Raw genomic sequence first — 56,688 nt, 5'->3', positions numbered from 1 at the left:
GAGCGGCGAGTTCGACTCCATGCGCACCCTCGCCCCGCCGGTGGGGCGCGGCTGGGAGTACCTGACCGGGACCGGCTGGGACTGGGACGACGAGCTGGCGCGGATGCCCGGGCTGCTCGCCGAGAAGATGCGGGCGCCGAGCGTGGAACCGGGGCTGTACGACCTGGTGGTGGACCCCTCCAACCTGTGGCTGACCATCCACGAGTCCATCGGCCACGCCACCGAGCTGGACCGGGCCCTCGGCTACGAGGCCGCCTACGCCGGCACCTCCTTCGCCACCTTCGACCAGCTCGGCAAGCTGAGGTACGGCTCCGAGCTGATGAACGTCACCGGTGACCGCACCGCCGAGCACGGCCTGGCGACCATCGGCTACGACGACGAGGGCGTGGCGGCGCAGTCCTGGGACCTGGTCAAGGACGGCACGCTGGTCGGCTACCAGCTGGACCGGCGGATCGCGCGGCTGACCGGGTTCGAGCGGTCCAACGGGTGCGCGTACGCCGACTCCCCCGCCCATGTGCCGGTGCAGCGCATGGCCAACGTCTCGCTGCGGCCGGATCCCGGCGGCCTGTCCACGGAAGACCTGATCGGGGGCGTGGACCGGGGCATCTACGTCGTCGGCGACCGGTCCTGGTCGATCGACATGCAACGATACAATTTTCAATTTACCGGCCAGCGCTTTTTCAAGATCGAGAACGGGCGGATCACCGGACAGCTGAAGGACGTCGCCTACCAGGCCACGACCACCGACTTCTGGGGCTCCATGGCCGCCGTCGGCGGGCCTCAGACCTATGTCCTCGGCGGCGCCTTCAACTGCGGCAAGGCCCAGCCGGGCCAGGTCGCCGCCGTGTCCCACGGCTGCCCGTCGGCCCTCTTCAAGGGCGTCAACATTCTGAACACCACGCAGGAGGCCGGCCGATGAGCGCCCGTACCCACAAGCCGCACGAGGTCGTCGAGCAGGCGCTGGCGCTGTCCCGGGCGGACGGCTGTGTCGTCATCGCCGACGAGCACTCCACCGCCAATCTGCGCTGGGCGGGCAACGCGCTCACCACCAACGGGGTGACCCGCGGCCGTACGCTCACCGTGATCGCGACCGTGGACGGCGCCGAGGGCACCGCCTCCGGTGTGGTGTCCCGGTCGGCGGTCACCGCGGAGGAGCTGGAGCCGCTGGTGCGGGCCGCCGAGGCCGCCGCGCGCGGTGCCGGTCCCGCCGAGGACGCGCAGCCGCTGGTCGGCGGGGTGCCCGAGTCCCCCGACTTCACGGACGCGCCCGCCGAGACCTCCTCGGCGGTGTTCGCCGACTTCGCTCCGGCGCTCGGCGAGGCCTTCGCACGCGCGCGTGCGGGCGGCCGGGAACTGTACGGTTTCGCCAACCACGAGCTGGTGTCGACCTATGTGGGCACGTCCACCGGGCTGCGCCTCAGGCACGACCAGCCCACCGGCACGCTGGAGCTGAACGCCAAGTCCCCCGACCGCACCCGCTCGGCGTGGGCCGGCCGCTCCACCCGGGACTTCAAGGACGTCGACCCCGGCGCGCTCGACGCCGAGCTGGCCGTACGGCTCGGCTGGGCCGAGCGGCGCGTGGAGCTGCCCGCGGGCCGGTACGAGACGCTGCTGCCGCCGGCCGCGGTCGCGGACCTGCTGATCTACCAGCTGTGGTCCGCCTCCGGGCGGGACGCGGCCGAGGGGCGGACGGTGTTCTCCAAGCCGGGCGGCGGCACCCGGATCGGGGAGCGGCTCTCGGAGCTGCCGCTCACCCTGCGCAGCGACCCGAACGAGCCGGGGCTGGAGTGCCCGCCCTTCGTGATCGCCCACTCCTCCGGCGGCGACGAGTCCGTGTTCGACAACGGGCTGCCCACGCACGCCACGGAGTGGATCGGCGAGGGCGTGCTGAAGCATCTGACGACGACCCGGCACAGCGCGGGCCTGACCGGGCTCCCGGTCGCCCCCGTGCTCGGCAACCTGATCCTGGACGGCGGCGGCGACCGCTCGCTGGAGCAGATGGTCGCAGGCACCGAACGCGGGCTGCTGCTGACCTGCCTGTGGTACATCCGCGAGGTCGATCCGGCGACCCTGCTGCTCACGGGCCTGACCCGGGACGGCGTCTACCTGGTGGAGAACGGCGAGGTGACCGGGCAGGTGAACAACTTCCGGTTCAACGAGTCGCCGGTGGACCTGCTGGGCCGGGCCTCCGAGGCCGGGCGGACCGAGAAGACGCTGCCGCGCGAGTGGAGCGACTGGTTCACCCGGGCCGCGATGCCCGCGCTGCGGGTCCCGGATTTCAACATGAGCTCTGTCAGTCAGGGCGTATAACCTCGTAGGCGTTCGTGGTCGGGGTTCACCCGGCTGCCGGAAGATCATCAAGGAGACACGAGAACCGTGACGGACATCGTCGACGAGCTGAAGTGGCGCGGGCTGTTCGCCCTGTCCACCGACGAGGACGCATTGCGCAAGGCGCTCGCGGACGGTCCCGTCACGTTCTATTGCGGTTTCGACCCGACGGCGCCGTCCCTGCACGTGGGGCACCTGGTGCAGGTGCTCACCGTGCGCCGGCTCCAGCAGGCCGGGCACCGTCCGCTGGCGCTCGTCGGCGGTGCCACGGGCCTGATCGGCGACCCGCGCCCGACGGCCGAGCGCACGCTGAACGACCCGGAGACGGTGGCCGGCTGGGTGGACCGGCTGCGCGCCCAGATCGAACCGTTCCTGTCCTTCGAGGGCGAGAACGCGGCGATCATGGTCAACAACCTCGACTGGACCGCGGGCCTGTCCGCGATCGAGTTTCTGCGGGACATCGGCAAGCACTTCCGCGTCAACAAGATGCTGACGAAGGACTCCGTGGCCCGCCGCCTGGAGTCCGACCAGGGCATCAGCTACACCGAGTTCAGCTACCAGATCCTCCAGGGCATGGACTTCCTCCAGCTCTACCGGCGCTACGGCTGCACGCTCCAGCAGGGCGGCAGCGACCAGTGGGGCAACCTCACGGCCGGGCTGGACCTGATCCACCGGTTGGAGCCGGACGCCTCGGTGCACGCCCTGGCCACCCCGCTGATGACCAAGGCGGACGGCACCAAGTTCGGCAAGACCGAGGGCGGTGCCGTCTGGCTCGACCCGGAGCTGACGACGCCGTACGCGTTCTACCAGTTCTGGCTGAACGTGGACGACCGGGACATCTCCCGGTACATGCGCATCCTGTCCTTCAAGTCCCGCGAGGAGCTGGAGGAGCTGGAACGGCAGACCGCGGAGCGTCCGCAGGCCCGGGCGGCACAGCGGGCGCTCGCCGAGGAGCTGACCACGCTGGTGCACGGCGCCGACCAGACGGCCGCGGTGATCGCCGCGTCCGCGGCGCTGTTCGGCCAGGGCGAGCTGGCGGAGCTGGACGAGCGGACGCTGGCCGCGGCGCTGTCGGAGGTGCCGCACGCCCGGGTCTCCGAGCTGGCCCCGGTGGTCGACCTGCTCGCCGAGGCCGGCCTGGTGCCCAGCAAGTCCGCGGGCCGGCGGACGGTGAAGGAGGGCGGGGCCTACGTGAACAACGTCAAGGTCACCGCGGAGGACGCGGTGCCCGCCCGGGAGGACCTGATCCACGGGCGGTGGCTGGTGCTGCGGCGCGGGAAGAGGAACCTGGCCGCGGTGGAGGTCGTCTCCGCGTGACGCCGTGAACGGCGGGGGCGTGGGACATCCGCGACCGCGGGACACCCGCGGCGGGGGTACCCGCGCCCCTACACCCGGGCCCGCTGCTTCCTCTTGCCGAGCGTCGCCATGTAGAGGGCGTCGACGGCCGCGACGATGATGATCGCCGCCACCAGCTGGAAGATGTGCCGGCTCCAGTCGATGCCCTTCGTCTCCGACACGCCGACGGCGCGGGCGATCGCGTTGCCCACGATGGCGCCCAGGATGCCGCAGATGGTGGTCAGCCACAGCGGGCTGTGCTGCTTGCCCGGGATGACCGCCTTGGCGATGAGGCCCAGCACGAATCCCACGATGATCGCCCACAACCAGCCCATGGCTGCCTCCTCGTACGGCTCGACGTGAGCATTACGGCCAGTGTGGGGCGGTGCGCCGTACGGCGCATGTCGGCTTACGCCGTACGCGCCGGGGCCGGAAACGTCGTCGCAGGCAGAGGGCGACCCGGCCTCGAACGCGGCGTGGAGGCGGCGTAACGTGGGGGGTGGCCCGGCCGGGGTTCCCCGCCGGACAACGGACGTGGGTGCGGGCCGGAACGGGTCCGATGCGGGCGGATGGTGAATGGTGATGCGGAAACAGCACGGCGGTGGCGGCCAGGTGTTCCGGATCACCGGCGCGCGGACCGGACTCGCCGAGGATGTCCGGGGCCGGCAGCGTCGGTATGTGATCTCGATGTCGGTCCGCACCGTGTCGGTGATCCTCGCGGCCTCGCTGTGGAACGTCGAGCGGTACGTCGCGATCGTCGCGCTCGTGCTCGGCGCGGTGCTGCCCTATATCGCCGTGGTGGTCGCCAACGCGGGCCGCGAGCGGCCGCCGTCGCTTCCGTCGACGTTCGTCACCACGCCGATGCGCCCGATGATCGCGGCCACGCCGGCCGAGGACCAACGGGCGGACTCGGTACGGGATTCCGCGCCGCGGGATGTGCCGACGAACCAGGCCGCCGGAGCGGGCGGCGAGCGTCCCGACCCGGTCTGAGCACGGCGGTCGCGGGGGCCGCCGAGGCGGCCACCTGGGAGCTCAAGAAAACCTCAGATCAATCTAGCTGTTCCGGTCCCGGGCGACGGGGTACCCGTGACATACTGCGTAGGCGCTCCGCATCCCCCGTCGGAGCGACGGACCGACGCCGGGCAGCTCCCCCCGTGGCTGCCCGGCGTCGCCTTGTTTTCCGCCCTTTCGTTTTCCGCCCCTCGATGAGACGAACCGAGACGAAACCGTGAGTGACGAGACCCCGATCTGCTCGGCCAAGGGCTGCCGTACGGCCGCCGTTTGGGTGCTGGCGTGGAACAACCCCAAGGTGCACACGCCGGAGCGGCGCAAGACGTGGCTGGCCTGCGCGGAGCACCGCGAGCAGCTGTCGCAGTTCCTCGGAGTGCGGGGGTTCCTGAAGGACGTGGTGCGGTTCGAGGAGTGGCGGGCCGCCGAAGAGACCGGGGCGTAGCACCGGGACACGGCGCCCGGTTCAGCCGCCGATCGCCGACATGGGCCGGTCCGGCTGGACGAACGACGGGTCGTCCAGGCCCGCTCCGGCCTTCTTGCCCCACATCGCCAGCTTCCAGACGCGGGCGATCTCCTCGTCCGGGGCGCCCGAGCGCAGGGCCGCGCGGAGATCGGTCTCCTCGGTGGCGAACAGGCAGGTGCGTATCTGGCCGTCGGCGGTGAGGCGGGTGCGGTCGCAGGCCGCGCAGAACGGGCGGGTGACCGAGGCGATCACGCCGACCCGGTGCGGGCCGCCGTCCACCAGCCAGCGCTCCGCGGGGGCCGAGCCGCGCGCGTCGGCGCCCTCGGGGGCGAGGTCGAAGCGGGTGCGCAGGGAGGCGAGGATGTCCCCGGCGGTGACCATGCCCTCGCGCTTCCAGCCGTGCTGGGCGTCCAGCGGCATCTGCTCGATGAACCGCAGTTCGTAGTCGTGCTCGATCGCCCAGGCGAGCAGGTCCGGGGCCTCGTCGTCGTTCAGGCCCGGCATCAGGACCGAGTTGACCTTGACGGGGGTCAGTCCGGCCTCGCGGGCGGCGGCCAGGCCGTCCAGGACGTCCTGGTGGCGGTCGCGGCGGGTGAGGGTCTTGAAGACGTCCGGGCGGAGGGTGTCCAGGGAGACGTTGACCCGGTCCAGGCCCGCCGCCTTCAGGGCGGTCGCGGTGCGGACCAGGCCGATGCCGTTGGTGGTCAGGGACATCCGGGGGCGCGGGGCGAGGGCCGCGACGCGCTCGACGATGCCGACCAGGCCGGGGCGCAGCAGGGGCTCGCCGCCGGTGAAGCGGACCTCCTCGATGCCGAGGGTGCGGACCGCGATGTCGATGAGGCGCACGATCTCGTCGTCCGTGAGCAGGTCGGGCTTGGCCAGCCAGCTCAGGCCCTCCTCGGGCATGCAGTAGGTGCAGCGCAGATTGCACCGGTCGGTCAGTGAGACCCTCAGGTCGGTGGCCACCCGGCCGTAGGTGTCGATGAGCACGTGGGCCCCTCCCTCTCCCGGTCACCCATTCTCGGTCGCGGATGCCCCGTCCGTCACCTGCGAGCGTACGTGACCCCGCCGACATCGACAGCGGCCCGAACCCACCAGGAACGGCGCGACCGCGTCGTAGGACCGTACAGTCCCGGCCGACGCGGTCGTCCCGCGTGGCGCCTCAGTGGGCTCCGGTGCCGGTCAGGGACCGCACCTCCAGTTCCGCGTACTTCCCGGCGTCCGGGGTCTCCTTGGACAGCAGGGTGCCCACCACGCCGAGCAGGAAGCCGACGGGAATGGAGATGAGGCCGGGGTTCTCCAGCGGGAACCAGTGGAAGTCGACATCGGGGAACATCGAGGTCGGCTTGCCCGAGACGACCGGGGAGAACAGCACCAGGCCGACCGCGGTGACCAGGCCGCCGTAGATCGACCACAGGGCGCCCGCGGTGGTGAACCGCTTCCAGAACAGGCTGTAGAGGATGGTCGGCAGGTTGGCGGAGGCGGCGACCGCGAAGGCGAGGGCGACCAGGCCGGCCACGTTCAGATCGCGGGCCAGGGCGCCGAGGACGATGGAGACCGCGCCGATGCCGACGGTCGCCCAGCGGGCCGCGCGCACCTCCTGCTGCTCGGTGGCCTGGCCCTTCTTGATGACGTTGGCGTAGATGTCGTGCGCGAAGGAGGACGAGGAGGCCAGGGTCAGGCCGGCGACGACCGCGAGGATCGTGGCGAAGGCGACCGCGGAGATGGTGGCGAGCAGGATGGCGCCCCAGTTGGAGTCGACACCGCCCAGGTGCAGTGCCAGCAGGGGGGCCGCCGTGTTGCCCGCCTTGTTGGAGGCGATGATCTCGCCCGGTTTGATCAGCGCGGCGGCGCCGAAGCCGAGGGCGAGGGTCATCAGGTAGAAGGCGCCGATCAGGCCGATGGCCCACAGGACGGACTTGCGGGCGGCCTTGGCGGTGGGGACGGTGTAGAAGCGGATCAGGATGTGCGGCAGGCCGGCCGTGCCCAGGACCAGGGCGATGCCGAGGGAGAGGAAGTCGAGCTTGGTGGTGCCGGTGACGCCGTACTTCAGGCCGGGCTCCAGGAAGGCGCTGCCCTTGCCGCTGTTGTCGGCTGCCCTGCCGAGCAGTTCGGAGATGTTGAAGTCGAACTTCAGCAGGACGAGGAAGGTCAGCAGCACGGCGCCGGCGATGAGCAGCACCGCCTTGACCATCTGGACCCAGGTGGTGCCCTTCATCCCGCCGATGGTGACGTACACGATCATCAGCAGACCGACCAGGGCGACGATGGCGATCTTGCCGCCGTCGCTGGTGATGCCGAGGAGCAGGGAGACCAGTACGCCGGCGCCCGCCATCTGGGCCAGCAGGTAGAAGATCGACACGACGATGGTGGAGGTGCCGGCCGCGGTGCGCACGGGGCGCTGGCGCATGCGGTAGGCCAGCACGTCTCCCATCGTGTAGCGGCCCGAGTTGCGCAGTGGTTCGGCGACCAGCAGGAGGGCGACGAGCCAGGCGACGAGGAAGCCGATGGAGTACAGGAAGCCGTCGTAGCCGAAGAGGGCGATGGCGCCGGCGATGCCGAGGAAGGACGCGGCGGACATGTAGTCGCCGGAGACGGCGAGGCCGTTCTGGAAGCCGGTGAACTGCCGTCCGCCGGCGTAGAAGTCGGCGGCGTCCTTGGTCTGCCGGCCCGCCCAGACGGTGATGACGAGGGTCGCGGCGACGAACACCGCGAACAGGGTGATGATCAGCGTCCGGTGCTCGCTCGCCTCGCCGGCGGCCAACAGCGTGTGGGGTACGGCGTTCATGCTCCGCCCTCCATCCGGGACTTGATGGCCTCGGCCCGGGGGTCGAGCCTGGCGGCGGCGCGGCGGGCGTACCACCAGGCGATCAGGAACGTGGTGAGGAACTGGGCGAGGCCCAGGACGAGGGCGACGTTGACGTTGCCGGCCACCTTGGTGCCCATGAAGTCGCCCGCGTAGTTGGACAGCAGGACGTACAGCAGGTACCAGGCGGCGAAGGCGATCGTCAGGGGGAAGGCGAAGGAGCGGTGGGCGCGGCGCAGTTCACCGAACTCCGCGCTCTGCTGCACCTCGGTGAACTCCTCGGTGGAGGGAAGGCGGGTCGGGGTCTGCGCGGGTGGCGGTGTTTCGGTAGCCACGGAGTCTCCTCGCGTCACGGACGTGCGCTTGCTCATCTCACAGGGACGGGAACACATTACAGTGAGTCATCATGGGACTCCATCGGGTGATTCCCGTAGGGGGCCTGATCCTTTCGGGCCTCCCGTCCACGGTCACGGCGCCGCCCGGGGAGCGGTTCAACTCCGCCTGGGCCTTTCGGGGATCGGTGTCGGGGGATAGCTTCGGCCCAGCACCACTTCGTCATGTACCTGCCCGGACAGCCACCTGTGTTCCGGGCGGTTCCGTATCCGGATGATGTGGAGATCCCATGGCTGATCTGCGCTCCAGACGCCGACTGGCGCTCGCCGTACCGGCCGTGCTGTCGCTGACCGCCACGCTCGGCTTCCTGCCGTCGGCGGCCTCCGCGACGGCCTCGACGGACTCGGCGGCCCCGGCGGCGCGGGCGGCGGACGGTCCCACCCTGTCGTACGTGGTGAACACCAGGACGGACCGTTCCACGATCGAGTCGGTGCGGCGGGCGATCGCCCGCAACGGCGGTACGGTCGTGACGAGTTACGACCGGATCGGAGTGATCGTCGTACACTCCGCGAACCCCGGATTCGCCCAGGCGGTCCGTGCGGTGCGCGGGGTCGTCTCGGCGGGCGCCACGCGCAACGCGCCGCTGCCCGCCCGGTCCACCACCGGCGTGGGCACGCCGAAGGCGCTGAGCGCGGCCGAGGCCGCCGGTGTCCGGGCCGCCGCCGGCCAGGATCCGCTGGAGCCGCTCCAGTGGGACCTGCCGGCCATCAAGGCGGACAAGGCGCACGAGAAGACCCTGGGCAGCCCGGACGTCACGGTCGCCGTCATCGACACGGGCGTCGACGACACCCACCCGGACATCGCGCCCAACTTCGACCGGAACGCCTCCGTCAACTGCGTGACGGGCAAGCCCGACACCGCGGACGGCGCCTGGCGGCCGGGTCCCTCGGAGAGCCCGCACGGCACGCATGTGGCCGGTGAGATCGCGGCGGCGAAGAACGGCGTGGGGATGACGGGCGTGGCGCCGGGGGTGAAGGTCGCCGGCATCAAGGTGTCCACCCCGGGCGGCTACTTCTACACCGAGGCCGTGGTCTGCGGCTTCGTGTGGGCGGCCGAACACCACGTCGACGTCACCAACAACAGCTATTACACCGATCCCTGGTACTTCAACTGCACCACCGACCCCGACCAGAAGGCCCTCGTGGACGCCATCACCCGGGCCACGCGTTACGCGGAGCGGAAGGGCGCGGTCAACGTCGCGGCGGCGGGCAACGAGAAGTACGACCTCGCGTCCGACGCGATCACCGACAAGAGCTCGCCGAACGACGGCACCCCGTCGGACCGGGTGATCGACCCGCACGAGTGCTTCGACATACCGACCCAGCTGCCGGGTGTCGTCACGGTCGCGGCGACCGGCGCCAAGGGGCTGAAGTCGTCCTTCTCCAACCACGGTCTCGGCGTCGTCGACATCGCCGCGCCCGGCGGCGACTACTACCAGCCCCCGCAGGCCCCGGCGACCAGCGGCCTCATCCTGGGCACGCTGCCGGGTGGCAGGTACGGCTACATGGCCGGGACGTCCATGGCGACCCCGCACGTCGCCGGTGTTGCCGCATTGATCAAGTCAACCCATCCGCACGCCCCGGCGGCGCTCGTCAAGGCGCTGCTGTACGCGGAGGCCACCGCCACGCCCTGCACGGACCCGTACGACATCGACGGCGACGGCAAGGTGGACGCGGTGTGCGAGGGGACGCGGAACCGCAACGGTTTCTACGGCTGGGGCGTGGCGGACGCACTGGCCGCGGTGACCCGGTAGAAGCCGCATGGACGGCCGAGCGGGCGCCCATGCAATAGATTGATCGAATCAATAATGCATAGTGCAGTCATGACTGCACTCATGTACGCGTGGTCCGCGCTGGGCGGTGATCCCGCCCGGCTCTCCCGGCTCACCACCGTCCCGCGGGAGGGCGTGCTCACGGCGCGCCTTCCCGTGCGGGAGCTGGCCCGGGCGTGCGTCGGCGCCTGCGGGCTGGCCGCGGCGGAGCTGGCGGCCCGCCGGGCCGGGCTTCCGGAAGTCCCGGCCGTCCGGGTCGACGACGGCGCGGTGGCGGCGGCCTTCCACAGCGAGCGGCTGCTGCGCGTGGACGGCCGGGCTCCGGTCTCCTTCGCCCCCCTGTCCCGGTTCTGGCGGACAGCCGACGGCTGGGTGCGCACCCACGCCAACTACCCGCACCACCGGGCCCGGCTGCTCGGCGCGCTGGGGCTGCCCGGGGACGCCTCGGCGCAGCGGGTCGCCGAACGGCTCGCCGGGCGGCCGGCCGGGGAGGTGGAGGAGACCGTCAGCGGCGCGGGCGGTCTCGCCGTGGCCCTGCGCACGCCGGAGCGGTGGCAGGCACACCGGCAGGCGGCCGAGGTGGCCGCACGCCCGCTGGCCGAGCGCGCACGGCTGGACGCGGCGCCCCCGCGCGGGTTCCCGCCGCTCGACCCCGGCGCCGCCGCCGTGCTGCCCGCCGCCGGGCTGCGCGTCCTGGATCTGACCCGGGTCCTGGCGGGCCCGGTCGCCACCCGCACCCTCGCCCTGCTCGGCGCGGACGTGCTGCGCCTGGACGCCCCCTGGCTGGCGGAACTGCCGGACCAGCACGCCGACACGGGCTTCGGCAAGCGGTCCGCCACGCTGGACCTGGACACCGGCCGGGACGTCCTGGAGGACCTGCTGAGCACGGCGGACGTCGTGGTGACCGGCTACCGGCCGGGCACTTTGGACCGGTTCGGGCTCTCCCCCGAGGAGTTGGGCGCGCGCCACCCCGGTCTGGTCGTGGCGCAGGTGTCGGCGTGGGGCGCGTACGGGCCGTGGCGCGGGCGGCGCGGCTTCGACAGCCTGGTGCAGGCCGCCACCGGCATCGCGGTCACCGAGGGCACGGCCGGGGAGCCGGGCGCGCTGCCCGCGCAGGCCCTGGACCACGGCACCGGCTATCTGCTGGCGGCGGCCGTGCTGCGCGCGCTGACCGAGCAGTCGTACGACGGCGGGAGCCGGCTGGTACGGCTCGCGCTGGCCCGGACCGCGCACTGGCTGACCTCCGGCATCCGTCCGGAACCGGCCGGGGAGGAGCCGTACCCGGGACCGGACGCCTGGCTGGCGGAGACCGGCGGCGCGCTGGGCCGGCTGCGGTACGCCCGCCCCGCCGTGTCCTTCACGGGCGGCCCCGCCGACTGGGCCCGGCCCCCGGTGCCGTGGGGCTCGTCCCCCGCCCGCTGGGCCGCCGCCCCGGCCGCCCGCGGGTGACGGACGCGGTCACCGGCCGTTGGTGACCAGCACCTTCAGGGCCGTGCGCTCGTCCATCGCCCGGTAGCCGCCCGGCACGCCCTCGATGTCCACGGTCATGTCGAACACCGGGGACGGGTCGATCGTGCCGTCGAGGACGTCGGGCAGCAGGTCGGGGATGTAGGCGCGGACCGGGGCGACGCCGCCGCGCAGGGCGATGTTCCGGTCGAACATCACGCCGAGGTCCAGGCCGGTGCCGCTGCCGTGGGGAACGCCCACGAAGCCGATGGCGCCGCCGTCGCGGGTGACGCCGACGGCCGTCCGCATGGACTGCTCGGTGCCGACCGCCTCGACGACGGCGTGCGCGCCCTGGCCCCGGGTCAGCTCGCGGACGGCCTCGACGGCCGCTTCCCCGCGCTCGGCGACGACGTCGGTGGCGCCGAACCGGCGGGCTATGTCGGTGCGCACCCGGTGCCGGCCCAGGGCGATGATCCGCTCGGCGCCGAGCCGCTTGGCGGCCAGGACGGCGCACAGCCCGACCGCGCCGTCCCCGACGACGGCGACCGTGGCGCCGGGCCGGACGCCCGCGCCGAGGGCGGCGTGGTGGCCGGTGCCGAGCACGTCGGACAGGGTCAGCAGGGCGGACAGCAGGTGGTCGTCCGAGGCCGCCTCCTTGGGCAGCCGGACGAGGGTGCCGTCGGCGAACGGCACCCGGACGGCCTCGCCCTGGCCGCCGTCGTAGCCGACGGAGCCCCAGAAACCGCCGTGCTCGCAGGAGGTGGTCAGGCCCTCGCGGCAGTAGTCGCAGACCCCGTCGGACCACATGAAGGGCGCGACCACCAGGTCACCGCGGCGGACCGTGGCCACCTCGGAACCGGTCTCCTCCACGACGCCGAGGAACTCGTGCCCGATCCGCTGGCCCGGCTGCCGTGCCGCCTCGCCCCGGTAGGCCCACAGGTCGCTGCCGCAGATGCAGGCGCGCAGCACCCGTACGACGGCGTCGGTGGGCAGTTGCGCGACGGGGTCGGGAACGTCCTCCACGCGCATGTCGTACGGGGCGTGGATGGTGGTGGCGCGCATGGCGGGGTCCTTCTGGTGCGAAGTGGCGGACGGGGCGGTGCGCTCACGGGTGACGGGCGCACTTCACGGTACGTCGTGCCCGCGGCGGCCCGCGCGGCCAGGGGCCCCCGTCGCGCTCACACCCCGGCCGCGCCGAGCAGGCTGCCCGCCGCGTAGGTCACCGCCATCGCCAGTGCCCCGCCGGCCACGTTGCGCAGGACCGCGCGCCGGGGGCCGGCCGCGCCGAGGCGGGCGCTGCTCCAGCCGGTGAGGACCAGGGCGGCGAGGACGCAGCACACGGTGACGGGGAGCCGGGCGCCGGCCGGGGGCAGCACGATGGCCAGCAGCGGGAGCAGCGCGCCGACGGTGAAGGCCAGGAAGCTTGCCCAGGCCGCGTGCCAGGGGTTGGTCAGCTCGTCGGGATCGATCCCGAGCTCCACGCGCGCGTGGGCCCTCAGCGCGTCCCGCGCGGTGAGCTGCTCGGCGGCCTCGCGGGCCACCTTGCGGGACAGGCCGCGCCGGGCCAGCAGCTCGGTGAGCTCCCGCAGTTCCGCCTCCGGCCGGTCGCGCAGCTCCCGTCGCTCCACGGCCAGCGCGGCCATCTCGGAGTCGCGCTGGGTGGAGACGGAGACGTATTCGCCGGCCGCCATGGACATCGAGCCGGCGAGCAGGCCGGCCAGTCCGGCGGTGAGCAGGGCGGAGCGGCTCCCGGTGGCGCCGGCCACGCCGACGACCAGGCCGGCGGTGGAGACGATGCCGTCGTTCGCGCCCAGCACGGCGGCGCGCAGCCAGTTCAGCCGGGAGCCGAGGGCGCCGCCGTGGGCCTCGTCGTGGGTGGGTTCCGTCACAGCAGGGAGGATCCCACCGCCGGAACCCCGCCCACCGCACCGACGCTCCCCCCACCACGCCGACGCTCCTCCACCACGCCGACGCTCCCCCACCACACCGACGGGCCCCACCACACCACCGGGCCCATTACGCCGCCGGGCCCCACCGCCACGGCCCGGGCACCACACCGCCACCGCCCCGCCGCCGTGCCCACCCGCTCCCGCCGCCGTGCCTACGCGCCCCCACCGCCGTAGCGGCTCCCGGTGGCGGCGGGCGGCGCGTCGAGGGCCTGGAGCGGGTCGTCGTCGTAGCGCTGGTGCAGGAAGGGCAGCAGGGCGCGCGGGTCGACGCGTTCGACCACCCGGCCGCGCCGGTCACGCGTCTTCTCCCCGATGGTGATCTCCAGCAGGCGCCGGACCGGGAAGTCGGCGACGGGGTCGTACACCGACTCGCGCAGGACGACGTCCCCGGTGACCCGTTCCAGCCGGCGCGCCCTCTCGTGGTGTTCGCAGTGCACGAGCAGGGGGTCCCCGTCGAAGCCCCGGCCGTTCACCGCGGGCAGGAACTTGAAGGAGAAGGCGGTGCGGCGGACGGGGCCGGGCAGCGGCAGCGGGCCGCTCACCGCGCCGCGCACCTCCACGAAGGCGATGCCGTGCCGGGCCATCGACGCCCGGACGACGAGCCCGTCCCGCTCGACGGTGACCTCGCCGAGCTTCTCGGGCTCCCCGAACACCTCGCGTCCGCCGGTCAGGGCCCGCTCCCGGGTCGTCGGCATCACCAGCGGGTACCAGCCGTCGACCGGGCCGTGGGCGGCCGCGACCGCGAACGAGCCCGCGCCGAGCGGCTGTCCGCGCAGGTCGGCCCTGCTGATGGTGGCCCGCACCAGCGGCCGTGCGGTGGGTTTCAGCGGGCGCGGCAGGACCGCCGCGACCGCGTCCGGGTCGGTCTCCCAGACGGCCACCACCTCGGTGGACCACAGGTCGGAGAGCCGTGCGCTCGCGGCGCGCGTGGCGGCGGTCTCCCGCTCGGTCCGCGCGCCGTACCGTACGCGTGCCATACCGTACCGCCCTTCGTCGGGACACCTGACGGGCCGTCACCTGCAATACTGTCGCAGCAGTCCGGGGGCGGGGTAAACAGGCGTGCGCGCAGGGCGAGTTGGCCGTCGCCGCGGGCGGGCGGGGACCGGGGGCCCACCGGCCCGGGAGGCGGCGCCCGGCTTCCGTACGCCACGCCGGGGGCGGGCACGCGCGCGTGTACGGCGACCGAGCGGGCGCGCGAGCCGGGGACGCGGGTGCCGGACCTGGGGGACCGTGTTGTCAGTGGCGGCCCGTATCCTCAGTGACCATGCTCGAAGACCGTGCGACCGCAGCGCCCTCCGCCACCCCGTGGCCGGCCGCGTATCCGAAGGGATACGCGGTCGTTGACGTGGAGACCACCGGACTGGCCCGGGACGACCGGATCATCTCGGCGGCCGTGTACCGGCTGGACGCGCGCGGCGAGGTCGAGGACCACTGGTACACGCTGGTCAACCCGGAGCGCGATCCGGGGCCCGTGTGGATACACGGTCTGACGAGCGAGACGCTCGACGGCGCGCCGCTGTTCGAGCAGGTCGCCGAGGAGTTCGCGGCCCGGCTCGACGGCCGGGTGCTGGTGGCGCACAACGCCGTCTTCGACTGGCAGATGATCGCGCGGGAGTACGCGCGCGTGCGGCGCGAGGCGCCGGTGCGGCAGCGGCTGTGCACCATCGCGCTGTCGAAGGAGCTGGGGCTGCCGCTGCCCAACTTCAAGCTGGAGTCGCTGGCGGCGCACTTCGGGGTGGTGCAGCAGCGGGCGCACCACGCGCTGGACGACGCGCGCGTGCTGGCGGAGGCGTTCCGGCCCAGTCTGCGGGCCGCGGCGGCGGGCGGCGTACGGCTGCCGCTGCTGGAGTGCCGGCCGCTGACGGAGTGGTCGGACCGGCCGGTGCCCCGGCAGGCGACGGGTGGCTACGGCGGCTACCGGGCGGGCAGTTGGCGCCCCTCCCGCAAAAGGCCCGCATGCCCCTATCCCAACCCGGGCCGCTACGAAGACGGCAAAAGGCTCAAACAGGGCATGCGGGTCGCCTTCTCGGGTGACACGTCGACGGAGCGCGAGCTGCTGGAGGACCGCGCCACCGAGGCCGGGCTGCACGTGGCCGGCAGCATCTCCCGGCTGACCAGCCTGCTGGTGACCAACGACCCCGACTCGGGCACGTCCAAGACGGTCAAGGCCCGGCAGTTCGGCACGCCGATCGTGGACGAGGCCGCGTTCGGCCAGCTGCTGCGGGACGTGGAGCCCGCCGACGAGTAGCCACGCCGGCACCCCGTGCGGTTCATCGTACGAACGGGTGATTGCCCCACGACTCACGCGGCGGCGGCTCGCCGGGGAATCGGCGACGGCTCACCCTGTGGCGCATGGCGACATGCGAAGTTTGCGGCAATGACTACGGAATGACCTTCGAGGTGCACGCGCAGGGCGCCGTGCATGTCTTCGACTGCTTCTCCTGTGCGATCCACCGCATGGCCCCGATCTGCGAGCACTGCCGGGTGCAGATCATCGGCCAGGGCGTGGAGGTGGAGGGCCACTGGTTCTGCGGCGCGCACTGCGCCCGGGCCGAGGGGAGGATCGGCATCGTCGACCGGGTCTGACCCGGTACCCGCCTGAACGCACCCCACGCCGCGGAGGTACCGTCGTGGGGTGCACCGCTACCGCTTCCTGCTGTCCCGCCAGTGGGTGATCCTCACGCTCGTCGCGATCGCGCTGATCCCGGCGATGATCCGGCTGGGCTTCTGGCAGCAGCACCGCTACGAGGAGCGCACCGCCCGCAACGACCTGGTCTCCGCCGCGCTGCACGCCGACCCGGTCCCGGTCGAACGGCTGACCTCCCCCGGGCACACGGTGACCCGTACCGAGAAGTACCGCACGGTCACCGCGACCGGCACCTTCGACACCTCGAAGGAGGTCGTGGTCCGCCGCCGTACCAACTCGGACGGCGAGGTCGGCTTCCACGTCCTCACCCCCCTGGTCCTCGACGACGGCAAGGTACTGCTCGTCAACCGGGGCTGGATCCCCGCCGACGGCGCGCAGACCGACTTCCCGAAGGTGCCCGCGCCGCCGGCCGGGCGGACCACCGTCACCGGTCGGCTGATGTCCGACGAGACGACCTCCGCGAGCGGCATCAAGAACGTCAAGGGCCTGCCCGACCGCCAGATCATGCTGATCAACAGCGCGGAGGAGGCGCGGCGGCTGGGCGCCCCGGTGCTCGGCGGCTACATCCAGCAGACCGCGCCCGGGGCGAAGGACGGCTCCCCGGAGCAGATCTCCGATCCGGGCAGCGAGGACGCCCCGCTGAACTACGCGTACATGATCCAGTGGTGGCTGTTCGCGGCGGCCGTCCCGGTCGGCTGGTGGTTCCTGGTCCGGCGCGAGCTGCGGGACCGGGCGGAGGCCGCGGCGCAGCCGCGGACCGAGGAGAGCGAACCGGCCCCGGTCTGAGCCCCGGCCGGACCTCGCCCGAGCCCCCGCCGGCGCCGACGAGTCGCCTTCGGCCCCCGGCCCCGCGCCCGTGACCGCTCACTCCCCCGGCGGACCACCTGGTTGGCCCCCTGGCCCGCCGGGAAACCGCATCCCGTGAACGCGCGCATCGAGGACTACGCCCTCATCGGGGACGAGCAGACCGCGGCCCTGGTCGGCAAGGACGGCTCGATCGACTGGCTGTGCCTGCCTCGCTTCGACTCCGGCGCCTGCTTCGCCCGGCTGCTCGGCGACGAGGATCACGGCCACTGGCGGATCGCCCCCGACGGAGCGGACGTGTGCACCCGCCGCGCCTACCGGCCCGACACCCTCGTCCTGGACACCGAGTGGGAGACGGCGGACGGAACGGTACGCGTCACCGACCTGATGCCGCAGCGCGAGCGCGCCCCCGACGTCGTACGGATCGTGGAGGGCCTCAGCGGCCGGGTCACCGTCCACAGCACGCTGCGCCTGCGCTTCGACTACGGCTCGATCATGCCGTGGGTGCGCCGCGCGGACGGCCACCGGGTGGCCGTCGCCGGGCCGGACTCCGCCTGGCTGCGCACCGAGCCGGCCGTGCCCACCTGGGGCGAGGAGTACGGCACCCACTCGGAGTTCACCGTCGCCGCGGGCGAGCGGGTAGCCTTCGTGCTGACCTGGCATCCCTCGCACGAGAAACGCCCGCCGCTGATCGACCCGTACGAGGCCCTGGAGAGCAGCGTCGCCGACTGGCGGTGCTGGGCCGGGCGGTGCCGCTACGACGGGCCGTACCGCGACGCGGTGGTGCGCTCCCTCATCACCCTCAAGGCCCTCACCTACGCCCCGACCGGCGGGATCGTCGCCGCGGCCACCACCTCGCTGCCCGAGAAACCGGGCGGCGTGCGCAACTGGGACTACCGCTACTGCTGGCTGCGCGACTCCACCCTCACCCTCGGCGCCCTGCTCACCGCGGGCTACCAGGAGGAGGCCGAGGCCTGGCGGGACTGGCTGCTGCGCGCGGTGGCCGGCAACCCGGCCGACCTGCAGATCATGTACGGCGTGGCGGGCGAGCGGCGGCTGCGGGAGACGGAACTGCCGTGGCTGCCCGGCTTCGCCGGCTCCGCCCCCGTGCGCATCGGCAACGGCGCCGTCGACCAGCTCCAGCTGGACGTGTACGGGGAGGTGATGGACTCGCTGTCGCTGGCCCGCATCTCGGGCCTGCCCACCAAGCCGCACATGTGGGCCATGCAGCGTTCGCTGATGAGGTTCCTGGAGTCGGCGTGGCGGCGGCCGGACGAGGGCCTGTGGGAGGTGCGCGGCGGCCGCCGGCAGTTCGTGCACTCCAAGGTGATGGTGTGGGTGGCCGCCGACCGGGCCGTCAAGACGCTGGAGCGGCACCACGAGCTGAGCGGCGACCTGGCGGACTGGCGCCGGCTGCGCGAGGAGGTCCACCGGGAGGTGTGCGAGAAGGGCTTCGACCGGGAGCGCAACACCTTCACCCAGTACTACGGCTCCCGGGAACTGGACGCCGCGCTGCTGCTCATCCCGCGCGTGGGCTTCCTGCCGCCGGACGACCCCCGGGTGGTCGGCACGGTCGACGCCATCCGCGACGACCTCGGGCACCGCGGTTTCCTGCGCCGCTACGACGCCGAGGACTCGGTGATCGACGGGCTGCCGGGCGGCGAGGGCGCCTTCCTCGCCTGCTCCTTCTGGCTGGCCGACGCACTGCACATGACCGGCCGCACCCGGGAGGCGCGCGAACTGTTCGACCGGCTGGTGGGCCTGTGCAACGACGTGGGTCTGCTGGCCGAGGAGTACGACCCCCTCGGCGGCTGCCAGCTGGGCAATTTCCCGCAGGCGTTCAGCCATGTCGGCCTGGTGAACACCGCGCTCACGCTCTTCGGGGAGGAGGGGGCAGGATAGGGCCATGGATCTTGGACTGAAGGACCGGGTGTACGTCGTCACCGGAGCCACCCGGGGACTGGGCAACGCCACCGCGCGGGAACTCGTCGCGGACGGGGCGAAGGTGGTCGTCAGCGGCCGGGACGGGCAGCGGGTCGCCGAGGCCGCCGCCGCCCTGGGCCCGAACGCGGTGGGCGTGGCCGTGGACAACGCCGACCCGAGCGCTCCCGAGCGGCTGATCGCGGCGGCCCGGGAGAACTTCGGGGGCTTCCACGGGGTGCTGGTGAGCGTGGGCGGGCCGGTGCCCGGGTTCGTCGCCGACAACACCGACGAGCAGTGGCGGGACGCGTTCGAGACGGTCTTCCTCGGCGCGGTACGGCTGGCCCGCGCGGCGGCGGCCGAGCTGGCGGAGGGCGGGGTGATCGGGTTCGTGCTGTCCGGGTCGGTGTACGAGCCGATGCCGGGGCTGACCGTGTCCAACGGGCTGCGGCCGGGGCTCGCCGGGTTCGCCAAGTCGATCGCCGACGAGCTGGGGCCGCGCGGCATCCGGGTGGTCGGGCTGCTGCCGAGCCGGATCGACACCGATCGCGTGCGCGAGCTGGACGCGCTGTCCGCCGACCCCGAGGCCACCCGGGCCGCGAACGTGTCACGGATCCCGCTGGGCCGCTACGGCCGGCCCGAGGAGTTCGGCCGGACCGCCGCGTTCCTGCTGTCCCCGGCCGCGTCGTATCTGACCGGCATCATGATCCCCGTCGACGGCGGCATGCGACGCGGCTACTGACAGCGACCGCCGCGGACCCGTCGGGCCAGGGACATGGCCCGACGGGTTCGCGCGGGGGCACGGGCCGGCGCGTCCGCACTTGGGCATGGCATGGGCCGGCGGGTCCGTGCGCGGTCGCGGGCCGGCGTGTGCGTGCGCGGTCGCGGCGAACGCCGTGCCGTGGCGGGGCCGGTACGCGCCGGCGTGCCGCGGCCTTCCGCCGGGAGACGGCGAGCGCCGAGGGCCCTCCGGGCCGTGGGCACGGGCCGACCGGACCGCGCGTGGACAGGGGGCGGCGGGTCCGCGCACCGTCGCGGGCAGCGTGTGGTCGCGCGCGGGGAGCGCCGTGCCGGGGGCGGGTTCGGTCCGGGGTTCGCGTGGGGTTATTCGCCTAGGCCGGCCAGGTCGCGCAGGCGGCGGGTCTGGGCGGCTCGCTCGGCCGCACGCTGCTCCTCGTAGGTGCGGTCGAGGGCGCCACGCAGCAGCGCCTTGGTCTCCACCACGGCATCGCGCGGCGCGGCCAGCAGCGCCGCCGCCAGGTCCCGTACCGTCGCGTCCAGGTCGGCCGCGGGCACGGCGAGGTTGGCCAGCCCACTGGCCACCGCCTCCTCGGCCCCGACGAACCGCCCGGTCACGCAGATCTCCAGTGCGCGGGCGTAGCCGACGAGGCCGACCAGCGGGTGGGTGCCGGTCAGGTCGGGAACGAGGCCGAGGCTGGTCTCGCGCATGGCGAACTGGACGTCGTCCGCGACCACCCGCAGGTCGCAGCCGAGCGCGAGCTGGAAGCCGGCCCCGATGGCATGGCCCTGGACGGCGGCGATGGACACGAGGTCGGTCCGCCGCCACCAGGTGAACGCCTCCTGGTATTCGGCGATGGTCGCGTCGATCCCGGTGTCGTCACGGCGTGCGAGGTCGACGAAGGTCGGCTCGCCCGGAATTCCCTCCGGGGTGAACATGCGACGGTCCAGCCCGGCGGAGAAGGACTGGCCCTCGCCGCGCAGCACGACCACCCGGACGGAGCCCGGCAGCAGCCGCCCGGCCTCGGCGAGCGCCCGCCACAGGGCGGGGGTCTGCGCGTTGCGCTTGGCCGGGTTGGTCAGCGTCACCGTGGCGAGCGTGTCCTCGACGGTGAGCCGTACGCCGTCCTTGTCGAGTGCGGGAGCGGGGTCCTTCTCGGGCGAAGCCATGGGGTGCCTCCGATGGGTGCGGTCAGCAGAGCTGAGCTAAGTGACTGCACAGTAACCACCCGGCCGGTCGGTCCGCCGACCGGGTGGCCACCATCGAAGCCGATGGGCCGCCCGGAGTCAGGACGAAGCGGCCTTCTTACCCCGGGTCGCACCGCCACGCCCACGGAGCGTGACGCCCGACTCGCTGAGCATCCGGTGTACGAAGCCATACGAGCGGCCGGTCTCCTCGGCCAGCGCCCGGATGCTCGCACCGGAGTCGTACTTCTTCTTCAGGTCTGCCGCGAGCTTGTCGCGCGCGGCGCCGGTCACCCGGCTGCCCTTCTTCAGAGTCTCGGCCACCCGTGCCTCCTCATGGGAAGTGCGCTCTGGTCTCCTCATGATCACCCCTCCTGGGCGTGATGGCCACCCATTCGGCAAGGTCGGTGAGACATCGTTGTGACGACAGGAGGGGTTCCCCACAAACGGAATACGTGATTCCAGCGGATGGGGTCCAGGGGTCCGTAGGAAGGGATTCGCGAAGTACCAGGTCAGGAACGCGGAGCGGCCGACCCCTCGGCTACCGGGGGGTCGGCCGCGAAATCCGTGTATGACACACCTCGATACGAGGAGATCTCACACAGATGATGGATCACGGATGGGCCGAATGATCCATGCGCGGTGGATCCGGCCCGTCGATCACGCCAGCGTGACCAGATCCGCGTAGTCGGAACCCCACAGGTCCTCGACGCCGTCCGGCAGCAGGATGATCCGCTCCGGCTGGAGCGCCTCGACGGCGCCCTCGTCGTGGGTGACGAGGACGACCGCGCCCTTGTAGGTGCGCAGGGCGCCGAGGATCTCCTCGCGGCTGGCCGGGTCCAGGTTGTTCGTCGGCTCGTCCAGGAGCAGCACGTTCGCCGAGGAGACGACGAGCGTGGCGAGGGCGAGCCGGGTCTTCTCGCCGCCGGAGAGGACACCGGCCGGCTTGTCCACGTCGTCGCCGGAGAACAGGAACGAGCCGAGCACCTTGCGGACCTCGACCAGGTCCATGTCGGGGGCGGCCGAGCGCATGTTCTCCAGGACCGTGCGGTCGGGGTCCAGGGTCTCGTGCTCCTGCGCGTAGTAGCCGAGCTTGAGGCCGTGGCCGGGGACCACCCGGCCGGTGTCCGGCGTCTCCACGCCCGCGAGGAGGCGCAGCAGCGTGGTCTTGCCGGCGCCGTTGAGGCCGAGGATGACGACCCGGGAGCCCTTGTCGATGGCGAGGTCGACGTCGGTGAAGATCTCCAGCGAGCCGTACGACTTCGACAGGCCCTCGGCCATCAGCGGGGTCTTGCCGCAGGGCGCGGGCTCCGGGAAGCGGAGCTTGGCGACCTTGTCGGACATCCGGATGTCTTCGAGGCCGGAGAGCAGCTTCTCGGCGCGGCGGGCCATGTTCTGCGCGGCGACCGTCTTGGTGGCCTTGGCGCGCATCTTGTCGGCCTGGGCGTTGAGCGCGGCGGCCTTCTTCTCGGCGTTGGCGCGCTCGCGCTTGCGGCGCTTCTCGTCGGCCTCGCGCTGCTGCTGGTACAGCTTCCAGCCCATGTTGTAGATGTCGATCGCGGAGCGGTTGGCGTCCAGGTAGAACACCTTGTTCACGACCGTGTCCACGAGGTCGACGTCGTGGGAGATGACGATGAAACCGCCGCGGTAGGACTTCAGGTAGTCCCGCAGCCAGATGATCGAGTCCGCGTCGAGGTGGTTGGTGGGCTCGTCCAGCAGCAGGGTGTCGGCGTCGGAGAACAGGATCCGGGCCAGCTCGATACGGCGGCGCTGACCGCCGGAGAGGGTGTGCAGCGGCTGGCCGAGCACCCGGTCCGGGAGGTTCAGCGCGGCGGCGATGGTGGCGGCCTCGGCCTCGGCGGCGTACCCGCCCTTGGTGAGGAACTCCGTCTCCTGGCGCTCGTACTGCTTCAGGGCCTTCTCCCGGGTGGAGCCCTTGCCGCTCGCGATGCGCTGCTCGTTCTCGCGCATCTTGCGGATCAGGACGTCCAGGCCGCGCGCGGACAGGATGCGGTCGCGGGCGAGGACGTCGAGGTCGCCGGTGCGGGGGTCCTGCGGGAGGTAGCCGACCTCGCCGGAGCGGGTGATCGTGCCGGCGGCCGGGATGCCCTCGCCGGCCAGGCACTTGGTGAGGGTGGTCTTGCCTGCGCCATTGCGGCCGACGAGGCCGATGCGGTCGCCCTTGGCGACACGGAAGGTGGCGTTCTCGATGAGGACGCGCGCGCCGGCGCGCAGCTCGATACCGGAGGCGGAGATCACGGACAGACTCCAGGGCGTACAGGGATTGGCGGGTGGGCGGCTGAGGACGTTCCCGCCGTCTAATGCGCGAGGAGAATGGCCATGGGCCCCAGTCTAACGGGGCGGTGCAAGCACTTTTCCTGCGTCCCGGCGACCGGGGCCCCGGCTGGTGCCGGTGGGGGCGCGCGGCGAGGGGGCGGTCCGGGAAGGTCACCCGGCCGGGTACTGCCCGGGTCCGGCGGGATGGGGCGGTTTCGGGTGTTGTGCGCGGTGGGAAGCGAAGACGCGTGCGGCGCGACGGCCGCCGCGGGACGACGGACATCGGTGCGCGAGGGAGTGGTCGGCATGGCGGGCACGGGCGGCGGCGGACGGCCGGGCATCTGCCCCACACTGCTGTACACGGACGCGAAGGCGGCGATCCGGCAGCTCACCGAGGGCCTGGGCTTCACCGAGCTGGCGGTGTACGAGACGGCGGACGGCACGGTCCTGCACGCCGAGCTGGCCCAGGCCGGCGGCGTGGTGATGGTCGGCTCCCGGGGCCGCGGCGGCCCCCTCGACGCCGCCCTGGAGCACGCGGGCCCCGCCGGGGTGTACGTCGTGGTGGACGACGTGGACGCCCACCACGAGCGGGCCGTGGCACACGGGGTGGAGATCGTGATGCCCCCGGCGGACCAGGACTACGGCGCCCGCGAGTACCTGGCCCGGGACACCGGGGGGAACCTCTGGAGCTTCGGGACGTACGCCCCGGAGACCGGGGCCTGAGCCGCCCCGGCCGGGTTCAGCCCCCGGTGTGCACCTGGAACGCGGCCCGGCGTACGGCCTTGGCCAGCGCCGGGTCGGGGTGCGCGGCGGCGAGCGCGACCAGCACCTGCACGGTGCGGGGGTGGCCGACCGCGCGGACCTCGTCGAGCAGCTGGGGCACGGTGGGCTGCACCGCGGACTCCAGGTGCCTCACCAGCATCGGCGCCTCACCGTGGTCGGCGACCGCGGCGGCGGTGTCCACCCACAGCCAGGTGGCCTCCTCCCGGGTGAGCACCTCGTGGGCGTCCTCCGGGTCGACCCCGTCGTGCTCGGCGAGCCACAGCAGGGCGTACGGCCGCAGTGCCGGCTCCTCCACCACGGCCCGTACGTCGGGCTCGGCGGGCGCGCCGACGACGCGCAGCGCCTCGAAGGCCAGCCCGCGCAGCAGCGCGTCGTCGCCGCGGGCGGCGTCGATCAGCTCGGTGACGGCGCTGCCGACGGGGCGGGCGGCGAGCCAGGCGCGGTACTCGGCGCGGGCCGCGTTGGGGCGGAGCTGGGCACAGCCGCGCAGCATGTCCTCGGCGGACTGCTCGATGTTGCCGGCGGGGCTCTGCGCGGCCACGCAGATCTGCTCCAGCTTGACCCACACCGCCCAGCTGCCCAGCGGGGTCAGGGTGGCCTGGCCGCCGCCGTAGGTGAGGGCGCCGACCGAGGCGAGGGCCCGCAGCGCCCAGTCGAGCAGCGGGGCGAGCGGGGCGTCGTCGGCGGGCGCGGCGGCGGCCGGGGCGGGGGATCCGGCGGGCCGTCCGGTGCCGGGTTCGTAGGCGACCTCGCAGCGTTCGGTGCGCAGCTCGGTGACCCGCTGCTGGAGCAGGTCGAGCAGCTGTTCCACCGGGACCGGGCCGGCGGACAGCTGGAGGAAGGAGAGCACCTGGGGCATGGCCGAGACGACCTCGGCGACGGCGGCCGGCTCGTGTCCCTCGGGCTCCGGGGAGGCGAGCGACCAGGCGTCGAAGAGGGCGACCCAGCCGCGCAGTACGGCACTGTCGTCGCGGTCCCAGGCGCGCAGCCGCCAGCCGGGCCGGGCGCTGTCGCCGTGCACCTCGACGAGTCCGGCGAGGCGGGCGGTGTCCCAGTCGGCGCGGATCTGAGCGGCGCTCAGGCCGAGGTCGGCGGCGGCGCGTTCGGCGGTGGCGTCGGAGAGGGTCGCCTTGCCGTCGGTGGTGGCACCGTGCCGGCCGGGGCCGAGGGCGGCGTCGGCCCAGCGGGCGACGCGGACCGCGCCGGCCAGACCGGCACGGGCCATTCCGGCCAGTTCGGCGGGGGCGGGCGTGCCCTCGGGCGGCCGGGGTGCCGGGCGGCGTGGTCGCCGCTGGTTCACAGCTCTGGGGGCGGCGGCCAGGGGTCGAGGTCGGACGAGTCGGAGCCTGGAGTCGCGCGGGATACGGGACGTCACGGGTGCAGTCTTCCGGTTGACGGTCCGAAAACCCAAACGGAATGTCACGGCGGGCGACGGGGCAGGCCAACGCACGGGGCGCGGGGCCGCGGGAGGGACAGGATCGCGCCAGTCGTACGGCCGTGGCCGGATCGACCCCACGGCCGTAACCGGAATGCCGTCCCCCGGCGCATGGGGTCCCGGCGCCGGGGGTCACAGCAACGGGGTGAGGAACCGGCGCAGCCGCTCCTCGTACTCCTCGGGGTCCGCGTTCCACATCGCCGCGTGCGGGGCGTTCGGGACGGTGTGCAGGGTGACCAGGCCGGGCCGGCGCCGGGCGAGCCGGCGGGAGTGCTCCCAGGGCGCGACCTCGTCGCCGGGGCCGTGCACGAGCAGGGTGGGCACCTGGAGCCGGTCCGGGCCGGCGGGCTCGGCGAGCCCGTCGGCCTGCAGTCCGGCCCGGCCCTGCGCGGCCCGCACCGCGAGCGGCAGCAGCGGCTCGGGGGTGTGCCGGGCCCGGACCAGCGCGCGCAGGGTGGCCTGCCAGCTGAGGACCGGAGAGTCGAGGACGAGCCCGGCGACGCGGTCGCGGACCTGGGAGTGCTCTGCGGCGCGCAGCGCCATGGTGGCGCCGGTGGACCAGCCGAGGAGGACGACGCGGCGGGCGCCGTGGCGGACGGCGTACCGGATCGCCGCCTCGACGTCCCGCCACTCCGTCTCGCCGAGGTGGTTCAGCCGGTCCGGCGGGCGGGGCGCGCCGGGGTCGCCGCGGTAGGCGAGGGCGAGGACGGGCAGCCGGCGGGCGTGCAGGAAGCCCATGAGGTTCAGGGCGTGCTCCCGGGTGGTGCCCAGGCCGTGGACGGCGATCACCCAGGTGTCCCGGTCGCCGGGCACGAACCAGGCGGGCAGGGCGCCGAGTTCGCCGGGCACGTCGACGTCGGTGTGGTCCAGGCCGAGGGCGGTGCGGGGGTTGCCGACGTACAGGTTGGGGGTGAGCCAGGCCGCGTCGCCGGCCGTGAGGGTGCCGTGGGTGACGCGTTCCAGGCGCCGTACGACGGTGTCGGCGGCGTGCGGGCCGCCCTCCAGGACGGGGCCGACGACGGCGTGCGAGCCGTCGCCGGCGAGGCCGTAGACGCCGGGGCGCAGGGTGGCCAGATCGCGGGTGAGCGTGATCCGGCCGGCGGCCGTGCCGTGCACGGTGAGCCGGGGCTCGGTGGGCAGCGGGCGGCCCGCCGGCGCCTTCAGCGCGGCGTCGCTGGCGAGCCGGCCGACGACCACGGAAGCCGCGCCGGCGGCCAGGACGGCGGTGACCGCACTGGCGGTCGCTGAGACGGTGCGCACGGATCCAGTGTCACGGCGGCACCGCACGGCGGCCAGCCGAAGGAGGGGGTGGGGTGAGGAGCGCGGGGCATGGAGCGGGCTGCTGTTCGGCAAAAGGGGTCACCTCCGTTGGCCGTACCCCTTCAAACGTTCCCCGACCTCCGCCACTTGTGCCTCGGTGAGCAGGGAGGGGCTCAGGCCCGGTACCGACGACGCCGTCAGCCACAGCCGGCACATCCACTCCAGCTGGGCGGTGCGGTCGAAGGCCTGGTCGAGGGTGGCGCCGTAGGTGATCGTGCCGTGGTTCCCAAGGAGGCAGCCGGAGCGGCCGGCGAGGGCGCGGAGCATGTTCTCGGCCAGTTCGCCGGTGCCGTAGGTCGCGTAGGGGGCGACCCGTACGGGACCGCCGAGGGCGGCTGCCATGTAGTGGACCAGCGGCAGCTCGGGGACGAGCGTGGAGACCGCGGTGGCGTGCACGGCGTGGGTGTGGACGACCGCGCGGGCGTCGGTGGCGCGGTAGACGGCGAGGTGCATGGGCAGCTCGCTGGTCGGCACGAGGGTGCCGAGCACCTGCCGGCCGGTGAGGTCGACGCCGGTGAGGTCGGCGGGGGTGAGCCGGTCGTAGGGCACGCCCGAGGGGGTGACCAGCACGAGGTCGCCGAGGCGGGCGGAGACGTTGCCGGAGGTGCCGACCACCAGCCCGTCGTCGACGGTCCGCCGCGCCGTGGCGACCACCTCCGCCCACAGCCGCGCCACGTCCTCCGCCACGCTCTCCCCGACGTCAGATCGTCCCTCTTTCGCGTTCCGTCGCGGTTCAGCCATGCGGTGATCCTGCCAGCCGGAGGGGCCGGGAGCGGGCGGGGCCGGTCGGTTCGGGCCGGACACTGTGAGGCCGAACGGGGGCATTTCGGGGTGAAACGCCTGAAATCGCCCATTGTTCCGTGATCGGCGGACCTTGAATGACTCCCTCCTGCCCACCCACGGGCGCCGCCGCCCGCGAGCGCCGGCGCGCCCGTCGTCCGTCACCCCCCGGGGGAGTCGCATGGCCCGTGTACCCACCCTTGCCCGTCGCCGCGCAAGCGCCCTCGCGGCGGCCGTGGCGGCAGTCCTCGCCCTCACCGGGCCCGCGGCCGCCGCGGCCAAGCCGCCCAAGGGCCACGACGTGTCGTCGTACCAGCGGCACGTGAACTGGCCAAACGCGCGGAAGAAGGGGGCGCGGTTCGTCTACGTCAAGGCGACCGAGTCCACCGGCTACCGCAACCCCTACTTCACCGGCCAGTACTCCGGCGCCCGCAAGGCCGGGCTGATCCGGGGCGCCTACCACTTCGCCCGCCCGGACCGGTCCTCCGGCGCCAAGCAGGCCGCGTACTTCGTGCGGCACGGCGGCGGCTGGCGGGGGGACGGCTGGACACTGCCGCCCGCGCTCGACATCGAGTACAACCCGTACAGCGCGACGCGCAAGTGCTACGGGCTGAGCAAGAAGCGCATGGTCGGCTGGATCCGTTCGTTCAGCGACGAGACCCGGCGCCGGACGGGCCGCCGCCCGGTGATCTACACGACGACCCACTGGTGGAAGCTGTGCACGGGCAACAGCCGCGCGTTCTCGAAGAACCACCCCCTGTGGATCGCCCGGCACGGGGCCGCCCGGCCGGGGGCGCTGCCCGGCGGCTGGCGGTACTGGACGTTCTGGCAGTACCGCACGAAGGGCACGCTGCCGGGTGACCAGAATCTCTTCAACGGCACCCTGGACCGGCTGCGGGTCTTCGCGCGGTCCCGGTAGCCAAGGGGCGCCCGGCCCGGCGCGGCGGAACAGAACCCCGGTATGGGATTGCCGACACCATCGAGCCCGCCCCAGTTCATCTTCCGTTCACCCAGGTTGCCTACGTTCATCCAGCCAATGACCTCGAACGATTGCCTGGGTAAATGGAAAGCTTCTCGCTGATCCTCGCGATTGTGGTGGTAACCGCTCTCGCGTTCGATTTCACGAACGGTTTCCACGACACCGCGAACGCGATGGCCACCACCATCTCCACAGGCGCCCTGAAGCCCAAGATCGCGGTGACCATGTCCGCCGTCCTCAATCTTGCGGGCGCCTTCCTCTCCGTGGAGGTCGCGAACACGATCTCCAAGGGTCTCGTCGACGAGACCGGCATCCGTCCCGAGGTCATCTTCGCCGCCCTGGTCGGCGCGATCCTCTGGAACCTGCTGACCTGGCTGGTGGGCCTGCCCTCCAGTTCCTCGCACGCCCTCATGGGCGGCCTGGTCGGCGCCACCGTCGCCTCGGCCGGCTTCGGCGCCGTCCACGGCGGCGTCCTGGTCACCAAGGTGCTGCTGCCGGCCGTCGCCGCGCCGGTCGTGGCGGGCCTCGCCTCGTACCTGGCCACCCGGCTCTCCTACGGCATCGGCGGCACCGGCGACAACGAGGCCACCCGCAAGGGCTACCGCGTCGGCCAGATCGCCTCCGCCGGCCTGGTCTCCCTCGCCCACGGCACCAACGACGCCCAGAAGACGATGGGCATCATCACCCTCGCGCTGATCGCGGGCGGCTCCCTCGCCCCCGGCGCCAACCCTCCCACCTGGGTGATCCTCTCCGCCGGCCTCGCCATCGCGCTCGGCACCTACATCGGCGGCTGGCGCATCATCCGCACCATGGGCAAGGGCCTGACCGACCTGGAGCCGCGCCAGGGCTTCGCCGCCCAGACCGGCGCCGCGACCGCCATCCTGGCCTCCTCCCACCTCGGCTTCTCCCTCTCCACCACCCATGTCGTCTCCGGCTCGGTGATGGGCGCGGGCCTCGGCCGCAAGGGCGGCGTGGTCCGCTGGTCCACCGCGACCCGCATGGCCGTCGCCTGGGTGCTCACCCTGCCGGCCGCCGCGCTGGTCGGCGCGGGCGCCGAGGCCGTCACCGGCCTCGGTGACGGGGGCACCGCCGCCGTCGCCGTCTTCCTGGTCGCCGCGAGCGCCGCGATCTGGAAGATCTCCCGCCGCGAGGTCGTCGACCACACCAACGTGATCGAGGAGACCGGCGAGCCCGCCGGTGTCGTCACCGCCGCCATCGCCGCGGTGACCCCGCCGCCCGCCGGCCCGGTCGCCGACAGCCGGACGGCCCCGGCCGCCGAGAAGCTGACGACCGGTGACCTGACGGCCACGATTCCCGCCCCGGCCGCCGAGCCGGCCCCCGCCGCCCCGCCGGCCGCCACGGTCTGACCCGCCCGCACGGTTACTGAAGGAAACAATCCCCATGAAGATCGACTGGGCGGCCCTCGGCTCCGTTCTGGGCGTCAGCGTCGTGTTCACGGTGGGCCTGGTGGCCCTGTTCACCCTCGGCATCAACGGCCTGTCCCGCCGTGAGCGGGCCGCGGCCCGGGGCGGCTCCGCCGCTCTCGCCGTCACCGGCGCCTACGCCTGCTTCGCGGCCTGCGCGGCGGCCGTGGCCTACGGCATCTATCTGATCGTGGCCTGACCGCAGGCCCCCGATTCGTGGCCTGGCCACAGGCCCCCGATTCCCCGCCTCCGCCCCGCCGACCGGCCCGTCCGCCGGACCCGGCGGGGCGGACGCGTGCCGAGGCGGCCCCGAAGACCCGCCCGGCACCCGGCGATGTGGGCCTGAGCACAGTAGGGCATCCCAGGTCAAAGGCAAGTTGACGGCCCTTCCGGGCACGTGGTGGACTGCCCAGGCCATGTACGGCGGCAGCAGAGGAAGCCGGTGCGAATCCGGCGCGGTCCCGCCACTGTCACCGGGGAGGAAACCCCGGGAGCCAGGAACTCTCGCCGCCGGAATCCGTCGAACCAGGGCGTGGACACCCTGAGTGAGGACACGAATCGCCATGCTCGGCTGCCGAAGGACCCGTACCGGGAACACCCCTGTGCCCACGGCCGGCTGAGCCGATGGGTGCCGACCGCACATACGCGTACGGCGCCGCCGCCGGCGTCCTCGGCGATCTGCTCCTCGGCGATCCCCGCCGCGGGCACCCGGTCGCCGCGTTCGGCCGCGCGGCCACGGCCGTGGAAGGCGCCTTGTGGCACGACCACCGCGGCTGGGGCGCCGTGCACACCGCCGTGTGCGCCGGTGGCGCCGTCGCGCTGGGGGCACTGGCCGCACGCGCCGTACGCCCCTCCCCTGCCGCCTCCGTCGCGCTGACCGCCGCCGCCACCTGGGCCGTCGTCGGCGGCACCTCGCTCGCCCGCGAGGCCCGCGCCGTCGGGCACGCCCTGGCGGCGGGGGACGTCGAGGCCGCCCGCGCCCGGCTGCCCCATCTGTGCGGCCGGGACCCGCAGGCACTGGACGCCGACGCAATGGCCCGGGCCGTGGTCGAGTCGGTCGCCGAGAACACCTCCGACGCCGTGGTGGGCGCCCTGGTGTGGGGAGCGGTCGCCGGGGTGCCGGGGCTGCTCGGCTTCCGGGCCGTCAACACCCTGGACGCGATGGTCGGTCACAAGTCGCCCCGCCACCGCCGCTACGGCTGGGCCTCCGCCCGCCTCGACGACGTCGCCGGCTGGCCGGGCGCCCGGCTCACCGCCGTGCTCGCCACCGTCGCCGGACCCGACCCGCGCGGCGCCCTGCGCGCCTGGAAGGCCGACGCCCGCAAGCACCCGAGCCCCAACGCCGGCCCCGTGGAGGCCGCGTTCGCGGGCGCCCTCGGCGTCCGGCTGGGCGGAACGCTCTCCTACGGCGGCCGGGTCGAACACCGGCCCGTGCTCAACGGCGGCACCGGACGCCCGGTCCGGGTCGCCGACATCGACCGGGCCGTACGGCTCTCCCGCCGCGTCGGCCTGCTCGCCCTCGGCACCACACTCGCCGCGCGCGCACTCCTGAAGGGACGTGGGAAGTGAACGGTGGTCTCCTCGTGGCCGGCACCACCTCGGACGCCGGCAAGAGTGTCGTGACGGCCGGGATCTGCCGGTGGCTGGTCCGCCAGGGCGTGAAGGTGGCGCCGTTCAAGGCGCAGAACATGTCCCTGAACTCGTTCGTGACCCGCGAGGGCGCGGAGATCGGCCGCGCCCAGGCCATGCAGGCCCAGGCCTGCCGGATCGAGCCGACCGCGCTGATGAACCCGGTGCTGCTCAAGCCCGGCGGCGAGCAGAGCAGCCAGGTGGTGCTGCTCGGCAAGCCGGTGGGCGAGCTGAGCGCGCGCGGCTACCACGGCGGACGTCAACAGCGGCTGCTGGGCACGGTATTGGACTGCCTGGCCGAACTGCGGGGCACGTATGACGCGGTGATCTGCGAGGGGGCGGGCAGCCCGGCCGAGATCAACCTGCGGCGGACCGACATCGTCAACATGGGCATCGCGCGGGGCGCGCGGCTGCCGGTGCTGGTGGTGGGCGACATCGACCGCGGGGGCGTCTTCGCGTCCTTCTTCGGCACGGTCGCCCTGCTCTCGCCCGAGGACCAGGAACTGGTCGCCGGATTCCTGGTGAACAAGTTCCGCGGCGACGTCGGCCTGCTGGAACCCGGCCTGGAGATGCTGCACGGCCTCACCGGGCGGCGGACCTACGGCGTGCTGCCCTTCCGGCACGGGCTCGGCATCGACGAGGAGGACGGACTGCGGGTCTCGCTGCGGGGCACCGTACGGGAATCCGCCGTCACTCCCCCGGTCGGCGAGGACGTGCTGCGGGTCGCCGTATGCGCGATCCCGCTGATGTCCAACTTCACCGACGTGGACGCGCTGGCCGCCGAACCGGGCGTGGTCGTACGGTTCGTGGACCGGCCGGAGGAACTGGCCGACGCCGACCTCGTGGTGGTCCCCGGCACCCGCGGCACCGTGCGGGCGCTCCAGTGGCTGCGGGAACGCGGGCTGGCGGACGCCCTCGTGCGCCGGGCCGCCGGACACCGCCCCGTCCTCGGCATCTGCGGCGGCTTCCAGATCCTCGGCGAGCACATCGAGGACGACGTCGAGAGCCGTCAGGGACACGTCGACGGGCTCGGCATCCTGCCCGTGCGGGTGCGGTTCGCCCGCGAGAAGACCCTCACCCGGCCCACCGGCCAGGCCCTCGGCGAACCCGTCGACGGCTACGAGATCCACCACGGCGTGGCCACGGTCGAGGGCGGCGAACCCTTCCTCGACGGCTGCCGCGTCGGCCAGACCTGGGGCACCCACTGGCACGGCTCCCTGGAGTCGGACGGCTTCCGGCGGGCCTTCCTGCGCGAGGTGGCCGCCGCCGCGGGCCGCCGCTTCGTGCCCGCCCCGGACACCTCCTTCGCCGCGCTGCGCGAGGAGCAGCTCGACCGGCTCGGCGACCTGATCGAACAGCACGCGGACACGGACGCGCTGTGGCGGCTCATCGAGTCCGGCGCGCCGCAAGGACTGCCTTTCATTCCACCGGGAGCGCCCGCATGAGCACAGTGTTGTTGTTGTCGACCGCCGACACGGATCTGCTGGCGGCCCGGGCCTCGGGCGCCGGCTACCGCATCGGCAACCCCACCCGGGTCGATGTCGCCGAGGAGCTCCCGGCCCTGATCGAGGGCGCGGACCTGGCCGTCGTACGGCTGCTGGGCGGCAAGCGGGCCTGGGAGGACGGGCTGGCCGCGCTGAAGGCGTCCGGCATCCCGACCGTGCTGCTGGGCGGCGAGGCCGTGCCGGACGCCGAGCTGATGGCCGAGTCCTCGGTGCCCGCCGGTGTGGTCGCGGAGGCGCTGAAGTACCTCGTCGAGGGCGGCCCCGCGAACCTGCTGGAGCTGTCCCGGTTCCTGTCGGACACCGTGCTGCTGACCGGCGAGGGCTTCGAGGAGCCGCGCCGCATGCCCGAGTTCGGCGTGCACGGCGCCTACGACCTCCGAGGCGGCCGCCCGACCGTGGGCGTGCTGTTCTACCGGGCGCACGAACTGAGCGGCAACACCGCCTTCGTGGACACCCTGTGCCAGGCCGTCGAGGCGGCCGGCGCCAACGCCCTGCCCGTGTACTGCGGTTCGCTGCGCGGCGCGGACCCCGCGCTGTACGAGCTGCTGGGCCGGGCCGACGCGCTGGTGGCCACCGTCCTCGCGGCCGGCGGCGCCCACGCCTCCCAGGCGTCCGCGGGCGGCGACGACGAGGCGTGGGACATCGGCGCGCTCGCCGACCTGGACGTCCCCGTCCTGCAAGGGCTGTGCCTCACCTCCTCGCGCGCCGCGTGGGAGGAGTCCGACGCCGCCCTGTCCCCCATGGACGCGGCGATGCAGGTCGCCATCCCCGAGTTCGACGGCCGGCTGATCACCGTCCCGTTCTCCTTCAAGGAACAGGGCCCCGACGACGTCCCGGTGTACGTCGCCGACCCCGAGCGGGCCGCCCGGGTCGCCGGGATCGCCGTCCGGCACGCCCGGCTGAAGCACAAGCCCAACGCCGAGAAGAAGGTCGCCCTCGTCTTCACGGCCTACCCGACCAAGCACTCCCGGGTCGGCAACGCCGTCGGCCTGGACACGCCCGCGTCGGCCGTCCGGGTGCTCGACGCGCTGCGGGACGCCGGCTACTCGCTGACCGAGTACCCGGACGGCGGCGACGAGCTGATCCACCGGCTCATCGAGGCCGGCGGCCACGACGTGGAGTGGCTGACCGAGGAGCAGCTGGCCGCCGCGCCCGCGCGGGTGCCGCTGGCCGACTACCGGGCGTGGTTCGAGAAGCTGGACCCGGAGCTGCGGGACGCCATGACCGAGGCGTGGGGCGAACCGCCGGGCAGCCTCTACGTGGACGGCGACGACATCGTGCTGGCCTCGCTCCGGTACGGGAACGTCGTCGTCATGATCCAGCCGCCGCGCGGCTTCGGCGAGAACCCGATCGCGATCTACCACGACCCCGACATGCCGCCCTCCCACCACTACATGGCGGCCTACCGCTGGCTGGAGAACAGCTTCGGCGCCGACGCGATCGTGCACATGGGCAAGCACGGCACCATGGAGTGGCTCCCGGGCAAGGGGCTCGGGCTGTCGCGCGGCTGCGCCCCGGACGCGGTCCTCGGCGAACTGCCGCTGATCTACCCGTTCATCGTCAACGACCCCGGTGAGGGCACCCAGGCCAAGCGGCGCGGGCACGCCACCGTGGTCGACCACCTGGTGCCGCCGATGGCCCGCGCGGACACCTATGGCGACCTGGCCAAGCTGGAACAGCTCCTCGACGAGTACGCGCTGGTCAGCGACCTGGACCCGGTGAAGGCCCCGGCCGTCCGCGCGCAGATCTGGACGCTGGTCAAGGCGGCGGAGCTGCACCACGACCTGCATGTGGACGAGCAGCCGGACGACGACGAGTTCGACGAGTTCGTCATGCACATCGACGGCTATCTGTGCGAGATCAAGGACGTCCAGATCCGCGACGGCCTGCACATCCTGGGCGGCGGCCCGGTCGGCGAAGCGCGCGTCAACCTCGTCCTCGCGGTGCTGCGCGCCTCCCAGGTGTGGGGCGGCAAGGCCAACGCGCTGCCCGGCCTGCGGGCCTCGCTGGCCGCCCGTTTCGGGCTCGTGGAGAAGGAGTTGCTGGCGGAACCGGGCGCCCCGGTGAAGGTGCCGGTGGAGCTGACGGACCTGGTGGAGGGCCCGGCCCGGTCGGCCGCCGACGCCATCGACCTGCTGGAGCAGCTGTGCCGGCGGATCGCGGAGGCCATGGAGGCCCGGGGGTGGGACCGTACGGTGGTCCCGGCCGTCCTGCGGGGCGTGCTCGGCGCCGAACTGCCCGAGGCGGTCGCGGTGCTGGAGTTCGCGTGCGACGAGGTCGTGCCGCGGCTGGCGCGGACCACCGACGAGATCGGGCACATCCTGCGGGCCCTGAACGGCGGTTACATCCCGGCCGGGCCGTCCGGGTCGCCGACGCGCGGCCTGGTGAACGTCCTGCCGACGGGCCGGAACTTCTACTCGGTCGACCCCAAGGCCATCCCGTCCCGGCTGAGCTGGGAGGTCGGGCAGTCCCTGGCGGACTCGCTGGTGCAGCGGTACCTCGGTGACACCGGCGCGTACCCGAAGTCCGTGGGCCTCACGGTGTGGGGCACGTCCGCGATGCGCACCCAGGGTGACGACATCGCCGAGATCCTGGCGCTGCTGGGCTGCCGCCCGGTGTGGGACGAGGCCTCGCGCCGGGTGACCGGCTTCGAGGTGATCCCCCTGGCGGAACTAGGGCGTCCTCGCATCGATGTCACGGTCCGCATCTCCGGGTTTTTCCGGGACGCGTTCCCGCATGTGGTCGGGCTGATCGACGACGCGGTCCGGGCGGTGGCGGAGCTGGACGAGCCGGCCGAGTCCAACTACGTGCGGGCGCACGTGGAACAGGACGCGGCCGAGCACGGCGACCGCCGGCGCGCCACGGCCCGTATCTTCGGCTCCAAGCCGGGCGCGTACGGCGCGGGCCTGCTGCCGCTGATCGACGCGCGGAACTGGCGCAGCGACGCGGACCTGGCCGAGGTGTACGCGGTGTGGGGCGGCTACGCCTACGGCCGCGGGCTCGACGGGCGGGCGGCGCGCGGGGACATGGAGACGGCGTTCAAGCGGATCGCGGTGGCGGCGAAGAACGTCGACACGCGCGAGCACGACCTGGTCGACGCCGACGACTACTTCCAGTACCACGGCGGCATGGTCGCCATGGTCCGGCACCTGACCGGCGCCAACCCCGAGGCGTACGTGGGCGATTCGGCCGTACCGGACCAGGTGAAGACGCGGACGCTGGGCGAGGAGACGCACCGGGTGTTCCGGGCGCGGGTGGTCAACCCGCGCTGGATGGCGGCCATGCGCCGGCACGGCTACAAGGGCGCCTTCGAGATGGCGGCGACCGTGGACTACCTGTTCGGCTACGACGCCACGGCGGGCGTGGTGGACGACTGGATGTACGAGAAGCTCAGTGCCGAGTACGTCTTCGATCCGGAGAACCGGGACTTCATGAAGAAGTCCAACCCGTGGGCGCTGCGCGGCATCACCGAGCGCCTGCTGGAGGCGGCGGATCGCGGGCTGTGGGCGGAGCCGGACGCGGACACGCTGGAGCGGCTGCGCGCCACGTACCTGGAGCTGGAAGGCGACCTGGAGGGCGACCAGTGACAACCCCCTTTCCTTTTACGGCCGTTGTCGGCCAGGACGATCTGCGGCTCGCGCTGCTGCTGAACGCCGTGTCACCGGCGGTCGGCGGTGTGCTGGTGCGCGGCGAGAAGGGCACCGCCAAGTCGACGGCTGTGCGCGCTCTGTCGGCGCTGCTGCCCGAGGTCGCCGTCGTCCCCGGCTGCCGTTTCTCCTGTGACCCGGCCTCCCCGGACCCTCAGTGCCCGGACGGGCCGCACGAGGCCGGTGGCGGGACCGAGCGGCCCGCGCGGATGGTCGAGCTGCCCGTCGGGGCCTCCGAGGACCGGCTGGTCGGCGCGCTGGACATCGAGCGGGCACTCGCGGAGGGCGTCAAGGCTTTCGAGCCGGGCCTGTTGGCCGACGCGCACCGCGGGATCCTCTACGTCGACGAGGTCAACCTGCTCCACGACCACCTGGTCGACCTGCTGCTGGACGCGGCCGCGATGGGTGCCTCGTACGTCGAGCGCGAAGGCGTCTCCGTGCGGCATGCCGCGAAGTTCCTGCTCGTCGGGACCATGAATCCCGAGGAAGGCGAGTTGCGGCCGCAGCTGCTCGACCGGTTCGGGCTCACCGTGGAGGTCGCCGCCTCGCGGGAGCCGGACCAGCGGGTGGAGGTCGTCCGGCGCAGGCTCGCCTACGACGACGACCCCGCCGCCTTCGCCGCGAAGTGGGCGCAGGAAGAGGCCGCCGTACGGCAGCGGATCGTCGCCGCGCGGGAGTTGCTGCCGCAGGTGCGGCTCGGTGACGCGGCGCTGCGGCAGATCGCGGCGACCTGCGCCGCGTTCGAGGTGGACGGCATGCGTGCCGACATCGTGATGGCGCGGACCGCGACCGCGCTGGCCGCGTGGGCCGGGCGGACCGACGTCCTCGCCGAGGACGTGCGGCAGGCGGCGCTGCTCGCGCTGCCGCACCGGCGGCGGCGCAACCCGTTCGACGCGCCGGGCCTGGACGAGGACAAGCTGGACGAGACGCTGGAGCAGTACTCCGGGGACGACGGCGACGACGAGCCGGACCCCGACGGTCCCGGAGGCGGCGGTGGGCAGCCGGCGCCGGACGGCGGTCCGCAGGGCGACGGCGGCGAGGCCGCGCGGCCCGAGGCCGGCGAGGACGGGCAGCCGCAGGCGTCCGGCGCGGGCGAGCAGTCGGCCGCACGGGCCGCCGAACCCTTCCGCACCAAGGCGCTGACCGTCCCCGGGATCGGGGAGGGCGCCGCCGGGCGGCGGTCCCGGGCGCGGACGGAACACGGCCGGACCACGGGGGCCCGCCGGCCCCGGGGGACACTGACCAAGCTGCATCTGGCGGCCACCGTGCAGGCCGCCGCGCCGCATCAGCGGGCGCGGGGGCGGTCCGGGCCGGGGCTGGTCGTGCGCCGGGACGATCTGCGGCAGGCGACCCGGGAGGGGCGCGAGGGCAACCTCGTGCTGTTCGTGGTCGACGCCTCCGGGTCGATGGCCGCGCGGCAGCGGATGAGTGCCGTGAAGGGTGCCGTGCTGTCGCTGCTGCTGGACGCCTACCAGCGGCGGGACAAGGTGGGGCTGGTGACCTTCCGGGGCACCTCGGCGGAGGTCGCCCTGCCGCCCACCTCGTCCGTGGACGCCGCCGCCGCGCGGCTGGAGTCGCTGCCGACGGGTGGCCGTACGCCGCTCGCCGCCGGGCTGCTGAAGGCGCACGAGGTGCTGCGCGTGGAGCGGCTGCGGGACCCGGCGCGGCGTCCGCTGGTGGTCGTGGTGACCGACGGACGGGCCACCGGTGGGCCCGAGCCGGTGGCGCTGGCCGGGCGGGCGGCGCGGCTGCTGGCGGACGGGCAGGTCGCCTCGGTGGTCGTGGACTGCGAGTCGGGGCCGGTGCGGCTGGGGCTGGCCGGGCGGCTCGCGGGTGAGCTGGGCGGTACGGCGGTGACGCTGGACGAGCTGCGGGCGGACTCGATCGCCGGGCTCGTGAAGGGAATTCAGGGCAGGAGGGCCGCGTAGTGCCGCAGGGACAGCCGAGTGTCGTACCGGACGACGGACTGACGACCCGTCAGCGACGGAACCGTCCGCTGGTCGTCGTGCACACGGGCGTCGGCAAGGGCAAGTCCACCGCCGCGTTCGGGCTCGCGCTGCGCGCCTGGAACCAGGGGTGGCCCATCGGGGTGTTCCAGTTCGTCAAGTCGGCGAAGTGGAAGGTCGGCGAGGAGAACGCGCTGCGCGTGCTCGGTGCCTCCGGTGAGGGCGGCACGGTCGCCTGGCACAAGATGGGCGAGGGCTGGTCCTGGGTCCAGCGGGACCTCCAGGGTGACAACGCGACCAACGAGGAGAAGGCCCGCGAGGGCTGGGAGCAGGTCAAGCGGGACCTGGCCGCCGAGACGTACCGGCTGTACGTGCTGGACGAGTTCGCGTACCCGATGCACTGGGGCTGGGTGGACACCGACGAGGTGGTCGAGGTGCTGCGGAACCGGCCCGGCACCCAGCATGTGGTGATCACCGGGCGGAACGCGCCGCGGCAGCTGGTGGACTTCGCCGATCTCGTCACCGACATGACCAAGGTCAAGCACCCCATGGACGTGGGTCAGAAGGGCCAGAAGGGCATCGAGTGGTGACATCGTCGGTGCCTCGGCTGGTCGTCGCCGCGCCCTCCTCGGGCAGCGGCAAGACCACCGTCGCCACGGGGCTGATGGCCGCGTTCGCCGCGCGGGGGCTCGCCGTGTCCCCGCACAAGGTCGGGCCGGACTACATCGACCCGGGGTACCACGCGCTCGCGACCGGGCGCCCGGGGCGCAACCTGGACGCGTACCTGTGCGGGCCGGAGCTGGTCGCTCCGCTGTTCCTGCACGGGGCGCGGGGGTGCGACCTGGCCGTGGTCGAGGGTGTGATGGGGCTGTACGACGGGGCGGCCGGGCAGGGCGAGCTGGCGTCCACCGCGCATGTGGCGAAACTGCTGCGGGCGCCGGTGGTGCTGGTGGTCGACGCGTCCTCGCAGTCGCGGTCGGTGGCGGCACTGGTGCACGGGTTCGCTTCCTGGGACCCGGAGGTGCGGGTCGGGGGCGTGATCCTGAACAAGGTGGGCTCCGACCGGCACGAGGAGCTGCTGCGGGAGGCGCTGGATTCGGCCGGGGTGCCTGTGCTGGGTGTGCTGCGGCGGGTGCCCCGGGTGGATACGCCGTCCCGGCACCTGGGGCTGGTGCCGGTCGCCGAGCGGCGGGCCGACGCGCTCGACGCGGTCGCGGCGATGGCCGCGCAGGTCGAGCGGGGATGCGATCTCGACGCCCTGTCGCGGCTGGCGAGCAGTGCGGGTGCGCTGCCGGACGCGCCCTGGGAGCCGCCCGTCGGCACGGCGCGGGAGGGTGCGGTGGTCGCCGTGGCCGGCGGGCCCGCCTTCACCTTCTCCTACGCCGAGCACACCGAGCTGCTCGCCGCCGCCGGAGCCGAGGTCGTCACCTTCGACCCGCTGCGGGACGAGCGGCTGCCGGAAGGTACCGCCGGTCTGGTCGTCGGCGGTGGTTTCCCCGAGGTGTACGCCGCCGAGCTGTCCGCCAACGAGCCGTTGCGCGCGGCCGTCGCCGAACTGGCCCTCTCCGGCGCCCCCGTGGCCGCCGAGTGTGCCGGACTGCTGTACCTGTGCCGGGAGTTGGACGGGAGGCCGATGTGCGGCGTGCTGCACGCCACCGCGCGGATGAGTGAGCGGCTGACGCTCGGCTACCGGGACGCCGTGGCCGTCGGCGACAGCGCGCTGGCGGTGGCCGGGACCCGGATGCGGGGGCACGAGTTCCACCGCACGGTCGTGGAGCCGGGCGCCGGTGCCGCTCCCGCCTGGGGGGTCACGGCCCCGGTCCGGCGGGTGGAAGGTTTCGTACAGCAGGGCGTGCACGCGAGTTATCTGCACACGCACTGGGCGTCCGAGCCCGGTGTGGCCCGTCGGTTCGTGGAGAGGTGCCGGACGTCATGAGCAGCAGGCTGGTCGGAGTCGGGGTGGGTCCCGGTGATCCGGAGCTGGTGACGGTCAAGGGGGTCAACGCCCTGCGGGCGGCCGATGTCGTCGTGGTGCCCGTCATGGATACCGGGGAGCGCGGGCGGGCCGAGGCGACCGTGGCGCACTACGTGCCCGCGGAGAAGATCGTGCGGGTGGTGTTCGCGCTGAACGAGCGGACCGACCGGGCGCGCCGGGAGGCGGCCTGGGACGCGGCGGGGCGGCGGGTGGCCGAGCTGCTGGAGGCGCACGCGTGCGTCGCGTTCGCCACCATCGGTGACCCGAACGTGTACTCGACGTTCACCTATCTGGCGCAGACCCTGGTGGAGCTGGTGCCCGGTGTGGTCGTGGAGACGGTGCCGGGGATCACGGCGATGCAGGATCTCGCGGCGCGGTCCGGGGCGGTGCTGACGGAGGGCACGGAGCCGCTGACCCTGGTGCCGGTGACGGCCGGGGCGGCCGTGCTGAAGGAGGCGCTGGCCGGGCCGGGCACGGTGGTGGCGTACAAGTTCGGGCGGCAGGCCGGTGAGGTCGCCGAGGCGCTGCGGGAGACCGGCCGGCTCGCGGACGCCGTGTGGGGTTCGGCGCTGGGGCTGCCGGAGGAGTCGGTGCGGCCGGCCGCCGAACTGGACGGGTCGCCGCTGCCGTATCTGTCGACGCTGATCGCGCCGCCGCGGCGGGACGGCGGCCGGGGCGGGAAGCTGTGAGACCGTCCGGGTCATCCGGTGAAGCCCACCACCAGCCAGATGAACGCGGCGCCCGCGACCGTGCACAGCAGTGTGGAGCGGGCGGGGTGCTCGTGGTGGGCCTCGGGGAGGATCTCGGCCGCGGCGAGGTAGAGCAGGGCGCCGCCGAACAGGGCGAGATAGCCGCCGAGGGCGCCCTCGGGGATCGTGAGGAACGTGGAGGCGGCGGCTCCGGCGACGGGGGCGACGGCGTCCGCGAAGAGCATGGCGAGGGCCTTGCGGCGGGCGTTGCCGTACAGGCGGGTGAGGGTGAAGGTGTTGAAGCCGTCCGCGAAGTCGTGGGCGATGACGGCGAGCGCGACCGCGGTGCCCATACCGCCGCCCACCTGGAAGGACGCGCCGATCGCCACGCCGTCCATCAGGCTGTGCCCCACCATCGCCGCCGCCGCGGTCAGGCCCACCTCGGGGCTGCGGTGGCGGGGCCCGGCCGCCCCGTGCTCGACCGCCCCGTGCGCGGCGCGGCGGGCCGCCAGCAGGCGTTCCACCAGATGGGCGAGGAGGAAGCCGGCCACGAACAGCAGCAGGGCGGCCGGCACGCCGTGGATCTCGGTGTCCGCCGCCCTCAGGGCCTCCGGCAGCAGGTCCAGGCCGACCACGCCGAGCATCAGCCCGCCGGCCAGGCCCAGCACCAGATGGCGGCGGTCGGTCACATGCTGTGCCGTCCAGCCGCCGGCCAGCGTCATCAGGAACGCGCCGAGCGCGACGAAGACCGCCATACGCCCTTGCTATCGGATCCACCCGTGTTCCCGCACGTCCGACGGCAGCCACCGCAGTACTCGTAGGAGAGGACCTATTTCCATGGCCGATGCCACCACCGGCAAGGTGACCTTCGTCGGTGCCGGCCCCGGCGCCGCCGATCTGCTGACGTTCCGTGCCGCGCGGGCCATCGCCGAGGCCGATGTCGTGATCTGGGCCGCGAGCCTGGTCCAGGCGGAGGTCCTCGACCACGCGCGCGAGGGGGCCGAGATCCTGGACTCGGCGGCCATGTCGCTGGAGGACGTCGTCGCGGTGTACCGACGTGCGTTCGAGGAGGGGCTGAGGGTGGCCCGGATCCACTCCGGCGACCCGGCGCTGTGGGGCGGTACGCAGGAGCAGCTGGACCGCTGCCGGGAGATCGGCATCGCCACCGAGGTCGTGCCGGGCGTGTCGTCGTTCTCCGCGGTGGCCGCGCTCGCGCAGCGGGAGCTGACGATCCCGGAGGTCGCGCAGTCCGTGGTGCTGACCCGGCTGGGCGGCGGCAAGACGCCGATGCCGCCCGGCGAGGAGGTGCGCGAGTTCGCCCGGCACGGCACCACCATGGCGGTCTTCCTGTCGGCGGCGCGCAGCGGGCAGCTGGTGCGGGAGCTGCTGGAGGGCGGCTATCCCACGTCCACCCCGGTGGTGGTCGCCTATCAGGCGACCTGGCCGGAGGAACTGGTCGTGAGGTGCACGATCGGCACGCTGGAGGAGACGGTCAAGGAGCACAAGCTCTGGAAGCACACGCTGTTCCTGGTCGGTCCGGCGCTGGACGCGCACGGCACCCGCTCGCACCTGTACCACCCGGGGCACTTCCACGGCTACCGCAAGGCCGACCCGGAGGCGCGGCGGGCGCTGCGGGAGCAGAGGGCGAAGAGTTGATCACGGTCGTCGGTACGGGGACCGGGGCGCCGGCCGACCCGGACCTGCTCGCCGGGGCCGCGCTGGTGGTCGGCGGGCGGCGGCACCTGGACGCCGTACGGCTGCCCGAGGGGGCCCGGCGCATCGTACTGGGGCCGCTGGCGCCCGCGCTGGACGCTGTCGCGGAGTACGTCGGCGAGGGGCTGCCGGTGGTGGTGCTGGCCTCCGGGGACCCGGGGTTCTTCGGGATCGTGCGGGCGCTGGCCGAGCGGTTCGGTGCCGGGCTGCTGGACGTGCGGCCGGGGGTGTCCTCGGTGGCGACGGCGTTCGCCCGGATCGGGCTGCCCTGGGACGACGCGGTCGTGGTCAGCGCGCACGGCCGGGAGCTGCGCACGGCGGTGAACGTGTGCCGGGCGCGGCCGAAGGTGGCGGTGCTGACCGGTCCGGGGGCCGGACCGGCCGAGCTGGGGGCCGCGCTCCCCGGGGACCGGACCCTGGTCGTGGCGAGCGCGCTCGGCGATCCGGAGCGGGAGCGCGTGGAGCGGGTGACGGCCGCCGAGGCGGCGGCCCGGGACTGGGGTACGGCGGTGAGCGTGGTGCTGTGCCTGGACGAGGCGCGGGCGCTCGGCGCGGTGCGGACGGTCGCGGGGGTGCCCGGGGCTCCGGAGCGGTGGGCGCTGGCGGAGGACGCGTTCGCGCACCGGGACTCGATGATCACGAAGTTCGAGGTGCGGGCGCTGGCCCTGGCCCGGCTGGGGCCGCGCCTGGGTGACCTGGTGTGGGACGTGGGTGCCGGGTCGGGGTCGGTCGGGGTGGAGTGCGCGCGGCTCGGCGCGGCCGTGGTCGCCGTCGAGAAGGCGGCCGACGCGGTCGGGCGGATCCGGGCCAACGCGCGCGCCCACGGCGTGGCCGTGGACGTGGTGCACGGTCCGGCGCCTGAGGCCCTGGCGGGGCTGGCGGACGATCCGGACGCGGTGTTCGTCGGCGGCGGAGGCCGGGAACTGCCGGCCGTGGTCGCCGCGTGCGCGCGGCGCGCGCGGCGGACGGTCGTGGTGGCGATGGCCGCGCTGGACCGGGTGCCGGCGGCGCGCGCGGCGCTGACGGAGGCCGGGTTCGCCTGCGACGGGGTGCTGTTGCAGTCGTCGCGTCTTACGCCGCTGCCGGGGGATGTGACCCGGCTGGCGGCGACCAATCCGGTGTTTGTGCTGTGGGGCGTGAGAACCCCGGTGTCTAGTGAAGGAGTTGACCAGTGATCGGCCTGATTTCCGCCACCGCGGCGGGGGCGGCGGCGCGGGACCGGCTGGCCGCGGCCTGGCCGGACCGCACCCGGGTGTACGAGGGTCCCGTCAAGGAGGCGGTGCGGGCCGCGTTCGCCGAGTGCGAGCAGCTGGTGTGCTTCCTGGCGACGGGAGCGGTGGTACGGCTGCTGGCGCCGCTGCTGGCCGGCAAGGCGGCCGATCCGGGTGTGGTGTGTGTGGACGAGGGCGGCCGGTTCGCGGTGTCGCTGCTCGGCGGGCACGGTGGCGGCGCCAACGGACTCGCCCGTGAGGTGGGCGCGTTGCTGGGCGCGGAGCCGGTGGTGACGACGGCGACGGACGCCGTGGGGCTGCCGGGTCTGGACGCGCTGGGGCTGCCGTACGAGGGTGCGGTGGCTGCGGTGTCCCGGGCGCTGCTGGACGGGGAGCCGGTGGCGCTGGCGGCGGAGGTGGCGTGGCCGCTGCCGCCGCTGCCGGTCGCGGCCGAGGGGGCGTACACGATCCGGGTCACCGACCGGGATGCCGTGCCGGGCGAGCGGGAGGTGCTGCTGCGCCCGCCGTCGCTGGTGGTCGGGGTCGGTGCGTCCAAGGGCGCGCCGGCCGAGGAGATTCTCGCTCTGGTGGCGGGGGCGCTGCGGGAGGCGGGGCTCACGGCGCGGTCGGTCGCCGAGCTGGCCACCGTGGACGCCAAGGCCGGGGAGCCGGGCATCGTGGCCGCCGCCGAGCGGCTCGGGGTGCCCCTGGTGACGTACTCCGCCGAGGAGCTGGCGGCCGTGTCGGTGCCGAACCCGTCCGCGGCCCCGCTCGCCGCGGTCGGTACGCCGTCGGTCGCCGAGGCCGCCGCCCTGCTGCGCGGTGGTGAACTCCTCGTGCCGAAGCGGAAGTCGGCGATGGCGACCTGTGCGGTGGTACGGCGTCCGGCGCGCGGGCGGCTCGCGGTGGTCGGGCTCGGGCCGGGTGCCCGGGATCTGCTCACTCCGCGTGCGGCGGCCGAGCTGCGGCGCGCCTCGGTGCTGGTCGGACTGGACCAGTACGTGGACCAGATCCGCGATCTGCTGCGGCCGGGCACCCGGGTGCTCCAGTCGGGTCTCGGCGCGGAGGAGGAGCGGGCGCGGACGGCGGTCGCCCAGGCACGTCAGGGGCACGCGGTGGCGCTGATCGGCAGCGGGGACGCGGGCGTGTACGCCATGGCCTCCCCGGCGCTCGCGGAGGCGTCGGACGACATCGACGTGGTGGGGGTGCCCGGGGTGACGGCGGCGCTGGCCGCCGGGGCGATCCTGGGCGCGCCGCTGGGCCACGACCACGTGTCCATCAGCCTGTCCGACCTGCACACGCCGTGGGAGGTCATCGAGCGGCGGGTGCAGGCGGCGGCCGAGGCGGACCTGGTCGTCACCTTCTACAACCCGCGCTCCCGGGGCCGCGACTGGCAGCTGCCCAAGGCCCTGGCGATCCTCGCCGGGCACCGGGAGCCGGCGACGCCCGTCGGTGTCGTACGCAACGCGTCCCGGCCGGACGAGTCCAGCCGGGTCACCACGCTGGCCGCGCTGGATCCGGCGGCCGTCGACATGATGACGGTCGTCACCGTCGGCAACACGGCCACCCGGATCATCGCGGGGCGCATGGTGACCCCGCGCGGCTACCGCTGGCAGGAGGAGCCGCGGTGAACCGTGTCGTCCACCCGGACGCCGCCCCGGCGCTCGCCGTCGGACTGCCGGTCGGCTTCGCCGGCGCGGTCGAGTCCGGGGCCGTGTCGCGCGGGAGCGGGCTGCCCGCCGTGCGCGACGCGTCCGACAAAGGCGGGCCGGCGGTCGCGTCCGCCGCGCTCGACGCCCTGCCGTACCACCCCGTTTCACACTCCGAGGAGATCTCGTGACCACCCCGCCCGCCCTGCTCATCGCCGGCCACGGCACCCGTGACGACGCCGGTGCCGAGGCGTTCCGCGACTTCGTCCGGGAACTCGGGCGCCGCCACCCCGGTCTGCCCGTCGCGGGCGGCTTCATCGAGCTGTCCCCGCCGCCGCTCGGCGAGGCCGTCGCCGAACTGGTCGGGCAGGGCGTGCGCCGGTTCGCCGCGGTGCCGCTGATGCTGGTGTCCGCCGGGCACGCCAAGGGCGACATCCCGGCCGCGCTGGCCCGCGAGAAGGAGCGGCACCCGGGCATCTCCTACACCTACGGCCGCCCGCTGGGCCCGCACCCGGCGCTGCTGAGCGTGCTGGAGCGGCGGCTGGCCGAGGTGCTGGACGGCGCCGACCGCGCGGACGTGACCGTGCTGCTGGTCGGGCGCGGCTCCACCGACCCCGACGCCAACGCCGAGGTGTTCAAGGCGGCGCGGCTGCTGTGGGAGGGCCGCGGGTACGCCGGGGTGGAGACGGCGTTCGTGTCGCTGGCCGCGCCGGACGTGCCGAGCGGCCTGGACCGGTGCGCGGCGCTGGGGGCGAAGCGGATCGTCGTCCTGCCGTACTTCCTGTTCACCGGGATCCTGCCGGACCGGGTGCGGCAGCAGACGACACAGTGGGCCGCGGCGCACCCGGAGCTGGACGTGCGGTCGGCCGATGTCATCGGGCCCGAGCCGGAACTGCTGGACCTGGTGATGGAGCGGTACGAGGAGGCCGTCAAGGGCGATCTGCGGATGAACTGCGACTCGTGCGTGTACCGGATCGCGCTGCCGGGGTTCGAGGACAAGGTGGGGCTGCCGCAGCAGCCGCACTTCCACCCGGACGACGACGGACACCACCACGGGCACGGGCACCACCATCACGGGGGCCACTCGCACAGCCATGCGCACTGAGCCGACGGACGCCCCGGAGCCGGACCTGCGGCACCACGGGGACGCCGAGGTCCGCGACGCCGGGGCGGGGTTGACCGACCTCGCCGTCAATGTCCGGGCGGACACGCCCCCGTCGTGGCTGCGGGAGGAGATCGCCGCCTCGCTGTCCTCCCTCGCGGCCTACCCGGACGGGCGGGCCGCGCGGGCGGCGGTGGCCGGGCGGCACGGGCTGCCGGTGGAGCGGGTGCTGCTGACGGCGGGGGCCGCGGAGGCGTTCGTCCTGCTGGCCCGCGCGCTGAAGGTGCGCCGGCCGGTGGTCGTGCATCCGCAGTTCACGGAGCCGGAGGCGGCGCTGCGGGACGCCGGGCACAGCGTGGACCGGGTGCTGCTGCGGGAGCGGGACGGGTTCCGGCTGGATCCGCCGGCCGTCCCGGAGGACGCCGACCTGGTGGTGATCGGCAACCCCACCAATCCGACGTCGGTCCTGCACCCGGCGCGGACGGTCGCCGGGCTCGCCCGGCCCGGCCGGACGCTGGTGGTGGACGAGGCGTTCATGGACGCGGTCCCGGGCGAGCGGGAGTCCCTGGCCGGCCGCACCGACGTGCCCGGGCTCGTCGTGCTGCGCAGCCTGACGAAGACCTGGGGTCTGGCCGGCCTGCGCATCGGCTATGTGCTCGCCTCCCCGGAGATCATCGCGGAGCTGGAGCGGGCCCAGCCGCTGTGGCCGGTGTCGACCCCGGCCCTGGCCGCGGCGCGGGCGTGCGTGACCCCCCGGGCCCTGGCCGAGGCGGGCCACGCCGCCCACCGCATCGCGGGCGACCGGGCGCATCTGGTGGCCGGGCTGCGTTCCCTCGCCTCCCGCGGTGTGCGGGTGGCGGAGCCCGCGGAGGGGCCGTTCGTGCTGGTGCGGATGCCGGGCGCGGCCGGGGTACGGCGGCGGTTGCGCGACCTCGGCTACGCGGTGCGGCGCGGGGACACGTTCCCCGGGCTCGGGGAGGACTGGGTGCGGCTTGCCGTGCGGGACCGGGCGACGGTGAACGGGTTCCTTCGGGCGCTGTCGGCCGCGCTCGCCCCTGGCGGCTGAGCGGGCCGTACCGGCTGAGGGTGTTCCGTTACGAGATCGCCCTCAGCCTCGGGCGTTCCCGGAGTCGCTCGCATGTCCGGGCCGTCTCGTCGTCCGCCGGCAGGAACACCACCAGCTGCTGGGCGTCCCCCGTGAGGTCCAGCGTCTCGCGGAGGAGCCGGAGTCCGTGCCCGGTGGGGTGGTTCAGCCGGAGCGTGCCCCGCCGGGGGACCACGTGCCGGTTCAGGCGGCGGGTGAGCTCGGGGCCCGCCACGGTGGCCAGTTCGGCGGTCAGCCGTTGCGAGTTCTCGGCGGACGCGCCGAGCGACAGGTCGAAGGCCTGCTCGTCGGCGACGGCGTCCCAGTCGGCGAAGAAGGCGCGGGCGCGCGGGTCGGTGAAGACGTACCGGGTGAGGTTCGGGGCATCGCCGTCCAGCAGTCCGGTGCCCTCGGCCAGTGTCTCGTAGCCGCCGGTGCGGGCGAGGATGTCGCCCAGCCGGTTCGTCACCACCGCGATGCCCGGCTCCAGCAGGCGCAGGGTCCGCAGGACCGAGGGGCGGACGTCCCGGCGGGCCGGTGCCGCACGGGTGTGGGCGGTGCACTCGCCGCCGGTGATCTTCGCGAGGTAGCGCAGGTGGTCGCGTTCGGCCGGATCGAGGCCGAGTGCGTCGGCGAGGGCGCCCACCACCGCCACCGAGGGGTTGCGGTCCCGGCCTTGTTCGATCCGGGTCAGGTACTCCACGCTGATGCCGGCCCGTGCGGCCAGGTCCAGCCGGCGCAGGCCCGGCGACCGGCGGCGGCCCCGCTCCGGCAGCCCCAGCGTCTCCGGCTGGATGCTGTCGCGCTTGGCCCGGACGAAGTCCCCCAGTGGTGTCCCCATGCGGCGAGGATAGAGCGGCCGCCCGCGGCGGGTGGAGGGCTCGGCGTGGCCCTGCGGGGGCCAGCCTGGGCCCGGCCTGGTTACCGGGTGCGGGGCGGCCGAGGGTGGGGGCCATGGAGAACACCGCGCACAAGCTGCTGATCATCGTGGGAAGCGTCCGGGAGGGCCGGTTCGGCCCGGTCGTGGGTGCGTGGGTGGCCGGACAGGCCCGCGCCCACGGCGGCTTCGAGGTGGACGTCGTCGACCTGGCCGATGTCGACCTCCCGCTGGCGCTCCCCGCCGCCTCGCCGAAGCACGCCGGCGCCGACTACCCCCGCCCCGCCGGAATGGCCGCGCTCACCTCGGCCCTGGGGGACGCCGACGCGTTCGTCATCGTCACCCCGGAGTACAACCACAGCTACCCCGCCTCCCTCAAGGCGGCCGTCGACTGGCACTTCACCCAGTGGACGGCGAAGCCCGTCGCCTTCGTCAGCTACGGCGGCGCGGCCGGCGGCCGGCACGCCGTACTGCACCTGGAGAACGTGCTGACCGAACTCCACGCGGTGACCGTCCGCGACGGGCTGTCCTTCCCGAACTGCTACACCGCCTGGCAGGACGGCCGCCCCCTCGACCCCGAGGCCCCCAGGTATGCCAGGACCCTGCTGGACCAGCTGTTCTGGTGGACGAACACCCTGCGAGCGGGCCGGGAGGCCGCTCCCTACCCGGGGTGACCCGCGCGGCGGGGAGCGGCCGGAGCCGTCAGTGCTTCCTGCGGCGGGCCAGGGTCAGCGCTCCTCCGCCCGCCAGCAGCAGCGCCAGCGCGCCGCCCGCGATGTAGGCGGTGGTCGAGTCGCCGCCGGTCTCCGCGAGGTTGGCCTGCGACGGGGCGCCCTGGGGGCGGGTGCCGGCGGCCGGGTCGTGGCCGGGGACCGGCTTGGCGGTGGGCGGGGCCGTCGGGGACTCGCAGGTGGCCCCGGCCAGGGTCAGCGTGCCCTCGACCTCGGCGACGTTGAGCTTCAGCGGGTTGACGGAGACCTTCAGTCCGAGGGCGGTCGCGGCGGCCGTGCGGGTCGTCGTGGTGTGCCGGGACAGGTCGAGGCGGACCTCGCCGACGCCGGGCACCTTCACCTCGACGGGGCCGCCGGCGGTGAGGGTGACGCGCTTGCCGAGGACGGTGACGGTGCCGAGGACGTTCGCCTCGGCGGTGGGTGCCTTGCCGGCTTCGCACGTGGCCCGGGCGGTGACCGTTTCCGCCTCGATCAGGGACAGCAGCGGCAGCCCGGGGACGTGCAGCCGGGCGTGGGCGATGCGGACCGAGCCCTCGGCGCGCCGGGTGGTGGCCGTGGCCTTCGACTCGGCGACGTCCGCGCCGAGCACGGTGAACGGTTTGCCGCCGTCGACGCCGTCGAGCCGGACGGACAGCGCCGTGCGGTCCGCGCTGCGCGGTGCCTGGACCTCGTTGAGGGAGACCGCGAGCGGGACGTTCACGGTCTTGTTCAGCAGGGACACGTCGAGCGCGGTGCGCAGCGCGACGGCGGAGGCGCGGCCGTGGCCGGTGGTCGCGTGCGCGGTGCCCGCGCCCAGGACCACGGGCATCGCGGTGAGGGCGGCGGCCGTCGCGAGGGCGGCCGAACGGCGCGCGGGCATGCGGAAGTTGTTGCTGTTCAAGGCGGTGGGACCCCCAGAGGAAAGTACTTGGGACCCGTCAACCTTGTCCCCGGTGTGGGTGAACGGTCAGCGTTCCGGGGTCACTTCACCCGAACGTGAATACCCCGCACGGTGATTCGAATCGGGGGCCCGGCTACTCGACGACCCGCCCGTTCAGCACCACCCGGCGCGGCGCCGCCAGCACCCGTACGTCGGCCCGGGGATCGGACTCGTACACCACCAGGTCGGCGGGGGCGCCCTCCTCCAGTCCGGGCCGGCCGAGCCAGGCGCGGGCCCCCCAGGTCGTCGCCGACAGGGCCGCGAGGGGCGGGATGCCGGCGGTGACCAGTTCGGCGACCTCCTCGGCGACCAGACCGTGGGCCAGCGAGCCGCCGGCGTCCGTGCCGACGAAGACCGGGATGCCGGCGTCGTAGGCGCCGCGCACGGTGTCGTAGCGCCGCTCGTGCAGCCGGCGCATATGGGCGGACCAGCGGGGGAACTTCGTCTCGCCGCCCTCCGCGAGCCCGGGGAAGGTGGCGATGTTGACGAGGGTGGGCACGATGGCGACGCCCCGCTCGGCGAACAGCGGGATCAGGTCCTCGCCGAGCCCGGTCGCGTGCTCGACGCAGTCGATGCCCGCCTCGACCAGGTCGCGCAGCGAGCTCTCCGCGAAGCAGTGCGCGGTGACGCGCGCGCCGAGCCGGTGGGCCTCGGCGATGGCCGCCTCCACCGCCTCGCGGGGCCAGCAGGGCGCGAGGTCGCCGAGGTCGCGGTCGATCCAGTCGCCGACCAGCTTGACCCAGCCGTCGCCGCGCCGGGCCTCCTGGGCGACGTAGGCGACGAGGTCGTCCGGTTCGATCTCCCAGGCGTAGTTGCGGATGTAGCGGCGGGTGCGGGCGATGTGCCGGCCCGCCCGGATGATCTTCGGCAGGTCGGCGCGGTCGTCGATCCAGCGGGTGTCGGAGGGCGAGCCGGCGTCCCTGATCAGCAGGGTGCCCGCGTCCCGGTCGGTGAGCGCCTGCTTCTCGGCGGTCTCGGCGTCGACCGGGCCGTGCGCGTCCAGGCCCACATGGCAGTGCGCGTCGACCAGGCCGGGCAGGGCCCAGCCGGTGACGGTCCGGATGTCGCGGGCGCCGGCGGGGCGGTCGTAGGAGATACGGCCCCCGACCACCCACAGCTCGTCCCGGACGTCGTCCGGGCCGGCCAGCACCCGTCCCTTCACGTGCAGTACGGCGCCATCGCTCATGCACCGCACCCTAACGGCCTACGGCTCCACCTTGCCCACCTGGTCGGAGGTCTCCTCCTCCACCTCGGCCATCGCCGGGTCCAGCAGCCGGGACAGGAAGTGCCGGGTGCGTTCGTGGCGCGGGTCGCCGATGACCCGCTCGGGGCTGCCGTCCTCGACGATCACCCCGCCGTCCATGAAGACGACCCGGTCGGCGACCTCGCGGGCGAAGGTCATCTCGTGGGTGACGACCATCATCGTCATGCCCTCCCGGGCGAGCATGCGCATGACGGCGAGGACATCGCCGACCAGCTCGGGGTCGAGCGCGGAGGTCGGCTCGTCGAAGAGCATCACCTCGGGGCCCATGGCGAGCGCGCGGGCGATGGCGACGCGCTGCTGCTGGCCGCCGGAGAGGGAGGACGGATAGGCGTCCGCCTTCTCGGACAGGCCGACCCGGGCCAGGTTCTCGGCGGCGATCCGCGCGGCGGTCGCCTTGTCCCGCCCGAGCACCCGGCGCTGGGGCAGCGCGAGGTTCTCGGTGACGCTCAGGTGCGGGAAGAGGTTGAACTGCTGGAAGACCATGCCGATACGGCGGCGTACGGCGTCGATGTCGACGTCCGGGTCGGTCACCTCGGTGCCGCCGACGAAGACCCGGCCCTTGGTGGGCTCCTCCAGCAGGTTCACACAGCGCAACAGCGTCGACTTGCCGGACCCGGAGGGACCGATGACACAGACGACCTCGCCCTGGCCGATCTCCAGGTCGATGCCGCGCAGCACCTCGTTGTCGCCGAAGGACTTGTGCAGCCCGCGGACTTCGATCTCCGGACGGCTCACCGGATCGCCTCCTGGGCCTTGGTCTCCATACGGCGGACGACGAAGCTGAGCGGGATGGTGACCAGCAGGTAGCACAGGCCCGCGACCAGGATCGGCGTGGAGTTGGCGGTCGTGCTGGCCAGGTCCCGGCCGAACTTGGACAGTTCGCGCTCCTCCAGGGTGACGCCGAGGAACAGCACCAGCGAGGAGTCCTTGAACAGCAGGACGAGTTCGTTGGTCAGCGGCGGCAGGATGATCCGGAACGCCTGCGGGATGATGATCGAGATCATGGCCTTCGCCGGCGAGAAACCGAGCGAACGGGCCGCCTCCATCTGTCCCTTGGGTACGGCCTGGATGCCGGCTCGGATGGTCTCGGCCATGTAGGCGGCGGAGACCAGGCCGAGCGCGAGGGCGACCTTGCCGTAGGTGCCGCCGGGGATCTCCGTGCCGGGGAACGCGAGGGGCACGGCCACGCCGACGAAGATGAAGATCAGCAGGGCGGGCAGGCCGCGGAAGATCTCGATGTAGATGCCCGCCAGCCACCGGTAGGGGCCCACGGAGGACAGCCGCATCAGCGCGATGACCATGCCGAGGACCAGCCCGACCACGAAGCCGGACAGCGTGTACAGCACGGTGTTCTTCAGCGCCAGCGTGATGACGTCCGGGAACATCTGCTCGGCGATGTCGGCCTGGGCGAACTGGTTGCGCAGCCGGCCCCAGTCGGCCGTGACCGCGAAGGCGACCACGGCGGCGGCGAAGACGGCGTACTGCGCGCCCCGCGACACGGCGCGCTTCTGCCGCCGGGTCAGTCCCTTCTTCTTCGGCTGGAGAGTGGTGTCCGTATCGGTCATGAGGCGGCGGGAGACGCTACGGAGGCGTCGTACGGGCCGATCCACTTCTCGTAGATCTTCTTGTAGGTGCCGTCGGCCTTGGCCTGCTTGAGGGCCTTGTTGATGGCGTCGCGCAGCGCCGTGTTGCCCTTCTTGACGGTGAAGCCGTACTGCTCACCGGTCTTGAGGTTGTCGACCACCTTGAACTTGTCCGCGGTGGCCTTGTCCTTCAGCCAGCCCTGGACCACCGGGTAGTCGATGACGACGGCCTTGACCTGGCCGGTGCGCAGGCCGTTGAGGACCGCGTCGGAGGACTCGAAGGAGACCGGGTCGTAGCCCTTCTCCTTGGCGTAGTCCTCGCCGGTGGTCTGCGCCTGGGCGCCGAGCTTCCTGCCCTTGGCCTTCACGTCGGCGAGTGAGGTGATCCCGCTGTCCTTGTCGACGAGGACGGCCTGGGTGGCCTCGAAGTACGGGTCGGAGAAATCGACGTTCTTCTTCCGCTCGTCGGTGATGGTCATGCCGGCGGCGGCCAGGTCGCATTCCCCGGAGTTCAGGAAGGCGCCGGTCTTGAAGTTCTCGAAGGGCGTGTCGCGGATGTTCTGCTCGACACCGAGGTCCTTGGCGACGAGGTCGATCAGGGCGACGTCGAAGCCCTGCACCTTGCCGTCGACCTCCGACTGGAACGGCGGGTACGGGAGGTGGGTGCAGGTGGTCAGCTGCCCCGCCTTGGCCAGGTGGACGCCCTTGACGGTGGTCTTGCCGCTCCCCCCGCCGTCGTCCGAGGAGCAGCCGGCCACGAGCGCGAGCCCGGCCGTCACGGTGATGGCTGCCAGAGCGCGGGTCCGGCGTCCGAGGAGCGTTGTCATGGGGGGAATCTCCCGGTAGGGAACATTGGGTTCCGATTATAAGGAAAAGTTTGAGTCCCTCAAATCAAACCCATGGTAACGGGGCCATTGCACCTAAGATCGAGGGAATCGACGTCCGTATGAAGAGAGAGCACGCCGTGACCCACCCCTTCCTCGATCTGCCCCCGCTCGGTGCCGAGCGCTTCGCCGCCATCGAGGACGGCGTGGCCCGGCTGCTGGACACCCGGCAGGATGTCCTGATCACCCAGGGCGAGGCGCTGCTGCCGCTGGAGGGCGCGATCCGCTCGGCGGCCGGCCCGGGCACGGTGGCCCTGAACGTGATCACGGGTCCGTACGGCCAGACCTTCGGCGACTGGCTGCGGGACGCCGGCGCCACCGTGCACGACCTCGCCGTCCCCTTCCACACGGCGGTGACCGCGGAGCGGATCCGGGAGGCGTTCGCCGAGCACCCGGAGATCGACTTCGTGTCGCTGGTGCACGCCGAGGCGGCGACCGGCAACACCAACCCGGTCGCGGAGATCGGCGAGGCGGTACGGGAGCAGGGTGCCCTCTTCTATCTGGACGCGGTGGCCTCCGTGGGCGCGGAGCCGGTGCTGCCGGACGCCTGGGGTGTGGACCTGTGCGTGATCGGGGCGCAGAAGGCCATGGGCGGCCCGGCGGGGGTGTCGGCGATCTCGGTGAGCGAGCGGGCGTGGGCCCGGATGGCCGCCAACCCCGGCGCCCCGCGCCGCTCCTATCTGTCCCTGCTGGACTGGAAGGAGCGCTGGATCGACGCCGGCCGCAGGGCGCTGCCGCACGCGCCGGCCCAGCTGGAGATGCTGGCGCTCGAGGCGTGCCTGGAGCGGATCGAGTCGGAGGGGCTCCGGACGGTGATGGACCGGCACGCCCGCGCGGCGCGGGCCGCGCGGGCCGGCGCGGTGGCGCTGGGCGGGGGCCTGGAGCCGTATGTGCACCGGGAGCGGGACGCGGCGCCGGTCGCCACGACGCTGCGGGTGCCGTCCGGCGTGGTGGCGTCGGAGGTGGTGGCGCGGGCCCTGCGGAGCGATCCGGCGCTGCCGCTGGCGGCCGGCGGCGGGGCGCTGGCCAAGGAGATGATCCGGCTCAACCACTACGGGCGGGACGCGACGCCGGGCGCGGTGCAGGGCTCGCTGGCGGCGCTGGGCGCGGCGCTCGCGGAGCGGGGCCTGACGGTCGATCCGGCCGCCGCCCGCCGGGCCGCGGAGGACGCCTGGCGCTAGGCGCCGTTCGCTGTTCCCGGGGGCCCGGCTCCCGGGAACTTTTTTATGCCCGGACGTTATCGAAACCCACTCCATTTCATTTTCACAATTCCCGCCAATTCGCCGGACGATAGCTTCCCATCTTCTTCTGCCCGCTTTTTGCAGGGCTAAACGGGGAAGTTTTCCGGCGGGTTTCCCGCGCATTTCGGGCTGTGACACACTCCACAACCAAGGAAGTTTGTCCCGATTTTCCTGGGGTCATTGCGGACATATCACCTAGGCGTCGAGGACACCTCGCACCGACTCCCGTGCGTTTTCGAATTCACCTCGCTAAATTCGTGCCGCATGACCGCCGCACCCGCAGACCTGCTCATCGAACGTCCGGCGACCAGCGACGGAGCCGCGCTCTGGCGCATCGCCAAGGAATCGAAAACCCTCGACCTCAACTCCTCCTACAGCTATCTGCTGTGGTGCCGGGACTTCGCCGGCACCTCGGTGGTGGCCCGTGGTGCGGACGGGGAGCCGGTCGGCTTCGTCACCGGTTACCTGCGGCCCGGCCGCCCCCGCACCCTGCTCGTCTGGCAGGTGGCCGTCGACGCCGCCCACCGGGGCTACGGCATCGCCGCCAGGCTGCTGGACGGACTGACCGCGCGCCTGACCGCCTCGCACGGCATCACCGAGCTGGAGACCACCATCACCCCCGGCAACACCGCCTCCGAGCGCCTGTTCACCTCGTTCGCCGAGCGGCACGGCGCACGGGTCACCCGCGAGGTGCTGTTCCCCGCCGACCTGTTCCCGGGCGGCTCGCACGACCCCGAAGTCCTTTACCGCATCGGCCCGTTGACCGCGTCCACCGCCCACTGAGGAGCGAATCCACCGTGACCATCACCCAGCCCGACCTGAGCGTGTTCGAGACCCTCGAATCCGAGGTACGCAGCTACTGCCGCGGCTGGCCCACCGTCTTCGACCGGGCCCAGGGCAGCCGGATGTACGACGAGGACGGCCATGCCTACCTGGACTTCTTCGCCGGCGCCGGATCACTCAACTACGGCCACAACAACCCGGTACTGAAACGGGCGCTGCTCGACTATCTGGAGCGGGACGGCGTCACCCACGGCCTGGACATGTCGACCACGGCCAAGCGGACCTTCCTGCGCGCCTTCCAGGACCTGGTGCTGCGCCCGCGGGATCTGCCGTACAAGGTGATGTTCCCGGGGCCGACGGGCACCAACGCGGTGGAGTCCGCCCTGAAGCTGGCCCGCAAGGTGAAGGGCCGCGAGGCGGTCGTGTCGTTCACCAACGCCTTCCACGGCATGTCGCTGGGCT

General features: G+C 73.5%; 52 protein-coding genes, 1 pseudogene and 1 riboswitch (1 of these 54 only partly in view). Of the genes and pseudogenes, 33 read left to right on the top strand and 20 right to left on the bottom strand.

Going from position 1 to position 56,688, the window contains the following annotated elements; all coding sequences use genetic code 11:
- The 3 genes from ABD350_RS35055 to tyrS form a co-directional block, all read left to right on the top strand.
- Positions 1 to 919 carry the 3' portion of a TldD/PmbA family protein gene (locus ABD350_RS35055; RefSeq protein ID WP_382466844.1) on the top strand. 578 nt of this gene lie to the left of the window's left edge, so 919 of the gene's 1,497 nt are visible here — the last part of the coding sequence; the start codon falls outside the window, past its left edge; the stop codon is at positions 917 to 919.
- A complete protein-coding gene (locus tag ABD350_RS35050; protein ID WP_344353138.1) occupies positions 916 to 2,310 on the top strand; it encodes a metallopeptidase TldD-related protein in 1,395 nt (464 codons plus the stop codon). The genes ABD350_RS35055 and ABD350_RS35050 overlap by 4 nt, the downstream gene beginning before the upstream one ends.
- A 66-nt stretch (positions 2,311 to 2,376) precedes the next feature.
- Entirely contained in the window at positions 2,377 to 3,645 is a 1,269-nt protein-coding gene (gene tyrS, locus ABD350_RS35045) for a tyrosine--tRNA ligase (RefSeq protein ID WP_344353137.1), read from the top strand.
- A 68-nt stretch (positions 3,646 to 3,713) separates the two neighbouring features.
- Here tyrS and ABD350_RS35040 read toward each other — a convergent pair whose 3' ends face one another.
- The gene (locus ABD350_RS35040) at positions 3,714 to 3,998 is read right to left on the bottom strand and encodes a GlsB/YeaQ/YmgE family stress response membrane protein (RefSeq protein ID WP_344353136.1); all 285 of its coding nucleotides are present in this window, start codon (positions 3,996 to 3,998) and stop codon (positions 3,714 to 3,716) included.
- A gap of 247 nt (positions 3,999 to 4,245) precedes the next feature.
- Between ABD350_RS35040 and ABD350_RS35035 the strand changes: the two genes are divergently transcribed.
- Both ABD350_RS35035 and ABD350_RS35030 read left to right on the top strand, forming a co-directional pair.
- On the top strand, positions 4,246 to 4,653 hold the full coding sequence (locus ABD350_RS35035; protein WP_344353135.1) for a DUF3099 domain-containing protein: 408 nt from the start codon (positions 4,246 to 4,248) through the stop codon (positions 4,651 to 4,653).
- 238 nt (positions 4,654 to 4,891) lie between these two features.
- Positions 4,892 to 5,116: a hypothetical protein gene (locus ABD350_RS35030; RefSeq protein WP_344353134.1), complete on the top strand. Its 225-nt coding sequence runs from the start codon at positions 4,892 to 4,894 to the stop codon at positions 5,114 to 5,116.
- Between the two features lie 21 nt (positions 5,117 to 5,137).
- On the opposite strand, the gene moaA is transcribed toward ABD350_RS35030, so the two are convergent.
- From moaA to ABD350_RS35015, 3 genes are all read right to left on the bottom strand, one after another.
- On the bottom strand, positions 5,138 to 6,127 hold the full coding sequence (gene moaA, locus ABD350_RS35025; protein WP_344353133.1) for a GTP 3',8-cyclase MoaA: 990 nt from the start codon (positions 6,125 to 6,127) through the stop codon (positions 5,138 to 5,140).
- 172 nt (positions 6,128 to 6,299) lie between these two features.
- Positions 6,300 to 7,925, bottom strand: coding sequence for a solute symporter family protein (locus tag ABD350_RS35020; protein WP_344353132.1), 1,626 nt, complete (start codon positions 7,923 to 7,925; stop codon positions 6,300 to 6,302).
- Positions 7,922 to 8,278: a DUF485 domain-containing protein gene (locus ABD350_RS35015; RefSeq protein ID WP_344353131.1), complete on the bottom strand. Its 357-nt coding sequence runs from the start codon at positions 8,276 to 8,278 to the stop codon at positions 7,922 to 7,924. Before ABD350_RS35015 ends, ABD350_RS35020 begins: the two co-directional genes overlap by 4 nt.
- Positions 8,279 to 8,565: 287 nt before the next feature.
- On the opposite strand from ABD350_RS35015, the gene ABD350_RS35010 reads away from it, so the two are divergent.
- Positions 8,566 to 10,089 carry a S8 family peptidase gene (locus ABD350_RS35010; RefSeq protein ID WP_344353130.1) on the top strand — a complete coding sequence of 508 codons (1,524 nt, stop codon included), beginning with the start codon at positions 8,566 to 8,568 and terminating at the stop codon, positions 10,087 to 10,089.
- Between the two features lie 69 nt (positions 10,090 to 10,158).
- Entirely contained in the window at positions 10,159 to 11,556 is a 1,398-nt protein-coding gene (locus ABD350_RS35005; RefSeq protein ID WP_344353129.1) for a CoA transferase, read from the top strand.
- A gap of 9 nt (positions 11,557 to 11,565) precedes the next feature.
- Here ABD350_RS35005 and ABD350_RS35000 read toward each other — a convergent pair whose 3' ends face one another.
- The 3 genes from ABD350_RS35000 to ABD350_RS34990 all read right to left on the bottom strand — a co-directional run bounded on the left by ABD350_RS35000 (position 11,566) and on the right by ABD350_RS34990 (position 14,479).
- A complete protein-coding gene (locus tag ABD350_RS35000; RefSeq protein WP_344353128.1) occupies positions 11,566 to 12,615 on the bottom strand; it encodes a zinc-dependent alcohol dehydrogenase family protein in 1,050 nt (349 codons plus the stop codon).
- 116 nt (positions 12,616 to 12,731) lie between these two features.
- Positions 12,732 to 13,442, bottom strand: a complete 711-nt coding sequence (locus ABD350_RS34995) for a VIT1/CCC1 transporter family protein (RefSeq protein ID WP_344353127.1) — start codon at positions 13,440 to 13,442, stop codon at positions 12,732 to 12,734.
- 212 nt (positions 13,443 to 13,654) lie between these two features.
- Positions 13,655 to 14,479 (bottom strand): acetoacetate decarboxylase family protein, encoded by an 825-nt coding sequence (locus tag ABD350_RS34990; protein WP_344353126.1) that lies wholly within the window; start codon positions 14,477 to 14,479, stop codon positions 13,655 to 13,657.
- A 287-nt stretch (positions 14,480 to 14,766) separates the two neighbouring features.
- Here ABD350_RS34990 and ABD350_RS34985 point away from each other — a divergent pair, with 287 nt between their 5' ends.
- The 5 genes from ABD350_RS34985 to ABD350_RS34965 all read left to right on the top strand — a co-directional run bounded on the left by ABD350_RS34985 (position 14,767) and on the right by ABD350_RS34965 (position 19,615).
- Complete coding sequence (locus ABD350_RS34985) at positions 14,767 to 15,750, top strand: DEDDh family exonuclease (protein WP_344353125.1); 984 nt, start codon at positions 14,767 to 14,769, stop codon at positions 15,748 to 15,750.
- A 104-nt stretch (positions 15,751 to 15,854) separates the two neighbouring features.
- Positions 15,855 to 16,088 carry a hypothetical protein gene (locus tag ABD350_RS34980; protein ID WP_344353124.1) on the top strand — a complete coding sequence of 78 codons (234 nt, stop codon included), beginning with the start codon at positions 15,855 to 15,857 and terminating at the stop codon, positions 16,086 to 16,088.
- 49 nt (positions 16,089 to 16,137) lie between these two features.
- Positions 16,138 to 16,935, top strand: coding sequence for an SURF1 family cytochrome oxidase biogenesis protein (locus ABD350_RS34975; RefSeq protein WP_344353123.1), 798 nt, complete (start codon positions 16,138 to 16,140; stop codon positions 16,933 to 16,935).
- A gap of 135 nt (positions 16,936 to 17,070) precedes the next feature.
- Positions 17,071 to 18,855, top strand: a complete 1,785-nt coding sequence (locus ABD350_RS34970) for a glycoside hydrolase family 15 protein (protein ID WP_344353122.1) — start codon at positions 17,071 to 17,073, stop codon at positions 18,853 to 18,855.
- 4 nt (positions 18,856 to 18,859) lie between these two features.
- A complete protein-coding gene (locus ABD350_RS34965; protein ID WP_344353121.1) occupies positions 18,860 to 19,615 on the top strand; it encodes an SDR family oxidoreductase in 756 nt (251 codons plus the stop codon).
- A 362-nt stretch (positions 19,616 to 19,977) separates the two neighbouring features.
- Here ABD350_RS34965 and ABD350_RS34960 read toward each other — a convergent pair whose 3' ends face one another.
- The 3 genes from ABD350_RS34960 to abc-f form a co-directional block, all read right to left on the bottom strand.
- Positions 19,978 to 20,781, bottom strand: coding sequence for an enoyl-CoA hydratase/isomerase family protein (locus ABD350_RS34960; protein ID WP_344353120.1), 804 nt, complete (start codon positions 20,779 to 20,781; stop codon positions 19,978 to 19,980).
- A gap of 117 nt (positions 20,782 to 20,898) precedes the next feature.
- Positions 20,899 to 21,120, bottom strand: coding sequence for a helix-turn-helix domain-containing protein (locus ABD350_RS34955; RefSeq protein WP_004002281.1), 222 nt, complete (start codon positions 21,118 to 21,120; stop codon positions 20,899 to 20,901).
- 336 nt (positions 21,121 to 21,456) lie between these two features.
- Positions 21,457 to 23,055 carry a ribosomal protection-like ABC-F family protein gene (gene abc-f / locus ABD350_RS34950; RefSeq protein ID WP_344353119.1) on the bottom strand — a complete coding sequence of 533 codons (1,599 nt, stop codon included), beginning with the start codon at positions 23,053 to 23,055 and terminating at the stop codon, positions 21,457 to 21,459.
- 324 nt (positions 23,056 to 23,379) lie between these two features.
- Between abc-f and ABD350_RS34945 the strand changes: the two genes are divergently transcribed.
- Positions 23,380 to 23,796 (top strand): VOC family protein, encoded by a 417-nt coding sequence (locus tag ABD350_RS34945; protein ID WP_344353118.1) that lies wholly within the window; start codon positions 23,380 to 23,382, stop codon positions 23,794 to 23,796.
- A 16-nt stretch (positions 23,797 to 23,812) separates the two neighbouring features.
- On the opposite strand, the gene ABD350_RS34940 is transcribed toward ABD350_RS34945, so the two are convergent.
- From ABD350_RS34940 to ABD350_RS34930, 3 genes are all read right to left on the bottom strand, one after another.
- Complete coding sequence (locus ABD350_RS34940) at positions 23,813 to 25,231, bottom strand: hypothetical protein (protein ID WP_344353117.1); 1,419 nt, start codon at positions 25,229 to 25,231, stop codon at positions 23,813 to 23,815.
- A 192-nt stretch (positions 25,232 to 25,423) separates the two neighbouring features.
- The gene (locus tag ABD350_RS34935) at positions 25,424 to 26,551 is read right to left on the bottom strand and encodes an alpha/beta hydrolase (RefSeq protein ID WP_344353116.1); all 1,128 of its coding nucleotides are present in this window, start codon (positions 26,549 to 26,551) and stop codon (positions 25,424 to 25,426) included.
- 99 nt (positions 26,552 to 26,650) lie between these two features.
- Positions 26,651 to 27,352 carry a class II aldolase/adducin family protein gene (locus ABD350_RS34930; protein WP_344353115.1) on the bottom strand — a complete coding sequence of 234 codons (702 nt, stop codon included), beginning with the start codon at positions 27,350 to 27,352 and terminating at the stop codon, positions 26,651 to 26,653.
- A gap of 220 nt (positions 27,353 to 27,572) precedes the next feature.
- Between ABD350_RS34930 and ABD350_RS34925 the strand changes: the two genes are divergently transcribed.
- The 10 genes from ABD350_RS34925 (at position 27,573) to cobI (ending at position 41,185) form a co-directional block, all read left to right on the top strand.
- Positions 27,573 to 28,310 (top strand): lysozyme, encoded by a 738-nt coding sequence (locus tag ABD350_RS34925; protein WP_344353114.1) that lies wholly within the window; start codon positions 27,573 to 27,575, stop codon positions 28,308 to 28,310.
- A gap of 143 nt (positions 28,311 to 28,453) precedes the next feature.
- Entirely contained in the window at positions 28,454 to 29,737 is a 1,284-nt protein-coding gene (locus ABD350_RS34920; protein WP_344353113.1) for an inorganic phosphate transporter, read from the top strand.
- A gap of 34 nt (positions 29,738 to 29,771) precedes the next feature.
- The gene (locus ABD350_RS34915; protein ID WP_344353112.1) at positions 29,772 to 29,993 is read left to right on the top strand and encodes a hypothetical protein; all 222 of its coding nucleotides are present in this window, start codon (positions 29,772 to 29,774) and stop codon (positions 29,991 to 29,993) included.
- A 185-nt stretch (positions 29,994 to 30,178) separates the two neighbouring features.
- A riboswitch (cobalamin riboswitch) is annotated at positions 30,179 to 30,320 on the top strand.
- Positions 30,321 to 30,418: 98 nt separating this feature from the next.
- Positions 30,419 to 31,363: a cobalamin biosynthesis protein gene (locus tag ABD350_RS34910; RefSeq protein WP_344353111.1), complete on the top strand. Its 945-nt coding sequence runs from the start codon at positions 30,419 to 30,421 to the stop codon at positions 31,361 to 31,363.
- Complete coding sequence (locus ABD350_RS34905; protein WP_344353110.1) at positions 31,360 to 32,868, top strand: cobyric acid synthase; 1,509 nt, start codon at positions 31,360 to 31,362, stop codon at positions 32,866 to 32,868. The genes ABD350_RS34910 and ABD350_RS34905 overlap by 4 nt, the downstream gene beginning before the upstream one ends.
- A complete protein-coding gene (gene cobN, locus ABD350_RS34900) occupies positions 32,865 to 36,515 on the top strand; it encodes a cobaltochelatase subunit CobN (protein WP_344353109.1) in 3,651 nt (1,216 codons plus the stop codon). Before ABD350_RS34905 ends, cobN begins: the two co-directional genes overlap by 4 nt.
- Entirely contained in the window at positions 36,512 to 38,503 is a 1,992-nt protein-coding gene (locus tag ABD350_RS34895) for a putative cobaltochelatase (RefSeq protein WP_344353108.1), read from the top strand. The genes cobN and ABD350_RS34895 overlap by 4 nt, the downstream gene beginning before the upstream one ends.
- A complete protein-coding gene (gene cobO, locus ABD350_RS34890) occupies positions 38,503 to 39,111 on the top strand; it encodes a cob(I)yrinic acid a,c-diamide adenosyltransferase (RefSeq protein WP_344353107.1) in 609 nt (202 codons plus the stop codon). The genes ABD350_RS34895 and cobO overlap by 1 nt, the downstream gene beginning before the upstream one ends.
- On the top strand, positions 39,108 to 40,457 hold the full coding sequence (locus ABD350_RS34885) for a cobyrinic acid a,c-diamide synthase CobB (protein WP_344353106.1): 1,350 nt from the start codon (positions 39,108 to 39,110) through the stop codon (positions 40,455 to 40,457). The genes cobO and ABD350_RS34885 overlap by 4 nt, the downstream gene beginning before the upstream one ends.
- Positions 40,454 to 41,185, top strand: a complete 732-nt coding sequence (gene cobI / locus ABD350_RS34880) for a precorrin-2 C(20)-methyltransferase (RefSeq protein ID WP_344353105.1) — start codon at positions 40,454 to 40,456, stop codon at positions 41,183 to 41,185. The genes ABD350_RS34885 and cobI overlap by 4 nt, the downstream gene beginning before the upstream one ends.
- 11 nt (positions 41,186 to 41,196) lie before the next feature.
- Here cobI and ABD350_RS34875 read toward each other — a convergent pair whose 3' ends face one another.
- Positions 41,197 to 41,940 carry a ZIP family metal transporter gene (locus tag ABD350_RS34875; protein WP_344353104.1) on the bottom strand — a complete coding sequence of 248 codons (744 nt, stop codon included), beginning with the start codon at positions 41,938 to 41,940 and terminating at the stop codon, positions 41,197 to 41,199.
- Positions 41,941 to 42,022: 82 nt separating this feature from the next.
- Between ABD350_RS34875 and cobM the strand changes: the two genes are divergently transcribed.
- The 6 genes and pseudogenes from cobM (at position 42,023) to cobC (ending at position 47,926) form a co-directional block, all read left to right on the top strand.
- On the top strand, positions 42,023 to 42,841 hold the full coding sequence (gene cobM, locus ABD350_RS34870; RefSeq protein WP_344353103.1) for a precorrin-4 C(11)-methyltransferase: 819 nt from the start codon (positions 42,023 to 42,025) through the stop codon (positions 42,839 to 42,841).
- Positions 42,838 to 44,073 (top strand): precorrin-6y C5,15-methyltransferase (decarboxylating) subunit CbiE, encoded by a 1,236-nt coding sequence (gene cbiE / locus ABD350_RS34865; protein ID WP_344353102.1) that lies wholly within the window; start codon positions 42,838 to 42,840, stop codon positions 44,071 to 44,073. Before cobM ends, cbiE begins: the two co-directional genes overlap by 4 nt.
- Positions 44,070 to 45,740 carry a precorrin-3B C(17)-methyltransferase gene (gene cobJ, locus ABD350_RS34860; protein WP_344353101.1) on the top strand — a complete coding sequence of 557 codons (1,671 nt, stop codon included), beginning with the start codon at positions 44,070 to 44,072 and terminating at the stop codon, positions 45,738 to 45,740. Before cbiE ends, cobJ begins: the two co-directional genes overlap by 4 nt.
- A gap of 14 nt (positions 45,741 to 45,754) precedes the next feature.
- A pseudogene (locus ABD350_RS34855) lies at positions 45,755 to 45,949 on the top strand (precorrin-8X methylmutase); the annotation flags it as partial.
- A complete protein-coding gene (locus ABD350_RS34850; protein WP_344353099.1) occupies positions 45,946 to 46,863 on the top strand; it encodes a sirohydrochlorin chelatase in 918 nt (305 codons plus the stop codon). The pseudogene ABD350_RS34855 and the gene ABD350_RS34850, both read left to right, overlap by 4 nt.
- A complete protein-coding gene (gene cobC / locus ABD350_RS34845; protein ID WP_344353098.1) occupies positions 46,853 to 47,926 on the top strand; it encodes an Rv2231c family histidinol phosphate aminotransferase CobC in 1,074 nt (357 codons plus the stop codon). Before ABD350_RS34850 ends, cobC begins: the two co-directional genes overlap by 11 nt.
- A gap of 28 nt (positions 47,927 to 47,954) precedes the next feature.
- On the opposite strand, the gene ABD350_RS34840 is transcribed toward cobC, so the two are convergent.
- Positions 47,955 to 48,785, bottom strand: coding sequence for a helix-turn-helix domain-containing protein (locus tag ABD350_RS34840; protein WP_344353097.1), 831 nt, complete (start codon positions 48,783 to 48,785; stop codon positions 47,955 to 47,957).
- Between the two features lie 113 nt (positions 48,786 to 48,898).
- Here ABD350_RS34840 and ABD350_RS34835 point away from each other — a divergent pair, with 113 nt between their 5' ends.
- Entirely contained in the window at positions 48,899 to 49,495 is a 597-nt protein-coding gene (locus ABD350_RS34835; protein WP_344353096.1) for an NADPH-dependent FMN reductase, read from the top strand.
- A gap of 28 nt (positions 49,496 to 49,523) precedes the next feature.
- Here the strand turns inward: ABD350_RS34835 and ABD350_RS34830 are convergent, their stop codons facing one another.
- From ABD350_RS34830 to ABD350_RS34810, 5 genes are all read right to left on the bottom strand, one after another.
- Positions 49,524 to 50,432 (bottom strand): SCO1860 family LAETG-anchored protein, encoded by a 909-nt coding sequence (locus tag ABD350_RS34830; protein ID WP_344353095.1) that lies wholly within the window; start codon positions 50,430 to 50,432, stop codon positions 49,524 to 49,526.
- Positions 50,433 to 50,565: 133 nt separating this feature from the next.
- Positions 50,566 to 51,657 (bottom strand): amidohydrolase family protein, encoded by a 1,092-nt coding sequence (locus tag ABD350_RS34825; RefSeq protein ID WP_344353094.1) that lies wholly within the window; start codon positions 51,655 to 51,657, stop codon positions 50,566 to 50,568.
- 18 nt (positions 51,658 to 51,675) lie between these two features.
- Positions 51,676 to 52,470 (bottom strand): amino acid ABC transporter ATP-binding protein, encoded by a 795-nt coding sequence (locus ABD350_RS34820; protein ID WP_344353093.1) that lies wholly within the window; start codon positions 52,468 to 52,470, stop codon positions 51,676 to 51,678.
- A complete protein-coding gene (locus ABD350_RS34815) occupies positions 52,467 to 53,300 on the bottom strand; it encodes an amino acid ABC transporter permease (protein WP_344353092.1) in 834 nt (277 codons plus the stop codon). The genes ABD350_RS34820 and ABD350_RS34815 overlap by 4 nt, the downstream gene beginning before the upstream one ends.
- Positions 53,297 to 54,145: a transporter substrate-binding domain-containing protein gene (locus tag ABD350_RS34810; RefSeq protein WP_344353091.1), complete on the bottom strand. Its 849-nt coding sequence runs from the start codon at positions 54,143 to 54,145 to the stop codon at positions 53,297 to 53,299. Before ABD350_RS34810 ends, ABD350_RS34815 begins: the two co-directional genes overlap by 4 nt.
- A 137-nt stretch (positions 54,146 to 54,282) precedes the next feature.
- Here ABD350_RS34810 and ABD350_RS34805 point away from each other — a divergent pair, with 137 nt between their 5' ends.
- The 3 genes from ABD350_RS34805 to ABD350_RS34795 form a co-directional block, all read left to right on the top strand.
- The gene (locus tag ABD350_RS34805; RefSeq protein ID WP_344353161.1) at positions 54,283 to 55,383 is read left to right on the top strand and encodes a pyridoxal-phosphate-dependent aminotransferase family protein; all 1,101 of its coding nucleotides are present in this window, start codon (positions 54,283 to 54,285) and stop codon (positions 55,381 to 55,383) included.
- A gap of 324 nt (positions 55,384 to 55,707) precedes the next feature.
- Entirely contained in the window at positions 55,708 to 56,226 is a 519-nt protein-coding gene (gene ectA, locus ABD350_RS34800; RefSeq protein ID WP_344353090.1) for a diaminobutyrate acetyltransferase, read from the top strand.
- A 14-nt stretch (positions 56,227 to 56,240) separates the two neighbouring features.
- A partial coding sequence (locus ABD350_RS34795) for an aminotransferase class III-fold pyridoxal phosphate-dependent enzyme (RefSeq protein WP_344353089.1) occupies positions 56,241 to 56,688 on the top strand: 448 nt, incomplete at its 3' end.

Source organism: Streptomyces nogalater (genome assembly GCF_039532885.1).
GTDB classification, from domain to species: domain Bacteria; phylum Actinomycetota; class Actinomycetes; order Streptomycetales; family Streptomycetaceae; genus Streptomyces; species Streptomyces nogalater.
The sequence above is the reverse complement of the archived record's forward strand: the minus strand, read 5'-3'. Positions and strand labels throughout refer to the sequence as shown.

Bases quoted from the DNA above. Each gene is read 5' to 3' on its own strand.
- ABD350_RS35050 (WP_344353138.1), top strand. From the start codon at position 916: ATGAGCGCCCGTACCCACAAGCCGCACGAGGTCGTCGAGCAGGCGCTG.
- ABD350_RS35040 (WP_344353136.1), bottom strand. From the start codon at position 3,998: ATGGGCTGGTTGTGGGCGATCATCGTGGGATTCGTGCTGGGCCTCATC.
- ABD350_RS35035 (WP_344353135.1), top strand. From the start codon at position 4,246: ATGCGGAAACAGCACGGCGGTGGCGGCCAGGTGTTCCGGATCACCGGC.
- ABD350_RS35020 (WP_344353132.1), bottom strand. From the start codon at position 7,925: ATGAACGCCGTACCCCACACGCTGTTGGCCGCCGGCGAGGCGAGCGAG.
- ABD350_RS35010 (WP_344353130.1), top strand. From the start codon at position 8,566: ATGGCTGATCTGCGCTCCAGACGCCGACTGGCGCTCGCCGTACCGGCC.
- ABD350_RS35005 (WP_344353129.1), top strand. From the start codon at position 10,159: ATGACTGCACTCATGTACGCGTGGTCCGCGCTGGGCGGTGATCCCGCC.
- ABD350_RS35000 (WP_344353128.1), bottom strand. From the start codon at position 12,615: ATGCGCGCCACCACCATCCACGCCCCGTACGACATGCGCGTGGAGGAC.
- ABD350_RS34990 (WP_344353126.1), bottom strand. From the start codon at position 14,479: ATGGCACGCGTACGGTACGGCGCGCGGACCGAGCGGGAGACCGCCGCC.
- ABD350_RS34985 (WP_344353125.1), top strand. From the start codon at position 14,767: ATGCTCGAAGACCGTGCGACCGCAGCGCCCTCCGCCACCCCGTGGCCG.
- ABD350_RS34980 (WP_344353124.1), top strand. From the start codon at position 15,855: ATGGCGACATGCGAAGTTTGCGGCAATGACTACGGAATGACCTTCGAG.
- ABD350_RS34965 (WP_344353121.1), top strand. From the start codon at position 18,860: ATGGATCTTGGACTGAAGGACCGGGTGTACGTCGTCACCGGAGCCACC.
- ABD350_RS34960 (WP_344353120.1), bottom strand. From the start codon at position 20,781: ATGGCTTCGCCCGAGAAGGACCCCGCTCCCGCACTCGACAAGGACGGC.
- ABD350_RS34945 (WP_344353118.1), top strand. From the start codon at position 23,380: ATGGCGGGCACGGGCGGCGGCGGACGGCCGGGCATCTGCCCCACACTG.
- ABD350_RS34930 (WP_344353115.1), bottom strand. From the start codon at position 27,352: ATGGCTGAACCGCGACGGAACGCGAAAGAGGGACGATCTGACGTCGGG.
- ABD350_RS34925 (WP_344353114.1), top strand. From the start codon at position 27,573: ATGGCCCGTGTACCCACCCTTGCCCGTCGCCGCGCAAGCGCCCTCGCG.
- ABD350_RS34920 (WP_344353113.1), top strand. From the start codon at position 28,454: ATGGAAAGCTTCTCGCTGATCCTCGCGATTGTGGTGGTAACCGCTCTC.
- ABD350_RS34915 (WP_344353112.1), top strand. From the start codon at position 29,772: ATGAAGATCGACTGGGCGGCCCTCGGCTCCGTTCTGGGCGTCAGCGTC.
- ABD350_RS34910 (WP_344353111.1), top strand. From the start codon at position 30,419: ATGGGTGCCGACCGCACATACGCGTACGGCGCCGCCGCCGGCGTCCTC.
- cobN (WP_344353109.1), top strand. From the start codon at position 32,865: ATGAGCACAGTGTTGTTGTTGTCGACCGCCGACACGGATCTGCTGGCG.
- cobI (WP_344353105.1), top strand. From the start codon at position 40,454: ATGAGCAGCAGGCTGGTCGGAGTCGGGGTGGGTCCCGGTGATCCGGAG.
- ABD350_RS34875 (WP_344353104.1), bottom strand. From the start codon at position 41,940: ATGGCGGTCTTCGTCGCGCTCGGCGCGTTCCTGATGACGCTGGCCGGC.
- cobM (WP_344353103.1), top strand. From the start codon at position 42,023: ATGGCCGATGCCACCACCGGCAAGGTGACCTTCGTCGGTGCCGGCCCC.
- cobC (WP_344353098.1), top strand. From the start codon at position 46,853: ATGCGCACTGAGCCGACGGACGCCCCGGAGCCGGACCTGCGGCACCAC.
- ABD350_RS34840 (WP_344353097.1), bottom strand. From the start codon at position 48,785: ATGGGGACACCACTGGGGGACTTCGTCCGGGCCAAGCGCGACAGCATC.
- ABD350_RS34835 (WP_344353096.1), top strand. From the start codon at position 48,899: ATGGAGAACACCGCGCACAAGCTGCTGATCATCGTGGGAAGCGTCCGG.
- ABD350_RS34825 (WP_344353094.1), bottom strand. From the start codon at position 51,657: ATGAGCGATGGCGCCGTACTGCACGTGAAGGGACGGGTGCTGGCCGGC.
- ABD350_RS34815 (WP_344353092.1), bottom strand. From the start codon at position 53,300: ATGACCGATACGGACACCACTCTCCAGCCGAAGAAGAAGGGACTGACC.
- ABD350_RS34810 (WP_344353091.1), bottom strand. From the start codon at position 54,145: ATGACAACGCTCCTCGGACGCCGGACCCGCGCTCTGGCAGCCATCACC.
- ectA (WP_344353090.1), top strand. From the start codon at position 55,708: ATGACCGCCGCACCCGCAGACCTGCTCATCGAACGTCCGGCGACCAGC.